We start from the raw sequence: 57671 nt of genomic DNA on the forward strand, positions 1-57671 counted from the left end.
ACGAATCCACGGTTCAATCGGCTATTTGTCGCCGGTTCAATTTGCTGCGCAATTCAAGAAGGAGACGGCATAAACTTTCACTTAATAGGTGTCCACTTTCTTGACAGAAGTCCAGTTCTGCAGTTAGCTACTTGGCAATACTAAGTATAGGCTCTGGAGTTTAGCTGCTTAGCCGCCTAGGATAGGCCAAAAACCTATCAACTAGATGTAGGAAATACAGCTAGATCATCTCTAATTGTACTACATTTCGAATAATGCTCCTCGTATTGTGCCCCCAATAATACTCCTGCGATAGCGCTCTCGCCGAATAATTTATCCCGTAGAATATCGCTCTCCTGAATATCGCTTAGCGCTCCTTCGAAAATCGGTCTCCCGAAAGCGCTCCCCCAAATAGCGCACTCCGCATATCGCTCCCCCGAATAACGCTAAGTGCTCCTGCAAGAATAGTGCTCACCTAAAAGGGCCCCGCAGTATTGCATCCCACAATAATGCCCTAACTCCCTAATACTCGCCAAATACCTCTTCAGTACCCCAATCCGCGAAGCATTCATCAGCTTGAAAATTCACCATTATCTGATTGATCTAAGGCGTCCCGACTAATCCCACTATCTTACCGATAAATGTTGCGCACATGTTTAGAAATAACGTTTTGCTCCCGCATATGCGGCACCATAGTAGTCGTCCCCGAAGATATATTCAAGCTGGACTCCGTCCCTCGGGTCGGTATCGGCGTTAATCATCAAGTCATTCCCTAAATAGATTGCGACGTGAGTGATTGTTTTCGAGCCATGCTCTTTAAAAAATACGAGATCCCCTTTTCTTAACTGATCTTTTGGCACGTAGGTTCCATATTGGTATTGCCAATTGGAAGTGCGGGGCAGTTTGATGCCGGCCCTGCCGTAAACGTATTGAGTGAAGGACGAACAATCCAGTGCCACCCATGGTTTTTCAGCGCCCCAGACATATGGAACATCAAACTGATCCTTGGCTGCGGCGATGATGTAATCTGCTTTTTCCTCCCAATTCGCGTTCGGTGCTATTGAGGGCGGAGCGGTGGGGATATTAATGACCAGGCCGGGAAAGATCTGATGCGGATTTTCCACCTTAGGATTGGCCTCCAGCAAATAGGAAAGGGGGATCCCATTTTTTTGAGCAATGTCCCAAAACGTATCGCCAGCTTGTATCGTATAAGTGGTTCTGGACACTGCGCTCGCAGGGATTAATCCAGGCGTCGGCTTATGACCGTGAGGCAGGCTGATCAACAACCCCCTCCAAATGTTTTTCGGATCCACTAAGGAATTAATTTTTTGTAGCTCAGAAGCATCTACATCAAATTCCTTGGCGATGTCCCAGAACGTTTCGTTGCCCTTGGCTGGATATTGATCGTATGGAACCGCAAAGCAGGTTTGCGGGAGCATTACAGTTGCAAGCATAGCGGTGATAATTAGTTTTTTCACAATAACGCCTCCGTTAATTTTTTTTATAGGATATCCTGATCCGCGCTTTGTTTATCCAGAGAACGGTTGTTAACGAATATGCCATCGATATTTTTAGAGGGGGCCCTTGGCCTGGCTTTGCTCAACAGTGCTCCTCATGGAATGTCAATAGTGAGTCTCGACGGTGCTCCTTATGGAACGTTAACGCTAGTCCCGAGGTATTTCTCATGGAACGTTAGCGGAGTATTGATACGACGCTCGGGGGAAGCTGCTGCATTATTGTTCTATTTCATTAGCCTACATAAAAAGAAGCGCAATAAGGGAAGGCAGGCAGGAATTTTGTGACGCTCCTCGAATTACACTTAAATCATAAAAAGCAGGGAGAACATCAATGTCGTCAACTACTAGATTATTGCGGAGCGCCGGACTTTTCTTGCTTTTCTTAGGGACAGCTGTATTGCTGTATCAATATTCAATGCCGATTATTTATGGGTACCATCTTCAAATCGCGGGATTGATCATGATTGTCGCAATGGCTGTGATGGGTGCTGTGCCTGCATTGGCACTGGCTGCTGTTTTCGGGTCGCTGCAATGGCTGATCTGGGATGAGCCTCTTTTCGTTTGGGTTTTAGTTCTGGAAATGATGTTCCTTGCCTTATTTCAAAAACGCAGCCGCAGAAATTATTTATATACGGATGCTGCATTCTGGATCCTGCTGGGGACTCCGTTTGTTCTATGGCTAGCCTATTTGCAGCAGGTTCATCCGTGGAGCAGTGCTCTGCTTTTGCTGCTGATATCCATTGTGAACGGTTTGTTTAATGCGCTAATTGGAGAACTGCTGACAACTTACATGCCTGCTTTCCGCAGGATAACGGGGGATCAGCCAGTGAACCTGAACAAAGTGCTATCTCACCTGGCGATCGCATCCGTGACGATTCCTTTCATCATTTTTGCCGTCATTATCGGGTGGTATCAGAGTAAAATGATTACCGAACGGGCTGCAAATTTAACTTCCTCCGTCGCAAAAGGGCTGGAGGGGCAGCTGCGGAGCTGGAACGAGGCTGACCAACGCTTGCTTCGGCTTAGCTCTCTGATTCAGCTGGGGCGGCTGCAGGAAATGACCGAGAATTATATGAATACGAACAGGCCGCTGCAAATTACAATTACGGATTCACAGGGGAAGCCGCTAATCGCTAAGCATGCTAAGGGCAGCGGTAGTGCCGGGCAACCTGCTTGGATGACCAAAGGAACGCTATACCAGGTCAACCCGAGCCTGCTGCTATGGCTTCCGAAGCATTCGCGCTATTACAGCTCAGCGGATTGGGAGAATTCCTATTTTGTATATGATGCTCTGCTTTCAGAACCAGCGATCAGGGTTCAGATTGAAATTCCGTTTTCTTATTTCGCTAAAGACATTTATTACGTTTATACGGTAAATTTCGCTTTTATTCTGGGTAGTATGACCGTGGCGGCTCTGGTCTGCTTAGTCATTAGCCGCTCGCTGATCCGTTATGTGATGAATCTGATTCAAGCCACCGCCAGTCTGCCGGAAGAGATCCAAAAAAACAGGGTGCTAAATCTAAAGAACAGCCCGATTCTGGAGTTAAATTGGCTTAAAAACAATTTTAACCAAATAGCCAGCAAGCTCTCGGCGATGTTTAGGGAATCGGAGGAAATGCACCGTAATCTGAAACAACAAACGAAAGAGCTGCAGAGGCAGGAAAAATTGCTTAGTCAGCTGGCTTTCACCGATAGCTTGACTCAATTGCCGAACCGGAATTGTTTCATGAAATACCTTCAGCTAATGGAGGAGAGTTCGGGGGAGGATGCCGGGCTGACTGCATTCTTGTTTATCGATCTGGATAAATTCAAAACGGTAAACGATACAATGGGGCATGCAGCGGGGGATGAATTACTTCGCGAGGCTGCATTGATGATCAAAGGCCTCTCTGGTCAAGGCTCCGCTTACCGCTTGGCGGGCGATGAATTTGTCGTTGTGCTTGAGCAAACGAGCCACGAGGAGATCGATCATATCTGTAGGCGATTGCTAGCCGCCTTTGGCCGGCCTATTCTGATTAAGGATAGGCCATGTGAATTAAGCCTGAGCATCGGTGTTGCCGTCCATCCGATAGACGGTTTCAATTTTGAGCAAATTCTCAATCTGTCGGATAAGGCGATGTATGCAGCAAAGACAGAGGGCGGCAGCAAATATGTTTACTATTCGGATTTTCAAAGACATCAAGAACGGAAGTGACAGAAGGTGCTAAATATTCGGCCTGTACTATTGACGCTATGTATATTGCTTTTGGCCGCCTGCGGCAGGCATGCGATGCATTTGGTGCCCGTTACCCCGGAAATCAGAGAAGCCCCTCCACTGGACGGAATCGCTAAGAATAGCAAAGGGCAGAGTAATGAATTAATGATTTGGTCTCATTTTGATGTTTCCGGCACTACGCAGTATTTTGAATCGCTATATCCAGATGTAAAGGTGAAGGCCAGAATCATTGATTTCAATGAAATTATTGATGATTTTATTCAAGCGTGCCATGATGGCAGCGCACCTGATATTCTGGTCTTTGACGGCGACTATATCAGCAAGCTGAATGGGATTGACTGCCTTGAAGATTTATCCCGAAATCCGTACGATACCAGGGCCTATACAGAGAAAATCCCGGATAAATATGTTCCGCTGTATTCAAGCTTGGGTCACCGCAAATTGCTGGGAATTCCATTAGACATAACGTCAGGACTTATATTCTATAGGCAGGATTTGCTTGCGGAGAATGGATTTCCATCGGAGCCGGATGAATTGTCGACGTATTTGAAGGATCCCGATCACTGGATTTATATGGCTGCAGAATTAAAGAAGCAAAATATTTATATTTTTCAGTACGAATCTGACCCGATGAATGTGGCTTCAATGGCTTACACTATGTTTGATGATCAACTGAAGTTCAACCGTTCCGGGAAGGATTTTGAAAGCGCCCTCAAGGTGTCCAGAGCAGTCAAACATTCCGGCTTGTCCCTAAGAAGCTCGGTATGGGATACGGTCGGTCAGGAAGCTTTGCAGAGCGGTCAGCTTGCGATGGTGTATATGGGATCCTGGGGGATCGGAAATCTTATGGACTGGGCTCCTGATCTGTCCGGAAAATGGAGAGCAGCCGAATTGCCGCTGGGACTCTCCGGGTTTCATAGCGGCTCTGCGGCAGGGATCGCGAAAATTTCCAAAAATAAAGCGATGGCCTGGAATTATATCAAGCTGATGTCAACGCTAACCAAGCCTTATATGGATAAGTCCAAACAAAATTATCTCGGTGGGCAGGATCTGCTCCCGTTAATCGAGCGTAGTGTGAGTAATCCCTCATCGCTATTCCCGTCTCCGCTCGACAAACAAGTGGAGAGTATTTGGAACAGCAGAGTTCAATGGATGATTGAGACGAATCGTCCTGCAGCCGATGTTCTTCAGGAGACGTCCGAATATATGGAACTGATCACGGAGGCGGATCGAGCGCAGCTGTCTAAATTTGTCGGATCGGGCGGGTCGTGAAACGAAGATAAATCGGCAGGATTTGACGGCTTGGCTTGAATGTCGAAAGAAGGGTTCGACTACTCGAGCCCGTTCGTTCCATGCTCAGTTATCGAAATGAATTTCAGTGGTTAACGGACATACAATGACACCGATCGCAAAAAAACTCCATATTAATCCTTTAACCAGCAGGGCTAAATCCCGCTGATGTCCTTGAGAAGGGATGTCCAGTTAAAAGGAAGCCCGCTAATTATGTTCTTGAGGTAAGGTCTAGAGGCCTCTCATGTCCGTTAACCGATTTGTTACTGCTTTGAGGCGGAACGGCTGTCGTCATGCAGCGTTATTGCCGTCATGCTCTTATCCAATCAACATCGTTTATTGAATAACTTTGCCACCTTAGGTTACACTGAATTGTATAAGGCACCTCTTGGCAAAGCGAGAAAATGTGTTATAATAAAGTTAAAGTCAAAGAAAGTCAAAGTCAACAAACGGTAGCCACAAAACGAATTATACGGAGTACTTTGCCGGACGAGACGGCATGTCGTGTCGGCTGAACGTTTGAGCATGGGAGGGATGATGGATTGCGTAATATCTCCGATATTATTGAACAATATCTAAAGGGTATTCTGCATCAAAGTCCTGAAGGAACCGTTGAAATTCAACGCAATGATCTGGCTGACCGGTTTTCCTGTGTACCATCGCAAATCAATTATGTAATCAGTACGAGGTTTACTCTGGAAAAGGGGTATCTGGTGGAAAGCAAGCGGGGCGGCGGCGGTTACATCAGGATCCGGCGGATTGAGCTGCCTGGTCCGACCAGCCTGCATACGCATCTGCACCAGACGATTGGCGATGAAATGGGTCAAACGGCTGCAGAAGGGCTAATATATCAATTGGAGGAAGCTCGTTTCTTGAACAGCCGCGAGGCGGCTCTGATGCGGGCGGCTATCTCCAGGGAAGTATTGATGCTGAAGCTGCCGGATCGCGATCGGCTTCGGGCAAGAATCATGAAGGCCATGTTGATTTCACTTTTAGGTTAACGAGTCTATCCGTAAGGGAGGGGACGTTCCATGCATTGTCAGGAATGCGGCAAACGACCTGCAACACTGCATTTTACCAAGATTGTGAACGGTGAGAAAACGGAGTTTCACATTTGTGAAGCCTGTGCCAGAGAGAAGGGAGAGCTAATTCCAGGAACCTCAGGCGGATTTTCAATCCATAACCTGTTATCCGGACTGCTGGATTTCACCCCGGGGAGCCACACTCAAGGCAGCAAGGCTCCTGAGAACCTGCGCTGTGAAGAGTGCGGGCTGACCTATTCGCAATTCAGCAAAATCGGACGCTTTGGATGCAGCTCCTGTTATAAATATTTCAATGGCCGTCTTGACCCGCTCTTCAAGAGAGTCCATGGCAATACGGTTCATGTGGGCAAAGTCCCGAAAAGGGTCGGAGGCCACATTCAAGTCAAACGCAAGCTCGATGATCTCCGCAGAGAGCTGCAGTACCGGATTCATCAGGAAGAATTCGAGGAAGCCGCAGCCCTGCGGGATCAAATACGCGAGCTTGAGAAGAAGATATCCGAGGAATAGGAGGAGTGGGCGATGGCAAATCTTCGGTTTACAGAACAACCGCTTAGCGAATGGATGAGAAGCGGAGGCAAGGAGTCCGAAATCGTCATTAGCAGCCGTGTCCGAATTGCTCGAAATTTGCTGAACAGACCATTTCCTATGCTGGCGACCAACCAGCAGTCCGAGGATGTGCTAAATCAGCTGAAGAGCGTATTGGAAGACGAACGGATGCAGCAGTTCGGGCAATTGTCGCCGGTTCTTCTCGCCGATTTGGATGAGCTGGATAAGCGCGTACTTGTAGAGAAGCATCTCATCAGCCCGAATTTGGCTAACGAGTCCAGGCATGGCGCCGTATTCATCAGCGAAGACGAAAGCCTCAGCATTATGGTGAATGAAGAGGACCACCTGCGCATTCAATGCCTATATCCGGGGCTGCAGATCGACGAGGCTTGGGAGAAGGCGACCTCGGTGGACGATATTTTCGAAGCGCATGTCGATTATGCCTTTGATGACAACCGGGGCTTCCTCACCAGCTGCCCTACCAATGTAGGGACAGGACTCAGGGCATCGGTCATGATGCATTTGCCCGCGCTGGTGCTTACCCAGCAGATTAATCGGATTCTGTCTGCCGTATCCCAGGTCGGCTTGACGGTTCGCGGCATTTACGGTGAAGGCAGCGAAGCGACAGGGAACTTGTTTCAAATCTCAAATCAGATTACACTGGGACAAAGCGAATCTGAAATTATTGAAAATTTGTACAGCGTCGTGATGCAGATCATCGAGCATGAGAAGTCGGCCAGAGAGAGATTGCTCTCCGAATCCCGCCTGCGGATGACCGACCGCGTCATGCGTTCCTACGGCATATTGTTATATGCAGCGATTATGGATTCCAAGGAAGCGGCGCAACGGCTGTCCGATGTCAGACTCGGCGTGGACCTGGGGTTGATTGATACGCTGCCTGTGCAGGTATTGAATGAATTGAATGTCATGACCCAGCCTGGTTTTTTGCAGAAGAAATTCCAGGTCAGCATGTCTCCGGGTGAACGTGATATGTATCGCGCTAAGCTGATCCGAGAGAAATTGGGTAAATAAGGAACAACATTCATGGAGGTGTAGGAGTATGATGTTTGGAAGATTTACGGAGCGTGCCCAGAAGGTTTTGGCACTTGCCCAAGAAGAAGCCGTTCGGCTGGGGCATAACAATATTGGAACGGAGCATATTCTGCTTGGGTTGATTCGTGAAGGGGAAGGCATTGCTGCTAAAGCATTGATCGGCCTTGGACTGGGCCTCGAGAAAATTCAGGACGAAGTGGAGACGCTAATCGGGCGGGGCCAGGAACAGCCGACGAATATCGCTTATACGCCGAGAGCCAAGAAGGTTATCGAATTGTCCATGGATGAGGCTCGCAAGCTCGGCCACACGTATGTAGGGACGGAGCATATTCTTCTAGGGCTGATTCGCGAGGGCGAAGGCGTTGCCGCCCGTGTGCTGAACAACCTGGGCATCAGCTTGAACAAAGCGCGCCAACAGGTACTGCAGCTGCTGGGCAGCAGCGAGGCTGTATCCAGCCATCATGGCACGCCGGCCAATGTGAACACGCCGACGCTCGACAGCCTGGCCCGCGATTTGACAGAGTCCGCCAAAGAGAGCAATCTGGATCCGGTCATCGGCCGAAGCAAGGAAATTGAGCGGGTCATCCAGGTGCTAAGCCGCCGGACAAAGAACAACCCGGTATTGATCGGCGAGCCTGGGGTAGGTAAAACCGCTATTGCCGAGGGGCTGGCACAGAAAATCATCAATAACGAAATTCCCGAGACCCTGCGTGATAAAAGAGTCATGACGCTGGATATGGGATCAGTTGTAGCTGGCACTAAATACCGCGGTGAATTTGAAGACCGTTTGAAGAAAATTATGGACGAAATTCGCCAAGCCGGAAATATCATCCTGTTCATTGACGAATTGCATACCCTAATCGGCGCAGGCGGGGCGGAAGGCGCTATCGATGCCTCGAACATCCTGAAGCCGGCGCTGGCCCGCGGAGAGCTGCAATGCATCGGGGCAACGACATTGGATGAATACCGCAAATACATCGAGAAGGATGCCGCGCTGGAGCGCCGGTTCCAGCCCATTACGGTCGATCAGCCGTCCGTTGAAGAAGCCATTCAAATTCTGCATGGGCTTCGCGACCGCTATGAGGCTCACCATCGCGTAAAAATTACCGATGAAGCGATCGAACAGGCGGTGAAGCTGTCCGACCGGTATATCCAGGATCGCTTCCTGCCGGATAAGGCGATCGACCTGATCGACGAGGCCGGCTCGAAGGTAAGGCTCAACTCTTACACGGTTCCGCCTAACCTGAAGCAGCTGGAGAGCCGTCTGGAGGATATCCGCAAGGAGAAGGATGCGGCCGTGCAGAGCCAGGAGTTCGAGAAGGCAGCCGCACTGCGCGACACGGAGCAGAAAATCCGCGAGGAGCTCGATATAACGAAGAACCAATGGAAGGAGAAGCAGGGCCGTACCGATTCCGAAGTTACACCTGAGGACATCGCCCAGGTTGTAGCAAGCTGGACCGGTATACCGGTGAACAAGCTGAAGGAAGAAGAGACGGAAAGATTGCTCAATATGGAGCAAATCCTGCATGAGCGCGTCATCGGTCAGGATGAAGCGGTGAAGGCGGTCAGCCGGGCGATTCGCCGGGCGCGCGCCGGACTCAAGGATCCGAAGCGTCCGATGGGCTCCTTTATTTTCCTGGGACCTACAGGGGTCGGTAAGACCGAGCTGGCCCGGGCTCTGGCCGAAGCTATGTTCGGAGACGAGAACGCCGTTATCCGTATCGACATGTCGGAATACATGGAGAAACATTCCACGGCTCGCCTTGTTGGCGCCCCTCCGGGATATGTCGGTTATGAAGAAGGCGGCCAACTGACCGAGAAGGTACGCCGCAAGCCATATTCCGTCGTCCTCCTGGATGAAATCGAGAAGGCGCACCCTGAGGTGTTCAATATCCTGCTGCAGGTGCTTGAGGATGGCCGGCTGACGGATTCCAAAGGGCGTGTAGTGGATTTCCGCAATACGCTGATTATCCTGACCTCTAACGTAGGGGCCGAGGCAATCAGACGCAACACGCGGCTTGGCTTCACTGCCGTCGATGATTCCGGGGCCGACTATGATAACATGAAGGGCAAAGTGATGGAGGAGCTGAAGAAGAGCTTCCGTCCGGAATTCCTCAACCGGATCGACGAAATTATCGTATTCCACTCGCTGGAGCAGAAGCACATCGGCGAAATCGTCACGCTGATGGCGGAAGAGCTGCGCAAGCGGCTGCATGAATACGACGTGGACTTCGTCCTGACGGATCAAGCGAAGGAGTTCCTGGCCAAGGAAGGCTTTGATCCGGCTTACGGAGCGCGTCCGCTGCGCAGAGCCATTCAGAAGCATATCGAGGACCGCTTGTCCGAAGAACTGCTGACCGGCAACGTCAAGAAAGGCGACTCTCTGACAATCGACGTTGAAAATGGCGGCTTGGTTGTGAAGAAGTCAGGGGCTTTTAGTAAAAACGCGAAGTAAGACATTGCATGCCGATTGGTGCGTAAAATTGCACAAAGGTTCTTTTAGAGCATCAAGTCTGAAGCATGCTTATAATGCAAATTTAGGCAAGACAGCCTGGGAAAATGCCGTTTCCCGGGCTGTCTTTTCTTTGTACTCCCGGTATTTGCCGGAAAGCACCCGAAAAACCTTTACGTTAAATCTGAAACAATGGTAAACTTTGAGTGTTACCCTCAGTGGTTCGGGCTGCAAGGTTTGTTAAATTTTGCAGATATTTTAAGGAGAGAGAAATGGTTAAAGTAAAAACGAAGTTTTTTTGCTCGGAGTGCGGATATGAATCGCCGAAATGGTACGGAAAGTGCCCGGGCTGCGGTTCATGGAACTCCATGGTCGAAGAAACGGAGAAAGTCGTTAAGACGCAGGGCATGTCCTCTGGTCTATTTCATACGAAAGAAAAACCGCTTCCCATCATAAACATAGAGAGCGGTAAAGAACCGCGCATCGTCACCGGAATCGGGGAACTGAACCGCGTGCTTGGCGGCGGGGTTGTCCCCGGATCGCTTGTCCTGGTCGGCGGCGACCCGGGGATCGGTAAATCAACACTGCTGCTGCAGACATCGCACGAGCTGGCTAAGGTCGGGCTGAAGGTGCTGTACATCTCCGGTGAGGAGTCCATCCGCCAGACCAAGCTAAGAGCGGAAAGACTCGGGGCGTTGTCCCAGGAGCTGTATGTCCTCTGCGAGAGCGACATGGAAGCCATTGAAGCCGCGATCGACGAATTGAAGCCAGATTTCCTGGTCATCGATTCGATCCAGACCGTGTACCTGCCGGAAGTCACGAGCGCGCCGGGGAGTGTATCCCAGGTTCGGGAGTGCACGGCACGCTTCATGCGCATCGCCAAAGGGCAGGGCATCGCCACGGTCCTGGTCGGGCATGTGACGAAGGAAGGGGCCATTGCCGGGCCGCGGCTGCTGGAGCATATGGTGGACTGCGTGCTGTATTTCGAAGGGGAGAGACATCATTCCTACCGCTTGCTCCGAGCGGTGAAGAACCGTTTCGGCTCCACGAACGAGATCGGCATATTCGAAATGAACGAATCCGGCCTGACCGAAGTCGTGAACCCTTCGGAGCTATTTCTCTCTGAACGGCCGCTTGGCGTTGCGGGCTCTACTGTCGTAGCAAGCATGGAGGGAACTCGTCCGATGCTGGTCGAGCTGCAGGCGCTTATCGCCTCGACGCATTTCCCTTCCCCGCGAAGGATGGCGACAGGCGTAGACCATCACCGGATGGGCCTGATTATTGCCGTGCTGGAGAAGCGCATGGGCATGTTCCTGCAAAACCAGGATGCCTACGTGAACCTGGCCGGCGGAGTGAAGCTGGATGAACCCGCTGTCGATTTGGCAATCGCCGTAAGCATTGCCTCAAGCTTTCGGGATATTCCGACCAAGCCGGACGATGTCATTTTCGGCGAGGTTGGATTGACCGGGGAAGTGCGCGCCGTCTCCAGGGCGGAGCAGAGGGTTCGCGAAGCGGCAAAGCTTGGCTTCAAGCGCGTTATTCTGCCGGAGAAGAGCATGAAGGGCTGGCAGAGTCCCGCTGGAATACAATTGATGGGTGTAAATACTGTTGCAGATGCGCTAGCTGTTGCGTTAGATTAGGGGGCATTTATTCCATGAAAGAAAATACCCATGCGGAGAAAATGAATGACTTGCTGAGACTCGTTGCGCCGGGCACTGCTTTTCGCGACGGGCTAGAGAATGTGCTCCGGGCCAAAACGGGCGGACTGATCGTGGTCGGCTACAGCCCGGAAGTGATGGAAGTCGTGGAAGGAGGCTTCTCCATCAACTGCGACTTCTCGCCGAACTATTTATACGAGCTGGCCAAAATGGACGGAGCCATCATCATGAGCGAGGATCTCAAAAGAATTCTGTATGCGAACACACAGCTGATTCCCGATTCCTCGATATCCTCATCCGAGACGGGAATTCGCCACCGTACAGCGGAACGTGTAGCGAAGCAGACAGGCAAGCTCGTTGTCTCGATTTCCCAGCGCCGTAATATCATTACGCTGTATCAAGGCGCTCTCCGCTACTCGTTGAAGGAAATCGGGGTCATCCTGACGAAGGCGAATCAGGCGATTCAGACGCTTGAGAAATACCGGGCCGTTCTGAATCAAGCACTGACCAATTTGACGGCATCCGAGTTCGAGGAGCTGGTAACCGTACCTGAGGTCGTCAATGTAATTCAGCGCGTCGAGATGGTCATCCGGATCAAGATGGAAATTAAGCGATTTATTAATGAGCTCGGCTCTGAGGGCCGTTTGATCAGCATGCAAATGGAAGAGCTGGTTAGCAATATGGAGGAAGAGGCATGGCTGTTATACAAAGACTATGCCAAGGATGACAATGATGAAGCCATCCGTGAAATTATCCTTGGGCTGAAGCGCTCCAGTGATGATGAGCTGCTTGAGATGAGCCATATTACCAAGCTCCTTGGCTATCCGGCCTCTGCCGCGATGTCCGAAGATCTCGTGTCTCCGCGCGGTTATCGCGTGCTGAACAAAATTCCGCGCCTGCCGAACGTCATCATCCATAACCTTGTCGAGCGCTTCAAGCATCTTCCAGGGGTGCTGATGGCGACGATCGACGAGCTGGACGAAGTAGACGGCATCGGTGAAGTTCGGGCACGAACGATCAAAGAAGGTCTGAAAAGACTGCAGGAGCAAGCCTTCATCGACAGGCAAATTTAACTTATTCTGATTCAACATCCGATAATATGATTATTGGAAATCTACATGAGGTGAAGAGATGATTACAAAATCACTTCCGAATGCATTTACCCTGGGAAACTTGTTTCTCGGGATGCTGGCTATTATATTTGCTTTCGACGGCAAATACAGCATGTCCGCGATCATGGTCATCGTTGCGATGCTGCTCGACGGTCTGGACGGACGGGTAGCCCGGGCGCTTAACGCCCAAAGCGAATTCGGCAAGGAGCTCGACTCCTTATCGGATATTATTTCCTTTGGCGTAGCCCCGGCGCTTTTGATGTATACGATTGCCTTTCACAGCATTCACCCCGGCATTGCCTGGGCCGTCACAGCCATTTTCCCGATGTGCGGAGCGCTAAGGCTGGCAAGGTTCAACGTTCAGAAGGGGATACCGGGGTATTTCATCGGCTTGCCGATTCCCGCTGCGGGCGGAGTCATCGCGACATTATCCTTGTTTCACAAGAATATTACGGCACCGTATTTTATTTGCGGCATCCTGCTCGTCTCGTATTTGATGATCAGCTCTGTGAGATATCCGAATTTTAAGAAGATCGGCTTCCCCAAGAAGGGCGTGGCCCTGGCGCCTCTCGTTGTTCTGTTCGCGGTAATGGTGGCGGTGTTTTTCCCCGAGGAATTATCCAAGCTTATCTTTATTCCGCTGGTTCTTTATGCCGCATACGGTCTTAAGCAGAACATCGACAGACTGCTCCATCGGAACAAGCAAGCCGAGGAGGATGAAGCTGAGGAGGCTTATGACAATCGTTAATTTTCAAAAAAATAAAAGCATGAATGCCCTATTGCGGCGTTCATGCTTTTCTAATTTTTAAGTTGGCAGGTGGAGAGGAATCCCTTGCAGAGATGCCGTTTGTTGCAATTGGGCGTTTAATTTGGCTGTCTGGCTGATGAAGCTAATCCAAGCAAGTGACGTGATAAAATTGATGAAACTCATCCAATCAAGCTGACGGATGATAAATTGATGAAACTCATCAAAGCAAGTCTAACGTCATAAATTCAGGTATATATCGCGCTTAGACGAGTCCACCCTTCATTTTGAAGGAGGCATCTGACCGCTCGCCCGAGTCTAACGAATCTCATCAACGTTATTTGAACATATTTGCTAGGATTTATAATCTAACGAATTTCAGCCACTGTACTTGCATCTTATCTTCTTATTGGAGGAGTAAATCATGAAATAACACTCCCCTGCTTCGTTACATTTGACAAAGGGTTGTTTTTAAACAAATAGTGATTATGAGATTCGTTACAAAGTCCCGGTCTCGTCCGGTCTCGTTCGGTCTGATCTCGCTCCGTTTTCGCTCTGTTTTCGCTCTGTTTTCGTTCATTCCTCTTCTTGTCCCCGTCTGTTCCCTACCGTCCACCTCTGCTCGCGGTGAGTTTTTAGCTCCGTTTCGTTGTTCACCGGTTGCGCACAGCAGCAATGGTTGGCCAGCGAGATGGCGAAGGAGCTTTATGGCCCCATACAGCCCACTCTTGAAGGGAAATGCGCGCCCACGATTTAGTTGGCTAGCGCCATGAGACGCCATCATTGCGCGATGGGAGCTCTGCGTGGTGAATCTAAAGCACATCCCAGCAAGAGAAAGAGAATAGCCAATAGGAGCTCAGGCGGCATCTCTCGCGTTATTTCTCTTTGGGGGGCCCAGAGGGGAGTGCAGCCCTTGGGCCCTCTCTAGGAGGGCTCCAAGGGCTGGCACGGCAGGCACGTAAAAATTTATGATAAATTAAACAATCCTAAAGTAGAGCATTTCTGGGATTCACGTCTGACGACTTCATCCATGTCGATTTCAAGCAGGTTACAAAGCGCTGACATATAGAAGAGATTCCGGCCTAATTCATTGGTGACGGCGTCCCGGCAGTTCTCGCACAGCTCTCCGTGAACATGCTTACGGATCGTCTCCTTCGCGTCCTGTAAATCCATGCCGGGTTCGAATTGCTGTTTTGTAGCGTGAAGCTCAATGCAACCGCATTCAGTCACCGATTTCGTGACGGAGCGGACGACGGATGCGTTAGTTTGTCCTAACTTCGATAGGACATCCAGCAAACTGCGGTGACGGAGTAACAAATCAGAAACTTGTTCTTGAAAAGATTGCAGGCTTTGAGCGCTCATTTTTCCATCCACCTCAAATATTATGAATTGCATTCATTATATGCCACATTTTCCCCTGATATCAAGCTGGAATTCCCGTATTGATGGGGATTGTGCCATTTTTCATCGGGAAATCGGCCTGGATTTTTCCAGGGAACAGGAACCATGGAACGACCCCAGCAATCCGTCAATTTTGAGCTTCCGGCTCTCTTTAGAATTTTTTTGCGGCCGAAGATTACGTCTCCAAAAATTGGATCATACTGGTAAAGAACATACTTAAATTTTTGGAGGTGAAGAGAGACATGGTAAAAAGATGGTTAATGATCCTGTCCGCTATGAGCGGGGCCTGGCTCGGGTATACGATGGACGGGCTCACCGGCGTGCTCCCGGAGCCGCTGCGCGCTTGGTTCGGCGGGATGAGCCCTCTGGCGTCGCATCTGCTGCTTGCCGCTATCGGGGCAGTGCTGGGCGCATTCATGTTCTCACTTGTTGCGGATATCGCATCGGCACGAATCAGACGGTGGATCGAAGCGATTACGGAAATACCGATGAATGAAATGACGGCCGGGGCGGCCGGATTGACTGCAGGACTACTACTTTCTTTAATGGTCTACCCTGTCTCGTCCTTGCTGGGGGCAATGCAGAGCTTCGCGCAGTTCGCGATATCGGCGCTGTTAGGTTATATGGGGCTGAGAGTCGGTCTGGCAAAGAAGGAAGAGCTGTCCACGTTCTGGAAATCGGGCAAATGGGGAACGGTCGGGCAGGGAGAAGAACGCAAGCTGGAGGAGCATAAAATTCTTGATACCAGCGTCATCATTGACGGGCGCATCGCCGACATCTGCAAGACGGGATTTATTGAGGGAACGATCGTTATTCCTGAGTTCGTGCTTGAGGAGCTGCAGCATATTGCCGACTCTTCGGATTTGCTCAAACGCAATCGCGGGCGGCGCGGGCTTGATATTTTGAATAAAATCCAGAAAGAGCTGGATGTAAAAGTCATGATCTATGAAGGTGATTTCGAGGAGATCTCCGAGGTGGACAGCAAGCTGGTCAAGCTGGCCAAGGTGCTGCAGGGCAAGGTAGTAACGAATGATTTCAACTTGAACAAGGTATGCGAGCTGCAGGGTGTGTCTGTCCTGAATATCAATGACTTGGCCAACGCCGTTAAGCCGGTCGTGCTGCCTGGAGAAGAGATTATGGTCCAGGTGATCAAGGATGGCAAGGAGCATGGGCAAGGGGTGGCTTATCTAGATGACGGCACGATGATCGTCGTCGAAGGGGGCCGGGATTATATCGGAACCATTACCGAGGTGCTCGTCACGAGCGTGCTTCAGACATCGGCGGGCCGGATGATTTTTGCCAAGCCAAAACTGTTGGAAAAAGCCCAGTAAAAGCGTTATGATGGGAATAGCTGCGTAAGGCTGGCCGCTTTCCAATATGGGACGGGCGGGCTGACCTACGCAATTCCAACGGATGAGGCAGGGAAGCATGGTGGCACAAGCTAACAGCGCCGGAGCCGGGGCGATCATCGTGGCGGCCGGGCGCGGCACCCGCATGGGTACGAAGGAGAGCAAGCAGTATCTCAAGCTGCAGGACAAGCCGATCATCATTCACACGCTGGAGGTGTTTGACCGCCATCCTCTGATCGCCGAGATCGTTCTGGTCACCGGAGAGCAGGATGTAGGACGAGCCGAGGCGTGGATCGATGAATACGGCATCACAACTCCAACCAAAGTTATTCCGGGCGGCGCCGAGCGTCAGCACTCGGTATACCAGGGGCTGCTTCAAATGAGCTCAAACTGGGTACTGGTGCATGACGGCGTCCGCCCTTTTGTCACGGAAGAGCAGGTGACGGCCTGCTACGAGGCGGCTGTGGCCCACGGAGCGTCCGTGCTGGCTGTTCCGGTAAAGGATACGGTCAAGCAGGTGAATGAGCAGGGCTGGGTGACCGCGACGCCGGATCGCCGCAGCTTATGGGCCATTCAGACGCCGCAGGCTTTTCGGCGGATGGATCTCATGGAGGCGCATGAACAGGCGGCACGGGAGGGGTTCGTGGGCACGGACGACTCGATGCTTGTGGAGCGGCTGGGCACTCCGGTACGCGTAGTCGAGGGCGCCTACAGCAACATTAAAATCACGACGCCCGACGACCTGGATTACGCCGAGTTCGTTCGCGCACAGAAGGAAGCTAAAGGGAGAGGAAACGCATGATTAAAATAGGACAAGGATTTGACGTGCATCAGCTCGTCGAGGGCAGGCCGTGCATTATCGGCGGGATAACGATTCCTTTTGAGAAGGGGCTTCTAGGCCATTCGGACGCCGACGTGCTGCTGCATGCGATAACGGATGCAGTGCTTGGAGCACTGGGGCTCGGCGATATCGGCAGGCATTTTCCCGACACGGATCCGGCCTATAAGGACGCGGACAGCTTGAAGCTGCTGGAGCGGGTATGGGCCATGGCTGCAGAGCGCGGATACCGCCTCGGAAATCTGGATGCGACCATTATAGCTCAGCGTCCGAAGATGGCGCCGTACATTCCGCAAATGGTTGAGGTTATTGCAGGGGCGCTGCGGGCGGAGCCGGAGCTGGTGAATGTCAAGGCAAGCACGACGGAGCAGCTGGGCTTCAACGGGCGGGGAGAAGGCATTACCGCTTTGTGTGTTGTGTGCCTGACGAAAGATATGCTATCATCTTAAAATAATTTTTGAAGTTTCGATTCGTTATTCATTCCAGGAGGGGATTCATTATGACGGAGGTTCGCGTGCGCTATGCTCCGAGTCCTACGGGACATTTACATATCGGCAATGCAAGAACCGCGCTGTTCAATTACCTGTTCGCAAGGCATCATGGAGGCAAATTGATCATTCGCATTGAGGATACCGACGTGAAGCGCAACGTCGCCGGCGGGGAAGAGAACCAGCTGACCTATTTGAAATGGCTTGGCATCGATTGGGATGAGAGCGTTGATGTCGGAGGAGACTACGGACCGTACCGCCAGACGGAGCGGCTGGACATTTACCGCAAATATTGGGAGGAGCTGCTGGACAAAGGGCTGGCCTACCGCTGCTACTGCACGGAAGAGGAGCTGGAGCAGGAGCGCGAGGAGCAGATGGCCCGCGGGGAGACCCCGCGCTATTCCGGCAAGCACCGGGATTTGACGCCGGAGCAGTGCGCTGCTTATGAAGCTGAGGGAAGACAGGCCAGCATCCGCTTCCGCGTCCCGGAAGGGCGCACGTACACGTTCGATGATTTGGTCAAGGGACCGATCACGTTCCAGTCCGAGACGAGCGGCGATTTCGTCATCGTCAAGAAGGACGGCATTCCGACCTACAACTTCGCGGTGGTGCTCGACGATCACCTGATGAACATTACGCATGTGCTGCGCGGCGAGGACCATGTGTCCAATACGCCTCGCCAGTTGATGATTTATGAGGCGTTCGGCTGGGAGCCGCCGGTGTTCGGCCATATGACGCTTATCGTGGGCGAGAATCACAAGAAGCTGAGCAAGCGCGACGAATCGGTCATCCAGTTTATCGAGCAGTACGATGATCTCGGTTATTTGCCGGAGGCGATGTTTAATTTCATCACGCTGCTTGGGTGGTCGCCGGAAGGCGAGGAGGAGATCTTCTCGAAGGAGGAGCTGATCTCGATCTTTGATGCAAAGCGGCTGTCCCGGAGCCCTGCCGTGTTTGACACAAACAAGCTGGCCCACCTGAATAACCATTACATCAAGCAAGCTGATCCTGAGCGCATCGCCAAGCTCGCGATCCCTCATTTACAGAAGGCCTCGCGCCTGCCGGCCGAGCTTACGCCGGAGCAGGAAGCCTGGGCCAAGGCGCTGGTTGCCCTGTACCAGGAGCAGATGACCGCAGCCTCAGACATTGTCGAACTGTCGGATCTGTTCTTCCGTACGCATCTGGAGCTGGATGCGGAGGCGGCAGCCGTATTGTCCGGGGAGCAGGTGCCGGAAGTGCTGAGCGTCTTCCTCGCAAAGGTTGAAGCGCTCGCCGACTACACGGCCGAGAATATCGCCGCGCTGATCAAAGAGGTGCAGAAAGAGACCGGGCATAAGGGCAAGAATCTGTTCATGCCGATTCGCGTAGCCCTGACCGGCCAGACCCACGGCCGCGATCTCAACCAGACGATTTATCTGCTTGGCCGGGACCGGACAATCGACCGGCTGAAGGCGCAAATTCGCGGCGCTTAGGCTGCGCTGACAAGCAAAGCGAGCATAGCAGCAAGCATAGTAGGCCCGAGATGAGGGCCCAAAACAATTGTTGTCAGTTTTGGCGTCTTTCGGGTAATATAAAGACAGATGAATTAGCTTGATAGCTTGAAATGCACAGAACGGGAGAAGTACGTAGACATTTGTATTGTACAGAGAGGATAACCGAGGAGCCGACTGCGGCACCGGGGTGGAAGTTATCTCAATACATGCTTCGGAAATGCACCCGGGAGCAGCGGGGTTGAGCGCGCATCATGCGCAGGTAGACTTCGCCGCATCGTCCCCGTTAAGGACGCTAAGAGGGATGAGGAGCCTAAAGACCAATGCTGCCTGAGGCAGCGGAGTCCGGCTTCCGTCCGAAGCAGAGTGGAACCGCGCGTAAAGCGTCTCTGCAGCGAAGGCTGCAGGGGCGCTTTTTTTAATCAGCAAATATATCCCTGTATATCGTCAAGCCTAAGGGGATAGCAGGACGGGAAGCCGGAAGAGAAGGGGGAAGCGTGATGTTCAAAAGGATGAAATCTGATATTCAAGCCGTATTTGATAACGACCCGGCCGCGAGAAGCTGGTTCGAGGTAATCTTCACCTATTCCGGGCTGCATGCCATATGGAGTCACCGCCTGGCGCATGCTTTCTATCGTCGCCGGTGGTTCACGACCGCCCGGATCATTTCGCAGACCAGCCGCTTCTTTACGGGAATCGAGATTCACCCGGGAGCGCGGATCGGCAATCGGTTATTCATTGACCACGGCATGGGCGTCGTTATCGGGGAAACTTGCGAAATCGGGGATGATGTGGTTATCTATCAGGGAGTTACCCTGGGGGGGAGCGGCAAGGAGAAGGGCAAGCGCCACCCGACTATCGGGAATAATGTCGTTATCGGATCGGGAGCGAAGATTCTCGGCTCCTTCAAAATCGGGGACCAATCCAACATCGGCGCCAATTCCGTTGTTCTGAAGGAAGTGCCTCCCGGGAGCACGGTGGTCGGGATTCCGGGCAAAGTGGTACGCCTTCGCGGGAAGCCGCTCGACCGGCTTAGCCATCAGCTTCCGGACCCGGTTATCGATTCGATGAAGGCGCTGCAGCGCCAGATCGACGAATTGCAGTCTGAGCTTGCCGAGCTGAGGGGCCAACTGAGCAAGGAGCGAGTTACGTCAGAATAAGTCACATACCAACAACAGCTTGCGAAAGGAACGTGAGTATGGCACTGCAAATATACAACACATTGACCCGGATGAAGGAGACCTTCGTGAGCCAGGAGCCGGGCAAGGCGAACATTTATGTGTGCGGTCCGACGGTATACGGATATATCCATATCGGGAACGCGCGTCCGATGATTTTTTTCGACGTGGTAAGAAGCTATTTGGAGAATCAGCAATATGAGGTCAATTATGTAGTCAATTTTACCGATGTCGACGACAAACTGATCCGGAAAGCTGACGAGATGAACCTCACGGTGCCGGAAGTGGCTGAAATGTTCATCCAAGCTTATTACGAAGATCTGGACGGACTCGATATTCCCCGGGCTACTGCTAATCCGCGCGTGACGGACAGCATGGGGACCATCATTGATTTCATTAAGGATCTGGAGAGCAAGGGGTACGCTTACGCCAGCGGCGGAGACGTCTTCTTCCGGACGAAGAAATTCCCGGAATACGGCAAGCTGTCGGGCCAGAACATTTCGGAGCTGCAGTTCGGCATCCGGATCGACGTGGACGAGCGCAAGGAGAATCCGGAGGATTTCGTGCTCTGGAAGGCGGCTAAGCCAGGGGAAATCCATTGGCCGAGTCCATGGGGCGAAGGCAGACCGGGCTGGCATATCGAGTGCTCGGCGATGTCGCGCGAACTGCTCGGCGATACCCTTGACATTCACGGCGGCGGGCAGGATCTTCAGTTCCCGCATCACGAGTGCGAAATCGCTCAATCCGAGGCAGCAACGGGCAAGCCGCTTGCAAGGTATTGGATGCATAATGGTTACATTAATATCGACGGGGAAAAAATGTCGAAGTCGCTCGGCAACGGCGTCCTTGTCAAAGATCTCCGCGCTGAATATAAATGCGAGGCTATCCGCTATTTCATGCTGTCGACGCATTACCGCAATCCGCTCAATTTCTCGGAGAAGATCATGGAGCAGGCGGAGCGGAGCGTGGAGCGCATCGCCAATACCGTGAGCAATCTGCGCCACCGGCTGCAGACCGCTGCTGCGGGATCGGATGAGGTTGCGCCGGAGTGGGACGCGAAGCTGTGTGAGATTTCGTCGTTATTCCATACGAAAATGCAGGATGACTTCAATACGCCGGATGCAATCACGGCCGTGTTCGAATGGGTGAATGAAGTGAATGCCCTGCTGCAGCGTCCGATCGCCAGCCGGGCCGACCTGGAGGCGGCGCAGAAGCTGTTCGCGGAAATGAACGGCGTGCTGCGCATCGCGAAGGAGGAGGAAGGCGACTTGCTGGATGATGAGGTGGAGGCGCTGATCGCCGAGCGCGCTGAAGCGCGCAAAGCCAAGAATTGGGCGCGGGCTGATGAAATCCGCGATCTGCTTGACGCCAAAGGCATCATCCTTGAGGATACGCCGCAGGGAATGAGATGGCGCCGGAAATGAACGGACGTAAGGAAGTCAATCATGATAGTCCGGCGGGCGATGAGCAGAATGAACGGCTGACCGGGGAAGGGCAGGAACCCCACGAGGAGGCTGCCGAAGCGGAAGAGATTCATGCTGAGGCTCATGCTGAGGCTCGTGACGAGTCCCATGACAAGGCTCGGAATGAGCCTCTTGACGGGGCGGAGGCCCTGTCGCTGCCGGCCCAGCCTGAAGGAGGCCAGGGGAGCCTCTGGTTCCCGGAGCCGCCGTCGAAGCCGGCTAGGCTGCTGCCGCCGCTGGTCCTGGCGTACATCGGAGACGCCGTCTACGAGGTCGCCGTGCGCCAGCGCGTCATCGCCCGGCCGAATCTGCGCCCGCACCATCTGCACCGGCAGGCGACGAAATTCGCCTCCGCTAAGGCGCAGGCCAGGCTGCTTGCGCTCATCGAGCCGCAGCTCACGGAGCCGGAGCAGGACGTCGTTAGACAGGGGCGGAACGCCAAATCGGGAACGGTTCCCAAGAACGCGAACGTACTCGATTACCGCCATGCCACGGCTTTTGAGTGCCTTGTCGGTTATCTCTATTATTCCGGGGCGCATGATCGTCTCCGAACACTTATTTCGCAGGGCTTCGAGCTGCTGGAGCGAGATCACGACTAATGATGAAATATATTACAACAAGGGAAAAGAGGCGTGATTGCCTAAATCCCCGGGAGGATTCGTATGGACGATCAAGAATGGATCGGCGGGAAGCATTCGCTGCTGGAAGCGATGCGAGCCGGACGGACGATCAATAAAATATGGGTAGCGGAAGGCGCCCAGAAGCATCTGACCCAGCCGATCATCGCTGAGGCCAAAAAACACGGAATTATCGTGCAATTCGTCGATAAGCGCAAGCTGGATCAAATGGCGCCTGGTCTTCAGCACCAAGGGGTTGTTGCACAGGTTGCCCCTTATGCTTATGCTGAAGTGGAAGATCTCCTGCAGAAGGCGGAGGAGCGCGGAGAGCCTCCTTTTCTGCTGATTCTGGATGAAATAGAGGATCCCCATAACCTGGGATCGATACTGCGAACGGCGGAATGCACCGGTGTCCACGGGGTTATTATTCCCAAGCGCCGTTCCGCTTCGATTACCGCCACGGTATCGAAGACCTCGGCCGGGGCGGTGGAGTATGTGCCGGTAGCCCGGGTGACCAATTTGGCCCAGACGATGGAGCAGTTGAAGGAATCCGGAGTATGGATCGCCGGCACCGACGTGGCTGCCGAGCAGGACATGTATGCCGCAGGACAAGTGCTGTCGGGACCCGTAGCTATCGTGATCGGCAACGAGAATAAGGGAATGGGGCGGCTCGTGCGCGAGAAATGCGATGTTCTGCTCAAGCTGCCTATGGCGGGAAGACTTAATTCCCTGAACGCTTCGGTCGCGGCGGGCGTTATTATGTACGAAGCGCTGCGCAGACGCCGCGCCGAAGGCTAGGCGGCATGCGCGATACGCGCGACGTCCTGCTGGTGGACGGCTACAACATGATTGGCGGATGGCCTGAACTTGCCGCACTGTCCAGAGTGGGAATGCAAGAGGCCCGCGACCGTTTATTGGAAAGGCTGGCCAATCATCAGGCCTTCTCCGGAAGGAAAGTGATCGTGGTATTCGATGCCTATCGCGTGCCCGGTCTGGGGAAATCTTTTAGCCAGAGTCAGGTTGAGGTTTATTTCACGAAAGAGAAAGAAACGGCGGATGAATGCATCGAGCGCCTGGTTCGCGAGCTGACGCGCCGGCGCAGGCAAATCTACGTCGCGACGAGCGACACCGTGGAGCAGCATGTTATATTTGGACAGGGAGCACTTCGGGTTTCAGCGCGGGAATTGCTGAACCAAGTCGAGGAGAATGAGAGAGAGATCCAATCGAAAATTGCCGAACGCAGCTCCAAAACAAGTCGAAATAGTATTGATGCCAAGCTCAGCCCAGAGGTACGTATGATGTTTGAACGTTGGCGCAGGGAATGAGCGGATGGAATATCGTATCCTTCCAAATGCCCTTGACAAAGTTCGACTTTACATCTTTTGGTACTTTTATAGTTGACGCTAATATGCGCCATCATATATACTGATCGTATTACTTGACTGAGTGACGGGGCACCGTGCGTTGCAGCCGGAGGGATTTGTGGTGAGTGTCAATCTCGAGACGTGGGTTAGGTTTGACTATGAGATCCAAAGTGACGAAGACATTGTCGAAGCGGTCCGCGAAGGCGACAGTGAAGCGCTGGAGTACTTGATTAACAAGTACCGGAGCTTCGTTCGCGCAAAGGCCAGGTCCTATTTTTTGATCGGCGCCGACCGGGAGGACATTATCCAGGAAGGGATGATTGGCCTATATAAGGCGATCCGGGACTTTCGAGGCGATAAGCTTGCCTCGTTCAAGGCGTTCGCCGAGCTATGCATAACGCGGCAAATCATTACAGCCATCAAGACGGCAACGAGACAGAAGCATATTCCGCTGAATTCGTATGTTTCTTTGGACAAGCCGATTTATGACGAGGATTCGGATCGGACGCTGTTGGATGTCATTTGTGGTTCCCAGGTATGTGATCCGGAAGAGCTGATCATCAACCAGGAAGAATTCGTTGGCTTGGAAGATAAAATGTCGGAGATTCTAAGCGATTTGGAACGCAAGGTATTGATGCTGTATCTGGATGGACGTTCGTATCAGGAAATTGCAGTGGATTTAGATCGCCATGTTAAGTCGATTGATAACGCCCTGCAGCGGGTAAAACGCAAATTGGAACGATATTTGGAAGTTCGTGATGGAGCGGTGTGAGCTGCTCCGTAATACGATGCCTGTGTCAACAGGGCTGAATAGAATAGCTAACGCAAAGACGACTATAGTTATAGTCGTTTTTTATATGTAATTTGTAATTTATAGCAATTTGCGAGACTCCGGTTTGCTAGCGATGGCTGCTGCGTTTCGCAGGATAAGTTCAGATAAGGGTTTATCTTGGAAAACGATGTGTTATACTGTTAATAATCGAATAAAGAGAAGCTCGAAGCCTCGTTGACATGGATATGGCCTTATGATAAAGTGTTTTAGGTAGGCCTAAATTTGCGTTTTTCTGATGTTTAGGCTCAATTAAGAGACTTCTCAAATTTGATGAAGGTCTTCGGGAGGTGCACATCATGCGGGTAATTATTACGTTAGCTTGTACGAATTGCAAACAAAGAAACTACACAACGACGAAGAACAAGCGTAACCACCCCGACCGCATGGAGATGAAGAAATATTGCAAGTTTTGTAACGAGCAAGTTCCTCATCGCGAAACCAGATAGTCTGTGGAGGTGTAGTCGCGTATGAAACGAAGTTTCAAATCGTTGTTCTCTTTTTTCTCTGAAAGCTGGGCTGAGCTTAAAAAGGTTCGCTGGCCTAATCGTAAAGAGCTGACCAATTATACGATGATTGTGCTCGGTACAATTGTAGTAGTCGCGATTTATTTTTGGGTACTTGATATCGGCATCTCCGCTGTGATCGAAGCGATAATTTAAGAAGGGTCCTTAGGTGGCTTGATATGGAGAAAAGATGGTATGTAGTACATACCTATTCTGGGTATGAGAACAAAGTCAAAGCCAATTTGGAGAAACGCGTTGAGTCCATGGGCATGGAAGACAAGATATTCCGCGTTCTTGTTCCGATGGAAGAAGAAGTGGTGAACAAAGACGGGAAGAAGAAGACCGTCATGCGTAAAGTTTACCCCGGTTACGTCTTGGTTGAAATGATCCAGACCGATGATTCTTGGTACGTTGTCCGCAACACGCCAGGGGTTACGGGATTTGTAGGCTCGACAGGCTCCGGTTCCAAACCGACTCCGCTGCTTCCTGAAGAAGTAGATCAGATTTTGCGGCATATGGGCATGGAAGAACCGAAGCCGGTCATCGATTTCGAAGTCAAAGAATCCGTACGTATCAAGGTTGGCCCGTTTGCTAATTTTGTCGGATCGATCGAAGAAATTCTCGTCGACAAGAGCAAGCTCAAGGTTCACGTCAACATGTTTGGACGAGAAACCCCGCTTGAACTAGATTACACTCAAGTGGAGAAGATATAGGTTTCTTAAGAAGGTTTCACACGTGGGAGGGGAGAAATTCCCGTTGACCACTACTAGGGCAAGGAGGTGTCTCACATGGCAAAAAAGGTAATCAAAGTAGTAAAGCTGCAAATTCCTGCAGGTAAAGCGAATCCTGCACCTCCGGTAGGTCCGGCGCTGGGTCAAGCAGGTGTCAACATCATGGCATTCTGTAAAGAGTTTAACGCACGTACTGCCGATCAAGCAGGTTTGATTATTCCGGTTGAAATCTCGGTGTTTGAAGACCGTTCTTTCACGTTCATCACCAAGACTCCGCCAGCTGCTGTTCTGCTTCGCGTTGCTGCGAAGATCGAGAAAGGCTCCGGTGAACCGAATAAGAAGAAAGTAGCTACTGTAAAACGCGACACAGTTCGTCAAATTGCAGAGCAAAAAATGCAAGACCTGAACGCGGCTTCGGTTGAAGCGGCTATGCGTATGGTCGAAGGTACTGCTCGCAGCATGGGCATCGCTATCCAAGACTAATTCTTGGGGCGATCAAGCAATGAAGGTTGCGCGACAGCTAAGAGATGCATGATATTAGCAACTGAAGTTGCCTCTAAATTACAAGTTGGCTTAGGGCAACTATGTAGCTTAGAGACCAGTGGGAGGAATTTCCGCTAACACCACACAAGGAGGAAAATTTTCATGGCTAAACACGGTAAGAAATACCTTGAAGCTGCCAAGCTGATCGACAGCGAAGCAACTTATGAGCCTTCCGAAGCCGTTGAATTGGTAAAGAAGGCGGCAAGCGCTAAATTCGACGAAACCGTTGAAGTAGCAGTTCGTTTGGGCGTAGACCCACGTAAACAAGACCAAGCCGTTCGCGGTATCGTTGTCCTGCCTCACGGCACGGGTAAGACGCAGCGCGTATTGGTATTCGCCAAAGGTGAGAAAGCGAAGGAAGCGGAAGCGGCTGGAGCGGACTACGTTGGCGATCAAGATATGATCAACAAAATTCAACAAGGCTGGTTCGACTTCGACGTCTGCGTAGCGACACCAGACATGATGAGTGAAGTTGGTAAATTGGGACGCTTGCTCGGCGGTAAAGGCCTAATGCCTAACCCTAAAGCCGGCACAGTTACGTTTGACGTAGCAAAAGCGGTTCAAGAAATCAAAGCGGGTAAAATCGAATACCGTTTGGATAAAGCAGGCCAAATTCATGCGCCGATCGGCAAAGTATCCTTCAGCGCCGAACAGCTCAACGAGAACCTTAAGGCTCTCATCGACGCATTGAACCGGGCTAAACCGGCTGCTGCCAAAGGTGTTTACTTGAAGAACATCGCGGTATCTTCCACGATGGGACCAAGTGCTCGCGTTAACGCAGCTGCGTTCAGATAATACCTCCCGCGAGTTTCGAGTAGGAAAGGGTTTGACATATGTGCGATCCCTTGGTATACTGAACAAGTTGTCTTGGACAGAAATTAAATTTGAATATGCTTACCGTAGACAGTAGGTGCCCTGCAAGGCTTAATTTCCTACCGAGGTGTTATGATAGAACGTCAACATGCTGCTAGTGTACTAGTGGAATGATGATTCATCAGGCCTTCGTGATTCTACGGAGGCTTTTTTAATGGTCTAAGGCGGAGAGTGATGACCGCCGGATCCTTTAAAAGTCTTTCTAGAGCGAGGTTGATTTCGCTACGGGGGGACGTGAGCCGGATTCATCCGGTCCGTGCCCAGCATATCTATCAGGAGGTGTACAGTTTGGCAAACGCAAAAGTAATTCAAGCAAAGCAGGAAGCCGTTGACGTGGTTACAGCTAAGCTTCGCGAGAGCGCAACGACCGTTGTTGCTGATTACCGCGGACTTAACGTTACTCAAGTTACGGAACTGCGTAAACAGCTTCGTGAGGCTGGCGTAGAATTCCAAGTATTGAAAAATACGCTCGTTCGCCGCGCAACTGCGGCTGCGGAACTTACTGAACTGGACGAGGTATTGACTGGTCCTACAGCGATCGCGTTCAGTACTGAAGATGCAGTAGCTCCGGCTAAAATCATCAGCGAGTTCGCTAAGAAGAACGATGCGCTTAAAGTAAAAGGTGGCGTGGTTGAAGGCCGTGTAGTTGGCGTCGACCAAATCAAAGCGCTCGCGGATCTTCCTTCCCGCGAAGGTCTCCTTTCGATGCTCCTCAGCGTGCTTCAAGCTCCAGTTCGCAACTTCGCACTGGCAGTCAAAGCCGTTGCAGAGAAAGAAGAGGGCAGCGCAAGCGCGTAAGCGCGGTTGTTATACAGTCAGTTAACGAATGAAATTTAACTATTATCAATATAAAATGGAGGTTCTACCATGAGCAAAGAAACAATTTTAGAAGCGATCAAAGGCATGTCCGTTCTTGAACTGAACGACCTGGTTAAAGCAATCGAAGAAGAATTCGGCGTAACTGCAGCAGCTCCTGTTGTTGTAGCTGGCGGTGGCGGTGGCGGTGCTGAAGCTGCTGAGCAATCCGAATTTGATGTAGTTCTGGCTAACGCTGGCGCATCCAAAATCAACGTTATCAAAATCGTTCGCGAAATCACAGGTCTTGGCCTGAAAGAAGCGAAAGAACTCGTTGACAATGCTCCAAAACCATTGAAAGAAAAAGTAAGCAAAGAAGAAGCAGAAGCTGTGAAAGCAAAATTGGAAGAAGCAGGCGCAACTGTAGAACTGAAATAGTTCTTTGCTTCTCCTGTGACAACCCCCTTGAACCAAGTTCAAGGGGGTTGTTTGCAAGTATATCGGGTTTTAAATCGAGGAATTTCGCTTCGCTGCCGATTGGTAAAATGAAGGGGAAATCGGTTAAAATGGATGTACAGCCTGCGGCGATTAAGCCGTAAGTATGGATATGAGATTTCGCTGACAAGCAGATCAGGTGGAGGTAGGCCAGATGGCAGATCACTATTATACCAATCAACCTTCTACGGCACATGACCGGAAAAGTTGGGATACCCAGCTGCGCGGGCATAAGTTCAGCTTCATTAGCGATGCCGGGGTCTTCGCCAAAGGAGGCGTTGATTACGGGAGCAGGGTGTTGATTGAAGCTGTAGATATACCCGAAGCTGCGCAGGTGCTTGACGTAGGCTGCGGCTACGGTCCCATCGGGCTTACGGCAGCTAAGCTTGCCCCTCGCGGCCATGTTACGATGATTGACGTCAACCAGAGAGCGGTCGAGCTTGCCAAAGAAAATGCGGCGAACAATAAAGTTGCCAACGTAACGATCGTGGAAAGCGATCTGTTCGCGGCGTTAGAAGAACAGCAATTCGACGTTATTCTGACCAATCCGCCGATACGTGCTGGCAAAGAGGTCGTTCACTCCATCTTTGAAGGGGCCTGCGAGCGGCTGCGTAAGGGAGGATCCTTGTGGATCGTCATTCAGAAGAAGCAGGGAGCTCCGTCGGCGAAGCAGAAGCTGGAGTCCTTGTTTGGACAGGTTGAGGAAGTGACTAAGGATAAGGGGTACAGAGTTTACCGAGCGATAAAGTAAATCTATTCTCGGTAATCATAAGAAAAAACAGTTGACTCAAAATGCTGGTTGTGATATTATTATAAAATGTCAGTATTAGGATGCCCTTTGTGACTTTAGTTTGCTGAAATGTCAAGGGATTTTTACGGAACAATGCATAAAATCATGCTGTTTTACGTATAATGTGTACATTTTAGGCAAATCTACTGAATACGGGGGATATTAGGCAGAAATGACACGGATAATGGTGCTCTTTTTTCGAAAGCATTCGATAAGGGCTTTTCTTTATTTGTGCAGCAGCTGCAATCCGCCTTGAACCTATTATATAGGTGCAAACACGGGTTCGCAATGTATTTTTTTTAAAGTGAGTAGACATGAGGGGTGAGTATAAGTTGGCAGGACATCTTGTTCAATATGGTCGACGCACTCGGCGAAGTTATGCACGAATTAACGAGGTACTCGAAGTTCCGAACCTGATCGAAATCCAACAAAAATCCTATGATTGGTTCCTGGAGGAAGGTCTCCGGGAGATGTTCCAGGACATTTCGCCAATTCAGGATTTTACCGGGAATTTGGTGTTGGAATTTATCGATTACAGCCTCGGCGAACCGAAGTATACGGTTGACGATGCGAAGGAACGCGATGTGACGTATGCGGCTCCGCTTCGGGTCAAAGTCCGGCTGATTAACAAAGAAACCGGCGAAGTCAAAGAGCAGGAAGTGTTTATGGGAGATTTCCCGCTGATGACGGAAACCGGCACCTTTATTATTAACGGTGCGGAACGGGTTATTGTCAGCCAGTTGGTGCGCTCTCCCAGCGTCTATTTCAGCACGAAAATCGATAAGAACGGCAAAAAAACGTATACCGCTACAGTAATTCCAAACCGCGGCGCATGGCTGGAGCTCGAGATGGACGCGAAGGACATTATTTATGTCCGGATCGACCGTACTCGTAAAATTCCGGTAACTGTGCTGCTGCGCGCGCTTGGCTTCGGTACGGATGCCGAGATTCTGGATTTGCTGGGCAATGATGAATATATCCGCAATACCCTGGACAAAGACAACACGGATTCCACGGAGAAAGCGCTGATTGAGATTTACGAGCGCCTCCGTCCGGGTGAACCTCCGACGCTTGATAACGCAAAGAGCTTGCTGGTGGCTCGTTTCTTTGATCCAAAACGCTATGACCTGGCCAATGTCGGCCGTTACAAAATCAACAAGAAGCTTCATATCAAGAACCGCCTCTTCAATCAGCGTCTCGCTGAGAGCCTGATTGATACGAAGACGGGCGAGATTATTGCCGAAGCGGGTCAAGTTGTTGACCGCCGCCTGTTGGACGAGATCCTTCCTTACCTGGAGGAGAGCGTCGGCTTTAAGAACTATCATGTGTCTAACGGTGTTCTTGATGCGGTGGATGTGCCTCTCCAAACGATCGATATTTTCTCGCCGATCGAAGACGGCAAGGTCGTCAAAGTTATTGCCAACCGCAATATCGACAAATCGGTCAAGCACATTACGCCGGCCGATATCATTTCGTCGATCAGCTATTTCCTGAACCTGCTGCATGGCATCGGCAACACGGACGATATCGACCATTTGGGGAACCGTCGTCTGCGTTCTGTCGGCGAGCTCCTGCAGAACCAGTTCCGCATCGGTCTGTCCCGGATGGAGCGCGTTGTGCGCGAGAGAATGTCCATTCAGGACGCGAACGTGATTACGCCGCAGGCGCTGATCAATATCCGTCCGGTGATCGCTTCGATTAAAGAGTTCTTCGGAAGCTCGCAGCTGTCCCAGTTCATGGACCAGACGAATCCGCTCGCAGAGCTGACGCATAAGCGCCGTCTGTCCGCGCTCGGGCCCGGCGGTCTGACTCGTGAGCGCGCAGGCTTCGAGGTTCGCGACGTTCACCACAGTCACTATGGCCGGATGTGTCCGATCGAGACGCCGGAAGGTCCGAACATCGGACTGATCAACTCCCTCTCGACGTTCGCCCGGATCAATGAGTATGGCTTCATCGAAGCTCCGTACCGCTGGGTCGATCCGAAGACAGGGAAAGTTACCGATCAAATTGCTTATTTGACGGCTGATGAGGAAGATAACTACGTCATTGCCCAAGCGAACGCGATCCTTAACGAAGATAATACGTTCCAGGATGAGAACGTCATTGTCCGTTACAACAAGCAGTCGGATAACATCCTGACGATGCCAAGCGATCGCGTCGACTACATGGACGTATCGCCGAAGCAGGTTGTTTCCGTAGCAACTGCGCTGATCCCGTTCCTGGAGAACGATGACTCCAACCGTGCGCTGATGGGCTCGAACATGCAGCGGCAAGCGGTACCGCTTCTAATTCCAAAAGCCCCGCTGGTGGGCACGGGAATGGAGCATAAGGCCGCCAAGGATTCCGGTGTATGTATTGTGTCCAAATACGATGGAATTATCGAACGCTCCGCAGCGAATGAGATTTGGCTGCGCCGCGTCGAGGTCATAGACGGCAAGGAAGTGCGCGGTGACCTTGTTAAATATAAATTACACAAATTTATGCGTTCGAACCAAGGAACCTGCATTAACCAGCGTCCGATCGTCAAGCGGGGAGACGTCGTCAAGAAGGGCGATATCCTGGCAGACGGACCGTCTACGGAAATGGGCGAATTGGCGCTGGGCCGGAACGTTGTCGTTGCCTTCATGACTTGGGAAGGCTACAACTACGAGGATGCGATTCTGCTTAGCGAGAAGCTGGTGAAGGAAGATGTGTATACTTCCATTCACATTGAAGAATATGAGTCCGAAGCCCGCGATACGAAGCTGGGACCTGAGGAGATTACCCGCGATATTCCGAACGTCGGGGAAGAAGCGCTCCGCAATCTGGATGAGCGCGGAATTATCCGTGTAGGTGCGGAGATCAGCGCTGGCGATATTCTCGTCGGCAAGGTTACGCCGAAGGGCGTTACGGAGCTGACGGCAGAAGAACGCCTGCTGCACGCCATCTTCGGCGAGAAGGCGCGCGAAGTTCGCGACACCTCTCTGCGCGTTCCTCACGGAACGGACGGAATCGTGGTTGACGTCAAGGTGTTTACGCGCGAGAACGGCGACGAGCTGCCGCCGGGCGTGAACCAGCTCGTTCGCGTCTACATCGCACAGAAACGTAAAATTTCCGAAGGCGACAAGATGGCCGGACGCCACGGTAACAAGGGTGTCGTAGCCCGTATTCTGCCGGAGGAAGACATGCCGTTCATGCCGGACGGCACGCCTGTACAGGTTGTGCTCAATCCGCTAGGGGTTCCTTCCCGGATGAACATCGGGCAGGTGCTCGAGATTCATCTCGGCATGGCCGCGCTTCAGCTCGGCATTCACGTCGCTACACCGGTATTCGACGGTGCGAACGAATATGATGTATTCGATACGATGGAAGAAGCCGGCATGCAGCGCAATGGTAAAACCGTGCTTTACGACGGAAGAACCGGTGAAAGATTTGAACGTGAAGTTACCGTTGGCGTCATGCATATGATTAAGCTGGCGCACATGGTTGACGATAAAATCCATGCTCGCTCTACGGGTCCTTACTCGCTGGTTACACAGCAGCCGCTCGGTGGTAAAGCTCAGTTCGGCGGCCAGCGGTTCGGGGAGATGGAGGTGTGGGCGCTCGAAGCTTACGGCGCGGCTTATACGCTTCAGGAGATCCTTACCGTCAAGTCCGATGACGTGGTTGGCCGGGTGAAAACCTATGAGTCCATCGTCAAAGGCGAGAACGTGCCAGAGCCGGGCGTACCTGAATCGTTCAAGGTCTTGATCAAGGAGCTTCAAAGCTTGGGTATGGACGTCAAAATCCTGACCGAGAACGAAGAAGAGATCGAGATGAAGGAAATCGACGATGAAGATGACGCGACTGGAGATAAACTGAGCCTGAATCTGGAAGGCGCGGAAGTCGGCGTAGAATAACACCTGGCGGATTGCCGCCACGTGATAATGATAACCGCAGCGGAAGCTGCCTGCCTGGATTATCGGCCTACCTTTGGGAGGCCGATATTTCCCTAGACAGATGGATCGAATAGACGAACGTATTCAGTGTATTTTGATCTGTGTAGAATGCTAAAATCAGGACTTGGTTAAGGAGGGATGCTCCTTGTTGGACGTCAACAACTTCGAGTTTATGAAAATTGGGCTTGCTTCCCCAGACAAAATTCGTTCTTGGTCCCGCGGAGAAGTGAAGAAACCGGAAACGATCAACTACCGTACGCTAAAACCGGAAAAGGAAGGGCTGTTCTGCGAGAAAATTTTCGGCCCGACCAAAGACTGGGAATGTCATTGCGGTAAGTATAAGCGTGTCCGTTATAAAGGCGTTGTCTGCGATCGCTGCGGCGTCGAAGTAACCAGAGCTAAAGTTCGCCGTGAGCGTATGGGTCATATTGAGCTGGCCGCTCCGGTATCCCATATTTGGTATTTCAAAGGGATTCCGAGCCGTATGGGTCTGGCGCTCGATATGTCGCCGCGTTCATTGGAAGAGATTATTTACTTTGCATCGTATGTTGTAACAGATCCAGGCGAGACGCCGCTGGAGAAAAAACAGCTCCTGTCCGAGAAGGAATACCGCAGCTACCGTGAGAAGTACGGCTACGGCTTCCAGGCAGGCATGGGTGCTGAGGCGGTGAAGAAGCTGCTTCAGGATCTCGATATCGACAAAGAGCTTGAATTCTTGAAGGAAGAGCTGCGCACTGCGCAAGGCCAACGCCGTAACCGTGCGATCAAGCGCCTCGAAGTTATCGAAGCGTTCCGGAACTCCGGCAACGAGCCGGAATGGATGATCCTTGACGTGCTTCCGGTTATTCCGCCGGAGCTTCGTCCGATGGTTCAGTTGGATGGCGGCCGTTTTGCGACTTCTGACTTGAATGACCTGTATCGCCGCGTGATTAACCGCAACAACCGTTTGAAGCGCCTGCTTGATCTCGGTGCGCCGGATATTATCGTGCAGAACGAGAAGCGGATGCTGCAGGAGGCGGTTGACGCGTTGATCGATAACGGCCGTCGCGGCCGTCCGGTAACTGGACCTGGCAACCGTCCGCTTAAATCCCTCAGCCATATGCTGAAGGGTAAGCAAGGACGCTTCCGTCAGAACCTGCTCGGTAAACGGGTTGACTATTCCGGTCGTTCCGTTATCGTCGTAGGCCCTTACCTGAAGATGTACCAATGCGGTCTGCCGAAGGAAATGGCGCTGGAGCTGTTCAAGCCGTTCGTTATGAAAGAACTGGTCAATAAAGGCCTGGCTCATAATATCAAGAGTGCGAAACGCAAAGTTGAACGCGTCAGCCCAGAGGTATGGGACGTGCTTGAAGAAGTCATTAAAGAGCATCCGGTTCTGCTTAACCGCGCGCCTACGCTTCACCGTCTGGGAATTCAGGCCTTCGAGCCGATCCTGGTTGAAGGCCGCGCAATCCGTCTGCACCCGCTCGTATGTACTGCTTATAACGCGGACTTCGACGGAGACCAGATGGCGGTGCATGTGCCGCTAAGTGCGGAAGCACAGGCGGAAGCCCGGATTCTGATGCTTGCTTCCGGCAACATCCTGAACCCGAAAGACGGCAAGCCGGTTGTTACTCCTTCGCAGGATATGGTCCTCGGCTCCTATTACCTGACGATGGATGATAAGGAAGCTAAGGGAACGGGAATGATTCTTGCGTCCACTCATGAAGCAGTGTCCGCTTATCAGCGGGGTACGGTATCCCTGCATGCCCGCGTAGCCATTCCGGCGAAGGCGCTAGGCAAGACAGGATTTACCGAGAAGCAGCAAAACGCCCTGCTCGTGACGACGATCGGCCGGATTATTTTCAACGAAATTTTCCCAGCCAGCTTCCCGTACATCAACGAGCCGTCGCGTAAGAACCTGTTCCAAGGTACGCCGGATCATTACTTTATCTATGACAAAGGCGCCGACGTTCTAGATCGCATTATGGCCGTGCCGCAAACCGGGGGGATCGGTAAAGAGTACCTCGGGGAAATCATTGGCCGCTGCTTTGAAATATACCATACGACGGAAACGTCGGTTATTCTCGATAGAATCAAGCAAACGGGCTTCACTTACTCTACTCGTGCAGGGGTTAGTATCGCCGTATCCGACGTTGTCGTTCCGGACGCCAAGCAGGAAATCCTGCGTGAGTCGGATGAGAAGGTCCGCGTCGTTACGAATCAGTACCGCCGTGGTCTGATTACGAACGAAGAACGCTATGACCGTGTTATTGATATCTGGTCCAAATCGAAGGATCAAATTACCGACGTGCTCATGAAATCGATGGATCGCTTTAATTCCATCATGCTCATGGTCGACTCCAAAGCACGGGGGAACAAGTCGCAGATTACCCAGCTCGGCGGTATGCGGGGGCTGATGGCTAACCCGTCCGGGCGGATCATCGAGCTTCCGATCAAATCGAACTTCCGCGAAGGCCTTACCGTCCTCGAGTACTTCCTGTCGACGCACGGTGCGCGTAAAGGTCTGGCGGATACCGCGCTGCGGACCGCTGACTCCGGTTACCTGACTCGCCGCCTTGTCGACGTAGCGCAAGACGTTATCGTCCGCGAGGAAGACTGCGGCACGGACAAAGGCTTCACCGTCGGTGTCATTCAGGACGGCAAAGAGGTTATCGAGGATCTGTATGACCGTATTGAAGGACGCTATTCCTTCGAGACGATCAAGCATCCGGAGACGGGAGAGATCATCGTTCACCGCAACGAGCTGATCGATTCCGACAAAGCGCATGAAGTTGTCAATGCCGGCGTAACGAAGCTGCAAATCCGCTCCGTGCTGAGCTGCCGCGCGCGTCATGGCGTATGTAAGAAGTGCTACGGCCGTAACCTGGCGACAGGCAAGCATGTCGAGATCGGTGAAGCGGTCGGGATTATCGCCGCCCAATCCATCGGTGAACCGGGAACCCAGCTCACGATGCGTACGTTCCACACCGGGGGCGTTGCCGGAGACGATATTACCCAAGGTTTGCCGCGTATTCAGGAACTGTTCGAGGCGCGTAACCCGAAAGGTCAAGCCACGATCAGTGAAATTGACGGCGTAATCAAGGAAATCCGCGAAGCCAAGGACCGCCGGGAAATCGAGGTTCAAGGCGAAGCTGAGACGAAGGTCTATTCCGTGACCTACGGTTCCCGCCTGCGCGTCAGCGAAGGCCAGGAAATCGAAGCGGGCGACGAGCTGACCGACGGTTCCATCGACCCGAAAGAGATTCTGCGCATCAAGGGAATCCGCGGCGTGCAGAACTATATTCTGCAGGAAGTTCAACGCGTATATCGTAACCAAGGCGTTGAGATCAACGATAAACACATCGAGGTTATGATCAAGCAAATGCTTCGCAAGATCCGCATTGTGGATGCAGGGGATACGCCTCTTCTGCCGGGCGCCTTCGTCGATCTATACGAATACGAGATGGCGAACAAGGAAGCCATTCTGTCCGGCAAGGAGCCGGCTGTGGCCAAACCTGTTCTCCTCGGGATCACGAAAGCATCGCTCGAGACGGATTCCTTCCTGTCGGCCGCTTCCTTCCAGGAGACGACACGGGTACTTACCGATGCCGCGATCAAGGGCAAAGTAGATAAACTGCTAGGCCTGAAAGAGAACGTCATTATCGGTAAGCTGATTCCGGCCGGTACAGGCATGAACCGTTACCGCAGTGTACAGTTCGAAGAGCCGGAAAATGCCGAAGCTGCAGAGGAAAGCCAAGAGCAGCCGGTATCGGTTGAATAGATAGCGTGGAGATGCGGTGCAGCCGGAGCAACTCGGCTGCACCGTTATTTTGAACTATCCGGGAATATCGGGCCTGAAGCAGGAAGTCATAGACGGCAAATGTTTATGCAAATAAACTGCTTGACATCGCCTATTGCAAAATGCTAATATATCAAAGTGCGTGAGTACGGTGAATCCCTGTAAATTGGAGGACTTTATGATGTCTAACGATAGAGGGCTACAGGACGCTCATGTCAAAATCGGCACGAAGCAAACGCTGCGAGCTATAGAGCTCGGCAGTGCCGAAGAAGTATATGTGGCTGAAGATGCAGATCCGCGCATTACATCGAAGATTATCGCTCTGTGTAGCCAACATGGAGTCAAGTTGACCTATGTGGATACGATGCACAATCTCGGCAAAGCCTGCGGGATTGAAGTAGGAGCAGCGATGGCTGCGATTGTAAAGAGATAGCTTGAGAAATCGTTTTTGCTGATGCAGGGCAATCCTTTCGGCAAAAACTTTTCCTTTGTTCTTTTATGAACCGCCTGGGTCTGTGGGCTTAACAAGAAGGTTTGTAAAGAAACAACTTATTACTGAGGAAGGGGGTGGCAACAACATGCCAACAATTAACCAATTGGTACGTAAAGGTCGTCAAGACAAAGTTTACAAATCCAAATCTCCAGCATTGCACAGAGGTTTTAACGCACTCAAACGCGAAGCTACCGAATTGAATTCTCCTCAAAAACGTGGTGTATGCACTCGGGTAGGGACAATGACTCCTAAGAAACCGAACTCTGCACTTCGTAAATACGCGCGTGTTCGCTTGACGAACCGTGTTGAGGTGACTGCTTACATCCCAGGGATCGGACATAACCTGCAAGAGCACAGTGTCGTGCTGATTCGCGGTGGCCGGGTCAAAGACCTTCCAGGGGTACGTTATCATATCGTTCGCGGAGCGCTGGATACGGCTGGAGTGAACAACCGTATGCAAGCTCGTTCCAAATACGGCGCAAAACGTCCAAAAGCAAAAAAATAATTAGCTAGTCTTAGTTTTATAGGTTTGAATAAACACTGAAAGGGGGATAACTATGCCACGCAAAGGTCCAGTTGCCAAAAGAGACGTATTGCCGGATCCGGTGTATAACAGCAAGCTTGTTACGCGCTTGATCAACCGCATTATGCTCGACGGTAAACGCGGTGTTGCTCAAAGCATCCTTTATAACGCTTTTAACATTATTCAAGAGCGTACGGGCAATGACCCGATGGAAGTATTTGAAGCAGCTCTTAAAAACATTATGCCGGTATTGGAAGTTAAAGCTCGTCGTGTGGGCGGTTCCAACTACCAAGTGCCTATCGAAGTAAAACCTGAGAGACGTACAGCTCTCGGACTACGTTGGCTCGTAAACTACTCCCGCAACCGCGGAGAGAAAACGATGGAAGAGCGTTTGGCTGCAGAGATTATCGATGCATCCAACAACACGGGTGCTTCCGTTAAGAAACGCGAAGACACGCACAAAATGGCCGAAGCGAACAAAGCGTTCGCACACTACCGCTGGTAGGATTCGGTTGATTCACAACATAAATCTATAATTCGAAGGGAGAAAATTTCATGGCAAGAGAGTTCTCCTTGAAGAATACACGTAATATCGGGATCATGGCGCATATTGACGCCGGTAAGACGACTACCACGGAGCGTATCTTGTTCTACACAGGCCGCACACATAAAATTGGCGAAACCCACGAGGGTTCCGCTACGATGGACTGGATGGAGCAAGAGCAGGAGCGCGGAATTACGATTACTTCCGCTGCTACGACCGCTTCTTGGAAAGGTCACCGCGTCAATATCATTGATACCCCGGGACACGTCGACTTCACTGTTGAAGTCGAACGTTCTCTTCGTGTATTGGACGGGGCAGTTGGTGTGTTCAGTGCCAAGGAAGGTGTAGAGCCTCAGTCGGAAACCGTATGGAGACAGGCTGACAAATATAGCGTTCCTCGTATTGCTTATGTCAACAAAATGGATATCATCGGTGCGGATTTCCTTAACGTTGTAAAAGATATGCGCGAGCGTCTGCAAGCGAACGCAGTTGCAATTCAACTGCCAATCGGTGCAGAGGACAATTTTGTCGGGATCATCGACATTATTGCTGAGAAAGCGTACATCTATAAAGACAACATGGGCCAAAACATCGAAGAGACCGAAATTCCTGAAGACTACAAAGCACAAGTTGAAGAGCTTCGTGCTGAGCTAGTTGAGAAGGTTGCGGAACTGGACGAGGAGTTGACGATGAAATACCTCGAGGGCGAGGAAATCAGCGTCGACGAAATTAAGGCAGCACTTCGCAAGGGTGTTGTTGAAGTTAAAATCTTCCCAGTTATTTGCGGATCTTCCTACCGTAACAAAGGGGTTCAGCTGATGCTGGATGCCGTTGTAGATTACCTGCCTGCTCCGATTGATATTCCGAGCATTAAAGGTCATCTGGAAGACGGTTCGGAAGTTGAGCGTCATTCTTCGGATGATGAGCCGTTCGCGGCATTGGCGTTCAAAATCATGACTGACCCTTACGTTGGTAAGCTAACGTTCTTCCGCGTATACTCCGGTGTTCTTCAATCCGGTTCTTACGTGCTGAATGCAACGAAAGGCAAACGCGAGCGGATCGGCCGTATCCTGCAAATGCACGCAAACAGCCGTCAAGAGATCACTGAAGTATACGCAGGTGATATCGCTTCTGCGGTTGGTTTGAAAGATACAGGCACAGGTGATACACTGTGTGATGAGAAGAATCCGGTTATCCTGGAGTCTATGAACTTCCCTGATCCGGTTATCGAGATCGCAGTTGAGCCTAAGACCAAAGCGGACCAAGACAAGATGGGCGTTGCCCTCGGCAAATTGACTGAGGAAGACCCTACGCTTCGCGCTCATACAGACGAAGAGACTGGTCAAACGATCCTTGCTGGTATGGGTGAGCTTCACCTCGATATCATCATCGAGCGTATGCGCCGTGAATTCAAGGTAGAGACCAACGTGGGTAAACCACAGGTTGCTTACCGTGAGACATTCAGAGCTCCTGCGCGCGTTGAAGGTAAGTTCGTACGCCAATCCGGTGGTCGTGGACAATACGGTCACGTATGGGTTGAGTTCGAGCCGCTGGAAGCTGGTTCAGGTAACCAATTCGACAGCAAAATCGTCGGTGGTGCGGTACCTCGGGAGTATATTGCTCCTGCGCAACAAGGTATCGAAGAAGCTATGAAGAACGGTGTTCTCGCAGGCTTCCCGCTTGTAGACGTTAAAGCTACAATCGTCGACGGTTCTTACCACGATGTTGACTCCAGTGAGATGGCGTTTAAGATCGCTGGTTCCATGGCTTTGAAAGCAGCTAAAGACAAATGTCAAGCTGTTCTCCTTGAGCCAATCATGAAAGTTGAAGTTACGGTTCCGGAAGAGTACATGGGCGACGTTATGGGTATGCTGAACTCCCGTCGCGGTCGTATCGAAGGTATGGATTCCCGCGGCAGCGCGCAAATCATCCGTGCCAAAGTACCTCTTTCCGAAATGTTCGGATATTCAACAACGCTTCGTTCTGGTACGCAAGGACGCGGTGTGTTCTCTATGGAGCTTTCCCACTACGAAGAAGTTCCTAAGAACATCGCTGAAGAGATCATTTCGAAGTATAAAGGCGAAGAATAATTTTTGTATCTGCTGATCGGAGGGAATTCCTTCATGGAAGCCCCTCCGATCAGTCCAACATAACAATCCATATTTAAGGAGGAACTGTTTAAAATGGCAAAGGCAAAATACGAACGTACAAAACCGCACGTTAATATCGGTACAATCGGTCACGTTGACCATGGTAAAACTACGCTGACTGCAGCAATCACTACCGTTTTGACTAAAACTTACGGTGGAGGTAGCGCGATCGCTTACGATCAAATCGACAAAGCTCCAGAAGAGCGCGAGCGCGGTATCACAATTTCCACTTCCCACGTTGAGTATGAGTCGGCTAACCGCCACTACGCTCACGTTGACTGCCCAGGTCACGCCGACTATGTTAAAAACATGATCACTGGCGCGGCTCAAATGGACGGTGCAATCCTGGTTGTATCCGCAGCTGACGGCCCAATGCCGCAAACTCGCGAGCACATCCTGTTGTCCCGTAACGTAGGCGTTCCTTACATCGTTGTATTCTTGAACAAATGCGACATGGTAGAAGACGAAGAGCTTCTGGAACTGGTTGAAATGGAAGTTCGCGACCTGTTGAATGAATATGAGTTCCCAGGCGATGACACTCCAATCATCCGTGGATCCGCTCGTGAAGCATTGAATAACCCAGATGGCGACTACGCTAAGAAAATCGTTGAAATGTTCGAAATCATCGACGAGTACATTCCGCTTCCAGAGCGTCCAGTTGACAAGCCATTCCTGATGCCAGTCGAGGACGTATTCTCCATCACTGGTCGTGGTACGGTTGCTACAGGCCGCGTTGAGCGTGGTACTGTTAAAGTTGGCGACGAGGTTGAAATCGTTGGTATTGCTGAAGAAACTAAGAAATCCGTTGTTACGGGCGTTGAAATGTTCCGTAAATTGCTTGATTCCGCTGAAGCGGGCGACAACATCGGTGCATTGCTCCGTGGTGTAGACCGTACACAAATCGAGCGCGGTCAAGTTCTTGCAAAGCCAGCTTCCGTTAATCCGCATACTGAGTTCACTGCTCAAGTATACGTATTGACTAAAGAAGAGGGCGGACGTCACAAACCTTTCTTCACAGGTTACCGTCCACAATTCTATTTCCGTACAACTGACGTTACAGGTATCATCAACCTGCCAGAAGGTACTGAAATGGTTATGCCTGGCGACAACATCGAAGTTACTGTACAACTGATTGCTCCAATCGCGATTGAAGAAGGAACTCGCTTCTCCATCCGTGAAGGTGGCCGTACAGTTGGATCCGGTGCGGTTGTTTCCATCCAAAAATAATAAGGTGATTTAAACCTTATTCCTAAAACTGCCCTGAGGGTCGTCAGACCTTCAGGGCAGTTTTTTTGCGTTCAAACTGTAGAAATAGGCAGCCATTAGCGCTAATAGCCGATAGTTAAGTTTTAGGCAGCCGCGCGTAAGAAGCAGGCGGACTCAAGTTAGGCTTGAGCCCGCCTGCTTGCGGTTTGATTCAGGATATCGAAATGTCATCCAGATATAATATGCTTGTTCCCGACTGGCCGGGGATTGGCTCGATCTTCAGCCCCAGGGATTTGACCTGATGAAGGTCCGTCACCTTGGATAAGTCGATGCTGAGCGTCGTGAAGCCTGCTGCCGAGGATTCGACGAGGGTCATGCCGCTGTCATACCAGGTCCAGGCTTTGCCTGTTTTTACGTACAAGTAGATCCGAGCGGAGCCTGCTGACAGCTTGACTTTAGCGCTCAGGGATTGCATACCGCTTAAATCGAGCTCTTCAAATTTGCCGAGCTCAAAGGATGTCCCGTCCAACTGAAAGCTCGTATGCAGCGATTGGGCGCCCTCGGCATAGACATCGGCGGTTACCGTCGGAGGCGCAGCATTTGCAAAGTTCTGACTGGTCTCGATTTCCCAGCCTTCGGTGTCCGTTTCAAAGCCATACAGCGTGCCTGGGCGGACTCCTCCGCCGGTGCCAGGGTCGGTGCCGTCATCCTCTCCGATCGGAATGTCTCCTGCACTTCCGGGGGCGACATGGATGCTGTCCACATAGAGCGTGCTCATGAAAGGGTTGTCTCTAGTGTAAGCATCGTTATTCAGTGCGTTCACATAAAGCGAGAATGCTTGAACCTTCTTCGCGTTGACCGTGTCCAGCTTCTTGCTCTGGTTCTGGGAGTCCCATGGAGCGACGGTGAAGTCCTTGAACGGAATTTCGACCCAACGCGGTGCGGCATCTGCAAGTGAAGGATAGTACTCGAAATGGATATCATTCGCTTTAATCTGGATAACCATTTTCTTGCCGCTGCCATCCGGCTCTAGCCAAAGTTTCAGCTTGCCGGTTTGCGACCAGTCACGGCTGCCGAGATTTTTAGTGATTCCCGTATAGCCTTGGCCTGCCAGAGTATAATCGAATTTAAGCCCGAATTGCCCGCTATCCTTATGCTCCGTATTGAGGGCGATGGTATTCGCATCGCCGGTCGGGCTATAGCCCGCACGGAGCAAGTCATTGCTTCCTTTATACCCCTCAAAGTCATCGACCAGGGCCGGATCGCTGCTCTCGCCCGTATAGGCGTTTATCAAGCGGATATTGTCGAGATAGATGGGACCGCTGTAATGAAGCCCGCTGCCGATCAGAGCCAGCTGCAGGCCTTCAGCTGCAGCTAGCTGCTGCTCGTCGGTCAGGTCGATCACAGCGCTGTAAGCGACATATTCATCGCCATCAATCAGAGCTCTTGGAAGCTCGTTCCAGACAGCTGAGGTTCTTGATTCGAATTTATGGCTGCTTGGCGGAAGCTCTGCTGCGGCCCGTAGGCTTGTACGGGCAGGGTCGTGATCCCCAGCCGAGGCCGGTATCCAGGCGTCAAAGGCAACGCGGTTTACATGTGACAGCGTCGCTTGCCCGGCGATGTCAGGCAGGCCGATTTTGAGCTCCTGCCAGCTATCGGCCGATACAAGGCCGCTTATGTTAATTTTGAGCTTGCCATCACCGGCAAGCTGGCCGTGTTCATAGCTCGTTTGGATCGTCTCGGGCCAATTACCGTTGCTGGTTACGCCGGCGATATCTTGATCGAACGTAAATTGCTTCAGTACCTTTTCCTGAATGCCAATATAGATCGTGATTGTCTGGGACAGGATGGTATGATCTTTACCGTAGACCTTAACTGTCAGTGTTGCCTCTTTGCCGTTCAGCTCTGCAGGAGGCTGCCAATCAGCAGCGTAGAAGCCCCTGTCGTTTAGAGTCATCTCATGCTCGGTCGCCGAATCGCCAATGAGATAGACGACCTTGTTCACGTTCTGGTTCAAGACTTTGGCGCGGATCGTGGCCGATTCATTGCGAAGTGTCTCTTGTCCCGTAGGGGAGACAATGTGCATAAAAGGTTTTTCATCTGCCGTTCTAAGCTTCTTATTATATACACCCGTTAGATCCCGGCTGAAATAAGTGTACGGGTCGGCGTAATATTGCTCAAAGTCAGGCAGCAGCTCATGGTCGCCGTATTGCGCGGAGTTACGGTATGGCACGAAGATCGAATTGTAATTAAAGTTTGCCCAAGTTAGCATATAAGCCATCCGCTTTGCATCCGGGTCGGACTGCAGGGCGCTGGCCAATTTGGTGAAGAAGTGCAAATCAGCCGTTCCCGTCGGCTTAACATTGGAGTACCCGAATTCCGTAAATGCAGCCACCTTGCCCCGTGCATCGGCGATTCTGGAGATGAGCTTGGCGTCATCGATCACCGTCTGGAACCAGCCCTGGCTATTGCCGTCGTAGTAGGTGTCAAATCCAAGGATATCGACGTAGTCATCGCCTGGGTATGTTTTTAAGAAGGTCTCTTCCATGTTGTTGAACGGACTACCTGGGGAGAAGGCATACAGAAAATTACGGACACCCTTCACGTCCCGCAGATATTCTACAGTGTAACGATAGATTTCGATGTATTGTTCTTTGGTCGTATAAGGAGCCCCCCACCAGAACCAGCCGCCGTTTTGCTCATGAAAGGGACGGAAAATGACCGGAATAAGATTTCCATTGTCGTCCTTGAGATGATGGGCAAAATCCGCAATCTGATCCAGGAAGGCATTATATTCCTCATGCTTGTCCCCGCTTGGCAGAATATGTGCAACTACATTTCCGCTCGTATCGTAGAAATCGCCGCCGGTTACGAAATTCGGCATATGGGCGCTTAAAGTGAGCACACCTCCCAGCTCATACGCTTCCTTCATGGAGGATACCAGGTTATCCCGGTTTTGTACCGGCGTATTCGAGAGGGAGCCCGGCTTCTCGTACCCTTCTAGGCTCAGTGTATCCCAGCCGAACATTGCAGGATAATCGCCAACCGCACTGTAGGTTTCAGACCTGGGTTCTCCAGGAGCTGTCGTGGACAATACTTCATCCGTCGGATGCTGATGCCCGAAGAGAATATGCTTCCCGCGGATCTCCTGCAAGTAAGCGAAGAGGGAACGGGTGCTGTCCGTTGCCTTCGCATCTACCAGATCAATCACGGGTAATTGCTGGCCCGTTCCTGGATTGCTCCCTGAAGGGCTGCTTCCGCCCGAACCCCCTGAACTGCCCGAACTATTTGCAGTGCTGGCTGACGGGGAGCCCGGTTTATTCGCCGGGGCGGCAGCGGAGCCTCCAGTGATGACGGCTGTACCGATGGCAAGGGACTGACCATTGAGCGTAACTCCAGCCGCTTGAATATCGGCTTGCTTGATGTCACCTTCTCCAGTAATGGCAGTCTTCGATGCCTCGGGATGAATGAACAGCTTATGAATCGTAGAACCCTTTGAGAGAAGGAGGGCCACCGGCTGGCTAACGGTAAGACGCTCTATCGTTACGTTCTCGCCAAGCTCGATCGTTCCGGCACTATTGATTACTAGGTTTGCAACATTCGTCTTCCCGGCGGCAACTAGGCGAACATGCCCGCTTGTCTGTTCGATCAGCATATTCTCCAAGGCAGAGCTGCGTATTGTAATTGTATTCCTGCCATCGGCCCACATGAAGGTTGTTCCCTTGACCTCCACGTTTTCGAGAGCAACATCTCCATTAAGAATGCCCGCTGTCAGGTAGAGATTGCGAGAAATTGAAGCTTCCTTCAGGGTGATTCCCCGCATATTGATGACTGCATGAGAGGCGATACGGCCCCCGGTGTAATCTCCCTCTGCAGCGTAATAGGCTTCGATCAATCTATCGATCAGCGTGACGATTTCCGCTCGGGTCACTTCCTGCTGCGGGCGGAAGCTTCCATCGGCGTATCCCGATAGGACATGATCCGCCGTTAAAGCTTGAATCGCCCCCTTGGCATAACCGCTGATCGAAGCTTCATCGCTAAAGCCGAGAGCAGCAGGGGCATCAGCCTCCGTATTCAAGCGAAGAACCCGTGCCAGAAGCACAGCGGCATCCTGCCGGGTGATGCTTGCCGCCGGCTTACCCAGACCGCCTGGGAAGCCTAGATAATAGCCAGCTGCTTTAGCGGCGGCCATCTGGCCTGCAAACCAGGAGTTTACAGGGACGTCTGAGAAACGATCCCCGCTCTGTGCCGAGAAACCGAAAATTTTATTAATGAGGGTCACGAGTTCGGCTCGGGTTATTTTCTCATCAGGCCTATACGAGCCATCCTCGTATCCGCTAATAACGCCGTGCTCCTGCCAGCGATCCAGCCGGGCAGCTGCCCAATGAGTTCCGGCCTCTTTCGCAGATGTCCCGAATACAGGGGGGATCATCGATAGAATCAATATAATTGCCAGTGACAAGGACAAATACCATTGTCTTTTTTTCATGCTCATCCTCCTTGATTTCATCGGATTCAACGTACGAATATGTCCTGCATAATTAAAAAGAAATAATCATGATCCGGCCATGACAAGCCAGGCCTGGCCAGGTCGCAAGAACCACCTCCCCAGAAAAATAAAACCCCATCATTTTTGTAAGCGCTTAACAAAAAATTATAGCAGGAGTGCTTTGCCTGTTATATGGACTGTATTTGTTTTTATGTTCCTAAATTGTCGTCTTAAGGGGAGCGAATAAACGAGTTTCTTCTATAATATAGTGCCTATAAAATGGCGCTAAAAATGTATAATATTTTGCTTGCATTACATCTATCTTTTCTATATAATAGTGAATGTTGTTCTGTGACTGTGCGATGATGTGAGAGGTTACTGACACACCCGGCCCCTTTGCCATGGGAGGGTGGTCGGAAAATTTTCACGGAGTATGTCCGATAATAAATTGGGCGATAGAAGGAGGGACTAAAATGGCAAAGCAAAAAATTCGTATTCGTTTGAAAGCTTATGATCACAGAATTCTTGATCAATCCGCAGAGAAAATCGTTGAAACGGCAAAACGTTCAGGTGCTGGCGTATCCGGACCGATTCCGCTTCCGACCGAGAAACAAATCATTACTATTCTCCGTGCGGTACACAAGTACAAGGATTCCCGGGAGCAATTCGAAATGCGTACGCACAAACGTCTGATCGACATTGTGAACCCGACTCCACAAACTGTGGATGCCTTGATGCGCTTGGACCTGCCGTCCGGTGTAGATATCGAAATCAAATTGTAATATCAATCGTAAGTCGATAAGGAAAGGAAAAGAGGTGTCAACATGAAAGGTATCTTAGGGAAAAAACTCGGAATGACTCAAGTGTTTACCCCGGAGGGAATTGTTATTCCTGTAACGGTAATCGAGGCTGAGTCCAACGTCGTTCTTCAGAAGAAGGATGCAGAGAACGATGGTTATGAAGCGATCCAAATCGGTTATACCGATAAGAAAGAAAGCAGAGCTAACAAACCTGAACTAGGTCATGCTAAAAAGGCAAATACAGCACCTAAGCGCTACGTTCGTGAAATTCGCGGTGTTGATTTGGCGGCATATGAAGTTGGCCAAGAGGTCAAAGTTGATATTTTTGCTGAAGGCGAATTTGTTGACGTAACAGGTATTTCCAAAGGTAAAGGATTCCAAGGCGTTATCAAACGCTGGGGCCAAAGCCGCGGACCTATGTCTCACGGTTCCCGTTACCATCGCAGACCAGGTTCCATGGGTTCTATCCAAGCGAACCGTGTTCCTAAAGGCAAACGCCTGCCAGGACAAATGGGTAACGAAACGGTAACAATCCAGAACCTTGAAGTTATCCGCGTGGATGCAGAGCGTAACGTATTGCTCGTTAAAGGATCCATTCCAGGACCTAAAAATAGCGTAGTAAAAATCAAACAAGCGGTTAAGAAGTAATCGCCTTAAGGAAAGGAGGAACAAGAAATGCCTAAAGTAGCACTATATAATGTCAGCGGTAGCCAAGTAGGCGAAGTTGAACTGAATGACGCGGTATTCGGCATCGAGCCGAACGTTCACGTTCTTCACGACGCAGTTGTTATGCAGCGCGCTTCCCTGCGTTTGGGTACTCATAAAGTAAAAGGACGCTCCGAAGTTCGCGGCGGCGGCCGCAAACCATGGAAACAGAAAGGCACAGGCCGTGCTCGTCATGGTTCGATCCGCTCCCCGCAATGGGTTGGCGGTGGAATCGTGTTCGGTCCGACCCCGCGCAGCTATGCGTACAAGTTGCCTAAGAAAGTTCGTCGTCTGGCGATCAAATCGGCTCTTTCCTCGAAAGTGATCGATCAAGACATTATCGTACTGGACGCGCTCAGCCTGAACGCGCCTAAGACGAAAGAGTTCGCGGCGATTCTGAACAACCTGAAAGTGGATCGCAAAGCGTTGATCGTAGCTCCTAGCTATGATGATAACGTAGCGTTGTCCGCACGCAACATCCCAGGTGTTAAATTCGTTGCAGCTGACGGCATTAATGTTCTTGACGTGCTGACGCACGACAAACTGATCATTACGAAAGAAGCAGTTCAGAAGGTAGAGGAGGTGCTCGCGTAATGAAAGATCCTCGTGATATAATTAAACGTCCGGTGATTACGGAACGTACGGCTGAATACATGGGTGAGAACAAATATGTTTTCGAAGTAGACATTCGTGCGAACAAAACCGAAATCAAACAAGCTGTAGAAGCGATCTTTAATGTAAAAGTGAGCAATGTGAACACGCTGCGTGTTCCTGCTAAGCCTAAACGTTACGGACGCCACTTCGGATATACTCCTGAATGGAAGAAAGCATTCGTTACGTTGACAGCAGACAGCAAGCCGCTTGAGTTTTTTGAATCGGTATAATAGAACGTTAGAGCAAGGAGGGAAAAACAGTGCCAATTAAAAAGTATAAACCGACATCTCCGGCAAGACGGAATATGTCAGTATCCACTTTTGAAGAAATTACTACGGATCGTCCGGAGAAATCGTTGCTTGCTCCACTGAGCAAAACGGCTGGACGTAACAACCACGGTAAAATTACGGTTCGCCACCACGGTGGAGGACATAAGCGTAACTACCGGATCATCGACTTCAAACGCAACAAAGATGGAATTCCAGGTCGCGTTGCTACGATCGAGTACGACCCTAACCGTACTTCCAACATCGCTCTGATCCACTATGTTGACGGCGAGAAGCGCTACATTCTGGCTCCTAAAGGACTGAAAGTAGGCGACATGATCGAATCCGGACCAAATTCCGACATCAAAATCGGTAATGCTCTTCCTCTGGAGAATATTCCGGTAGGTACAGTTATCCACAACATTGAACTTCAACCAGGCAAAGGCGGACAGCTCGTTCGTGCAGCTGGTACAGAAGGACAATTGCTCGGTAAAGAAGATAAATACGTATCTGTTCGCTTGTCTTCAGGCGAAGTTCGTAAAATCCTCAAAGTTTGCCGTGCAACTATCGGATCTGTAGGTAACCAAGACCATGAATTGATCAAGATCGGTAAAGCCGGTCGCGGTCGTTGGCTCGGCAAGCGTCCTTCCGTACGCGGTGTCGTCATGAACCCTAACGATCACCCACACGGTGGTGGTGAAGGTCGCGCGCCAATCGGACGTAAGTCTCCGCTATCTCCATGGGGCAAGCCGACGCTTGGTTACAAAACGCGTAAAAAAGGCAAAGCTTCTGATAAATATATCGTTCGCGGCCGTACGAAGTAATCCGCTGCAAGCGGATCACTTCCTGGTTGCGGTAACGGAAGATATCTACAGCTGGCGCGAGCCGGCCTAGAGCCTGCAATAAGGCGAAGTCATTTTGAAAGTGGCGAAGGGAGGATAAATACATGAGTCGCAGTCTGAAAAAGGGGCCATTCGTTGATGGTTACCTACTGAAGAAAGTGGAAGAAGCGAGCGCATCGAACAAGAAGGTAGTCATCAAAACTTGGTCCCGTCGCTCTACGATTTTCCCGCAATTCATTGGGCATACGTTCGGTGTGTATGATGGCCGCAAGCATGTTCCGGTATATGTTACTGAGGATATGGTCGGACATAAACTCGGCGAATTTGCTCCAACCCGTACCTATAAAGGTCATACGGACGACGATAAGAAAACGAGACGTTAAGGGATAAGTTCTTCGTTTGAGAGGAGGTAACACACAATGGAAGCTAAAGCACATGCAAGGTCCATCCGTATTGCTCCGCGGAAAGCTAAATTGGTTATCGATTTGATCCGTGGTAAGCAAGTTGGCGATGCTATCGCGATTCTTCGCCACACGCCTAAGGCGGCTTCCCCGATCGTGGAGAAGCTTTTGAATTCGGCGATTGCCAATGCTGAGCACAACTATTCTCTGGATGTAAATAAATTGGTTATTACGGAAGCGTACGTAAACCAAGGTCCTACAATGAAACGTTTCCGCCCGCGGGCAATGGGACGTGCTAGTCGGATCAACAAACGCACCAGCCACATTACTTTGGTGGTATCCGAAAAATAAGGAGGGAAAACGCGTGGGCCAAAAAGTAAATCCGGTCGGACTACGAGTAGGGATTATCCGTGACTGGGAATCCAAATGGTACGCAGGCAAAGATTTCGGTGATCTTTTGCTTGAAGACGTAAAAATTCGTGAGCACCTGAAAAATAAACTGAAAGACTCCGCGGTATCTCGGATCGAAATCGAGAGAGCGGCTAATCGTGTGAATGTAACGATCCATACTGCTAAGCCGGGCATGGTTATCGGTAAAGGCGGTTCGGAAGTTGAAAACCTGCGTAATCAAATCACGAAAATCGCGGGCGGCAAAAAAGTTCACATCAATATCTCTGAAATCAAAAACCCTGATCTTGACGCGATTCTTGTCGCTGAGAGCATCGCACAACAACTGGAGCGTCGTGTATCTTTCCGTCGTGCGCTTAAGCAGGCGATTCAAAGAACGATGCGCGCAGGTGCGAAAGGGATCAAAACAGCAGTCAGCGGTCGTCTTGGCGGTGCTGAGATTGCTCGTTCGGAAGGCTACAGTGAAGGAACTGTTCCACTTCATACGCTTCGCGCCGACATCGACTACGGTACGGCTGAAGCTCATACGACCTATGGACGTCTTGGCGTAAAAGTATGGATCTATCGTGGAGAGGTTCTTCCTACGGCTAAGAAACAACAAGCTGCCCAGGAAGGAGGCAATTAATCATGTTGGTACCTAAACGTGTAAAACACCGCAAGCAGCAGCGCGGTAGTTTGAGAGGCCAAGCTAAAGGCGGAACTGAATTGAACTTCGGCGAATACGGCCTGCAAGCTCTTGAGCCTACATGGATTACGAACCGCCAAATCGAGGCTGCGCGTATCGCGATGACTCGTTACATCAAACGGGGCGGTAAAGTATGGATCAAAATTTTCCCTGACAAGCCAATCACTCAAAAGCCTCTTGAAGTGCGGATGGGTAGCGGTAAAGGTAACGTCGAGAAATGGGTTGCAGTTGTGAAACCGGGCAAAATCTTGTTTGAGCTTGCCGGTGTATCCGAGGAAATTGCTCGTGAAGCCATGCGGCTTGCCGCTCACAAACTGCCAATCAAAACGAAGTTTGTGAAACGTGAAGAATTGGGTGGTGAAGCAAATGAAAGCTAATGAACTTCGCAACTTAACCACTGCTGAAATCGAACAAAAGATCGCGGGTTTTAAGGAAGAGCTTTTCAACCTCCGTTTTCAATTGGCTACCGGCCAGCTTGATAACCCGACTCGGATCCGTGACGTGCGGAAAGATATAGCTCGTGCTAAAACCATTTTACATGAAAGAGAACTTGGTATTACTAGCTAATATTGCGCTCCAAGTAAGCGAAGCGCCTAAGTCCAGGAAGGAGGCTAACCATGAGCGAACGCAATGCCCGTAAAGTGCAAGTTGGTAAAGTTGTCAGCGACAAAATGGATAAAACCATCGTTGTAGCCGTTGAGACTTATAAGAAGCATGATTTGTACCATAAACGCATCAAATATACGAAGAAATTCAAAGCGCATGATGAGAACAATACTGCGAAAATCGGTGACACGGTTAAAATCGCCGAGACTCGTCCGCTGTCCAAAGACAAGCGTTGGAGACTTGTTGAGATCGTAGAAGAAGCAGTAATCATCTAATGGCGCGAAAGCTTGAATCGAAAGGAGGAAAAACACCATGATCCAACCATTTACACGTTTGCATGTAGCTGACAACTCCGGTGCGAAGGAATTGATGTGTATCCGCGTCCTTGGCGGTACAGGACGTCGTTCGGCGCAAATTGGTGACTTGATCGTTTGTTCCGTAAAACAAGCAACACCAGGCGGCGTTGTCAAAAAAGGAGACGTTGTAAGAGCAGTTATCGTTCGTACGAAACGTTCTGTTCGCCGTAAAGACGGTTCCTATATTTCTTTTGACGAAAATGCAGCGGTTGTTGTTAAAGATGACAAGAGCCCGCGCGGCACACGTATTTTCGGACCTGTTGCTCGTGAACTTCGCGATAGAGATTTCATGAAAATCATTTCCTTGGCTCCGGAAGTTATCTAGTACGTATGAGAAACATGAAGTTCGACGAAACAGGAGGTGTAAAGAATGCCTAGACTGAAAAAGGTTCTGGAATCCCATAACAATAAACTCCACGTGAAGAAGGACGACACGGTTATCGTGATCACCGGTAAAGACAAAGGCAAAAAAGGCCGCGTCATCGCTGCGTATCCTCGTGAAAACCGCGTGCTTGTGGAAGGCGTGAACATGGTTAAGAAACACCAAAAACCAAATCAGCTGAACCCGCAAGGTGGAATTATTGAGAAGGAAGCTCCGATTCACGTATCGAACGTCATGCACGTTGATCCTAAGAGCGGAAGCGTAACCCGTATCGGTTACAAAGTGTTGGACAACGGCAAGAAGGTTCGTGTTGCTAAAAAATCGGGTGAAGTAATCGACTAATCCAGTAACGCAAAGAAAGGAGGTCCATGATTCATGGCAGCTAGATTGAAAGAACGTTTTTTGAATGAAGTAACGCCTGCTTTGATTCAAAAATTTAACTATACAACGGTAATGCAAGTGCCTAAAGTTGAGAAGGTAGTTATCAACATGGGTGTTGGCGAAGCCGTAGCAAACTCGAAAGTGCTTGATTCTGCGGTTAACGATCTGCAGCTGATCGCCGGACAAAAGCCGGTCATCACTCGCGCTAAGAAATCCATCGCCGGATTCAAGCTTCGTGAGAACATGCCGATCGGCGTGAAGGTAACTCTTCGCGGTGAGCGCATGTACCATTTCCTCGACAAATTGTTCAACGTAACGCTTCCGCGTGTACGTGACTTCCACGGCGTATCGAACAAAGCGTTTGACGGACGTGGCAACTACACGCTTGGCTTGAAAGAACAATTGATTTTCCCTGAGATCGAGTACGATCAAGTTGACAAAGTTCGCGGCATGGACATCGTTATTGTAACGACGGCTAAGACGGATGAAGAGTCCCGTGAATTGCTCACTGGACTGGGAATGCCTTTTGTTAAATAAATGAGGTTGTAACGAATTCTCCGAAACTATTTAGGAGGTGTCAGGCTAAGTGGCAAAAACTTCGATGAAAGTTAAACAACAACGCACACCGAAATTCAAAGTACGGGCGTATACCCGTTGTGAGCGTTGCGGTCGTCCACATTCGGTACTGCAAAAATTTAAAATATGCAGAATTTGTTTCCGTGAATTAGCTTATAAAGGCCAGATTCCTGGCGTGAAAAAAGCAAGCTGGTAAACAATCAACAACGGGAAGGAGGTTTACACGTATGACTATGTCAGATCCAATTGCAGATATGCTTACTCGTATTCGTAACGCGAACACGGTTCGCCACGAAACGGTGGAACTGCCTGCCTCAACGATCAAGAAGCAAATCGCCGAGATTCTGAAGCGTGAAGGCTTCATCCGCGATGCAGAATATATCGATGACAACAAACAAGGGATCATCCGTCTTTTCCTGAAATACGGCCCTAACAACGAGCGCGTTATTACTGGCTTGAAGAGAATCAGTAAACCAGGTCTTCGCGTTTACACGAAGAGCACTGAAATTCCTCGTGTACTAGGCGGTTTGGGAATCGCGATTATTTCCACTTCCAAAGGTGTTATGACCGACAAAGAAGCACGTCAGTCTAAAGCCGGCGGCGAAGTTGTCTGCTACGTTTGGTAATTAACGTCACAAAACAAGGAGGTGCAGCAAATGTCTCGAATTGGTCGCAAACCAATTACAGTACCAAGTGGTGTGGATATCACACTCGATAATAACGTGATTACGGTAAAAGGACCGAAAGGTACTTTGACTCGTGAACTTCACAAGGACATGAAAGTCACTGTTGAGAACAATGAGATCACAGTGGAACGTCCTTCTGATCATAAAACGCATCGTTCCCTGCACGGTACGACACGCAGTGTAGTGAGCAACATGGTGAGCGGAGTAACGGAAGGTTTCACCAGAAACCTTGAGCTGGTTGGGGTCGGATACCGCGCAAGCAAATCCGGAGAGAAGCTCGTACTCAACGTAGGGTACTCCCATCCGGTAGAGATCACTCCCGAGCCAGGCATTACATTTGAAGTGCCTTCGAACACGAAGATCGTCGTTAGCGGAATCAATAAAGAGCGTGTTGGCGAATACGCTGCTAAAATCCGTTCTGTACGTGAGCCTGAGCCGTATAAAGGTAAAGGGATCAAGTACGAAGGTGAACGCATTATCCGTAAAGAAGGTAAAGCCGGTAAGAAGAAATAACTTTCTTCTTAGCGGACCAATCCTTCTGGCGAGTTGAACGATTAGTGTTGTTTAGGTAAACCGAAGGGAGTGAAATGGAAGTCATGATTACTAAAGCTGACAAGAACAAAGCTCGTCTGAAAAGACATTTGCGCGTACGGAAAAAAATCCAAGGAACGGCTGCTCGTCCAAGATTGAACGTATTCCGTTCTTCCAAACATATCTATGCACAACTGATCGATGATGTGGCTGGGGTAACACTCGCATCGGCATCGACGCTTGACAAAGAATTGAGCGGAAGCATCACCAATGGCGGCAACGTAGAGTCCGCTAGCAAAGTAGGCGAATTGATCGCTAAACGTGCTCAAGAAAAAGGCTTCAAGAACGTCGTGTTTGACCGCGGCGGATATCTGTATCATGGACGCATTCAGGCTCTGGCAGAAGCAGCCCGCGAAGCAGGCCTTGAATTCTAAAATAATCATTAAAAGGAGGTTAACGACTTGCGTGTAGATCCGAATACTTTAGAACTGACTGAAAGAGTTGTAAATATTAACCGCGTAGCTAAAGTAGTTAAAGGCGGACGCCGTTTTAGCTTCAGTGCGCTCGTAGTTGTCGGGGACGGCAAAGGCTGGGTTGGCGCTGGGATCGGTAAGGCAGGCGAGGTTCCTGATGCGATTCGCAAAGGAATCGAAGATGCCAAGAAAAACCTTGTATTCGTTCCGCTCGTAGGAACAACAGTCCCTCACCAAGTAATCGGGCATTTCGGAGCAGGCCGCGTGCTTCTTAAACCGGCTTCCGAAGGTACCGGGGTTATCGCAGGCGGACCAGTTCGTGCGGTGCTCGAACTTGCTGGCGTAGGCGACATTCTAACAAAATCTTTAGGTTCTTCGAATTCCATCAACATGGTTAACGCGACTTTAGAGGGCTTGTCCCGTCTGAAACGCGCTGAAGATGTTGCGAAATTACGCGGTAAAACCGTCGAAGAACTTCTCGGTTAAGGAGGGAATCTCATGGCAAAGCTGCAAATTACCCTCGTACGTAGTTTGATCGGCACATCGGAGAAACAACGCACTACCGTTAAAACACTGGGACTGCGTAAGGTTAACCAATCCGTGGTTCAACAAGACAATCCTGCCATTCGCGGCATGATTAATCATGTAAGCCATCTGGTATCCGTTGAAGAAATCCAAGGATAACTCCCTGACAAGTATTAGCGGATTAGCTAACGAATAAAATGGGTAGGCCTCAGGTTTACCGTTACTTGCAAGTGAAACAATAAATAAGGAGGTGCAACGAACGATGAAGTTACATGAGCTTTCCCCAGCTCCTGGTTCCCGCAAAGAGCGCAAACGCGTTGGCCGCGGTACAGGAAGCGGTATGGGTAAAACATCAACTCGTGGTCACAAAGGTCAGAATGCTCGTTCCGGCGGTGGTGTCCGTCCGGGCTTCGAAGGCGGTCAGAACCCGTTGTATCGTCGCTTGCCAAAACGCGGATTTACGAATCCAACGCGGAAAGAGTATGCGATTGTGAACACCCAGGAATTGAACAACTTTGCGGCGGATACAGAGGTTACTCCTGAGCTGTTGTTTGAACAAGGAATCGTGAAAGACGCAAAAAGCGGCATCAAGATTCTTGGCAACGGTGAACTTACTGTCAAACTGACGGTTAAAGCGAATAAGTTCTCTCAATCCGCGGTAGAGAAAATCGAGGCTGCCGGCGGTAAAACCGAGGTGATCTAATGTTTAAAACCATGAAGAACATATGGCACGTTAAGGATCTGCGGACCCGCATCTTGTTCACTCTCTTTATCTTCATTATTTACCGGATTGGTACATTTGTTCCGGTTCCGGGCGTTAATAAAGAAGTGTTCAAAACGACCAACACTGCGGGAAGCGATTTGCTCGGCCTATTGAACATCTTCTCGGGCGGCGCGCTGCAGAATTTCTCGATTTTTGCAATCGGGATTTTCCCTTATATCACTGCCTCCATTATCATACAGCTCCTGTCGATGGACGTCGTTCCAAAGCTGGCAGAGTGGGCGAAGCAAGGTGAGCACGGCAAGAAGAAGACGGCCCAAGTCACCCGTTATGCAACGGTGGTCTTGGCCCTTATTCAAGCCTTTGCGACATCGATCGGTTTCAACCGGCTGTATTATACAGATATGGTTCCGAACGCTACGTTCGGGGATTATATGTTGATTGCGCTTGTTTTGACCGCAGGTACATCATTCTTGATGTGGCTGGGCGAGCAAATTACGGATAAGGGAATCGGTAACGGTATTTCGCTGATTATCTTTGCCGGTATCGTCGCTTCGATGCCGACCCATATCCAAACCATCGCAATGTCCGATTTCATTGTTTCTGGGCAAACGTTCATGAATATCGTCAAAGCGATAGCGATCGTTATCGTGTTCGTGCTTATTGTGATCGGGGTAATCTATATCCAACAGGCGATCCGCAAAATTCCGGTTCAGTACGCTAAGCGTGTTGTTGGAAACAAAATGTATGGCGGACAGAACACACACATTCCGCTCAAAATTAACGCAGCGGGTGTAATTCCGGTTATCTTCGCTTCATCCCTGCTGCAATTTCCAGTAGTCATCGCAAGCTTCTGGTCAACGCACGGTTGGGCGCAATGGATCAGCGACAATATGAACATTGACCGTCCGCTGGGTATCGTGTTGTACGTCGTTATGATTATTGGATTCACGTTCTTCTATACCTTCGTACAGATGAACCCGCAGCAAATGGCAGATAACATGAAGAAGAATGGCGGCTACATTCCGGGGATTCGTCCGGGGAAAACGACAGCCACTTATCTGACTCGGGTGCTGTCCCGATTGACGATGACGGGCGCTCTGTTCCTCGCCTTTATCTCTGTGCTGCCGGTTATTCTCGGTGCATTGGCTGGACTGCCGCGTACCGTGCAAATCGGAGGTACTTCCATTCTGATCGTTATCGGGGTTGC

The 57671-nt window shown here is 50.7% G+C and carries 59 protein-coding genes and 1 other annotated feature (1 of these 60 running past the window's edge); of the genes, 56 read left to right on the forward strand and 3 right to left on the reverse strand.

Features of this window, described 5'->3' with window-relative positions:
• Positions 1-635: 635 nt before the first annotated feature.
• Positions 636-1457, reverse strand: coding sequence for a C40 family peptidase (locus tag BN2762_RS00020; RefSeq protein WP_055105037.1), 822 nt, complete (start codon positions 1455-1457; stop codon positions 636-638).
• Between the two features lie 454 nt (positions 1458-1911).
• On the opposite strand from BN2762_RS00020, the gene BN2762_RS00025 reads away from it, so the two are divergent.
• From BN2762_RS00025 to pssA, 9 genes are all read left to right on the forward strand, one after another.
• A complete protein-coding gene (locus BN2762_RS00025) occupies positions 1912-3690 on the forward strand; it encodes a GGDEF domain-containing protein (protein WP_222861003.1) in 1779 nt (592 codons plus the stop codon).
• Positions 3691-3696: 6 nt separating this feature from the next.
• Entirely contained in the window at positions 3697-4983 is a 1287-nt protein-coding gene (locus BN2762_RS00030; RefSeq protein WP_148499838.1) for an ABC transporter substrate-binding protein, read from the forward strand.
• A 560-nt stretch (positions 4984-5543) separates the two neighbouring features.
• Entirely contained in the window at positions 5544-6002 is a 459-nt protein-coding gene (locus BN2762_RS00035) for a CtsR family transcriptional regulator (RefSeq protein WP_055105040.1), read from the forward strand.
• Between the two features lie 30 nt (positions 6003-6032).
• Positions 6033-6551, forward strand: a complete 519-nt coding sequence (locus tag BN2762_RS00040) for a protein-arginine kinase activator protein McsA (RefSeq protein ID WP_055105041.1) — start codon at positions 6033-6035, stop codon at positions 6549-6551.
• A 12-nt stretch (positions 6552-6563) separates the two neighbouring features.
• Positions 6564-7622, forward strand: a complete 1059-nt coding sequence (locus tag BN2762_RS00045) for a protein-arginine kinase McsB (protein WP_055105042.1) — start codon at positions 6564-6566, stop codon at positions 7620-7622.
• A gap of 28 nt (positions 7623-7650) precedes the next feature.
• On the forward strand, positions 7651-10098 hold the full coding sequence (gene clpC, locus BN2762_RS00050; RefSeq protein ID WP_055105043.1) for an ATP-dependent protease ATP-binding subunit ClpC: 2448 nt from the start codon (positions 7651-7653) through the stop codon (positions 10096-10098).
• A 269-nt stretch (positions 10099-10367) separates the two neighbouring features.
• Positions 10368-11735 carry a DNA repair protein RadA gene (radA, locus tag BN2762_RS00055; RefSeq protein ID WP_055105044.1) on the forward strand — a complete coding sequence of 456 codons (1368 nt, stop codon included), beginning with the start codon at positions 10368-10370 and terminating at the stop codon, positions 11733-11735.
• 14 nt (positions 11736-11749) lie between these two features.
• Entirely contained in the window at positions 11750-12826 is a 1077-nt protein-coding gene (gene disA / locus BN2762_RS00060) for a DNA integrity scanning diadenylate cyclase DisA (protein ID WP_055105045.1), read from the forward strand.
• Between the two features lie 58 nt (positions 12827-12884).
• Positions 12885-13613, forward strand: coding sequence for a CDP-diacylglycerol--serine O-phosphatidyltransferase (gene pssA / locus BN2762_RS00065; RefSeq protein WP_055105046.1), 729 nt, complete (start codon positions 12885-12887; stop codon positions 13611-13613).
• 963 nt (positions 13614-14576) lie between these two features.
• On the opposite strand, the gene BN2762_RS00070 is transcribed toward pssA, so the two are convergent.
• Positions 14577-14972 carry a nucleoside triphosphate pyrophosphohydrolase family protein gene (locus BN2762_RS00070; protein ID WP_055105047.1) on the reverse strand — a complete coding sequence of 132 codons (396 nt, stop codon included), beginning with the start codon at positions 14970-14972 and terminating at the stop codon, positions 14577-14579.
• 281 nt (positions 14973-15253) lie between these two features.
• On the opposite strand from BN2762_RS00070, the gene BN2762_RS00075 reads away from it, so the two are divergent.
• The 25 genes from BN2762_RS00075 (at position 15254) to tuf (ending at position 41995) form a co-directional block, all read left to right on the forward strand.
• Positions 15254-16342 (forward strand): PIN/TRAM domain-containing protein, encoded by a 1089-nt coding sequence (locus tag BN2762_RS00075; protein WP_055105048.1) that lies wholly within the window; start codon positions 15254-15256, stop codon positions 16340-16342.
• Between the two features lie 97 nt (positions 16343-16439).
• Complete coding sequence (gene ispD, locus BN2762_RS00080; protein WP_055105049.1) at positions 16440-17162, forward strand: 2-C-methyl-D-erythritol 4-phosphate cytidylyltransferase; 723 nt, start codon at positions 16440-16442, stop codon at positions 17160-17162.
• Complete coding sequence (gene ispF / locus BN2762_RS00085) at positions 17159-17647, forward strand: 2-C-methyl-D-erythritol 2,4-cyclodiphosphate synthase (protein WP_055105050.1); 489 nt, start codon at positions 17159-17161, stop codon at positions 17645-17647. Before ispD ends, ispF begins: the two co-directional genes overlap by 4 nt.
• Before the next feature lie 47 nt (positions 17648-17694).
• A complete protein-coding gene (gene gltX, locus BN2762_RS00090; RefSeq protein WP_187386453.1) occupies positions 17695-19158 on the forward strand; it encodes a glutamate--tRNA ligase in 1464 nt (487 codons plus the stop codon).
• Positions 19159-19676: 518 nt separating this feature from the next.
• Positions 19677-20336: a serine O-acetyltransferase gene (cysE, locus tag BN2762_RS00095; RefSeq protein ID WP_055105052.1), complete on the forward strand. Its 660-nt coding sequence runs from the start codon at positions 19677-19679 to the stop codon at positions 20334-20336.
• 38 nt (positions 20337-20374) lie between these two features.
• Positions 20375-21778 carry a cysteine--tRNA ligase gene (cysS, locus tag BN2762_RS00100; protein WP_055105053.1) on the forward strand — a complete coding sequence of 468 codons (1404 nt, stop codon included), beginning with the start codon at positions 20375-20377 and terminating at the stop codon, positions 21776-21778.
• A gap of 188 nt (positions 21779-21966) precedes the next feature.
• Complete coding sequence (locus BN2762_RS00105) at positions 21967-22416, forward strand: Mini-ribonuclease 3 (protein ID WP_392391550.1); 450 nt, start codon at positions 21967-21969, stop codon at positions 22414-22416.
• A 63-nt stretch (positions 22417-22479) separates the two neighbouring features.
• Entirely contained in the window at positions 22480-23232 is a 753-nt protein-coding gene (gene rlmB, locus BN2762_RS00110; RefSeq protein WP_055105054.1) for a 23S rRNA (guanosine(2251)-2'-O)-methyltransferase RlmB, read from the forward strand.
• A gap of 5 nt (positions 23233-23237) precedes the next feature.
• Positions 23238-23759, forward strand: a complete 522-nt coding sequence (locus tag BN2762_RS00115; RefSeq protein ID WP_055105055.1) for an NYN domain-containing protein — start codon at positions 23238-23240, stop codon at positions 23757-23759.
• Between the two features lie 157 nt (positions 23760-23916).
• Positions 23917-24570, forward strand: coding sequence for an RNA polymerase sporulation sigma factor SigH (sigH, locus tag BN2762_RS00120; RefSeq protein ID WP_392391549.1), 654 nt, complete (start codon positions 23917-23919; stop codon positions 24568-24570).
• 356 nt (positions 24571-24926) lie between these two features.
• Positions 24927-25076, forward strand: coding sequence for a 50S ribosomal protein L33 (gene rpmG / locus BN2762_RS25670; protein WP_009226622.1), 150 nt, complete (start codon positions 24927-24929; stop codon positions 25074-25076).
• A gap of 21 nt (positions 25077-25097) precedes the next feature.
• Positions 25098-25289, forward strand: coding sequence for a preprotein translocase subunit SecE (gene secE, locus BN2762_RS00125; protein WP_055105057.1), 192 nt, complete (start codon positions 25098-25100; stop codon positions 25287-25289).
• A gap of 23 nt (positions 25290-25312) precedes the next feature.
• Entirely contained in the window at positions 25313-25846 is a 534-nt protein-coding gene (nusG, locus tag BN2762_RS00130; RefSeq protein WP_055105058.1) for a transcription termination/antitermination protein NusG, read from the forward strand.
• Between the two features lie 75 nt (positions 25847-25921).
• Positions 25922-26347, forward strand: coding sequence for a 50S ribosomal protein L11 (rplK, locus tag BN2762_RS00135; protein ID WP_055105059.1), 426 nt, complete (start codon positions 25922-25924; stop codon positions 26345-26347).
• Between the two features lie 162 nt (positions 26348-26509).
• Positions 26510-27202 carry a 50S ribosomal protein L1 gene (gene rplA, locus BN2762_RS00140; RefSeq protein WP_055105060.1) on the forward strand — a complete coding sequence of 231 codons (693 nt, stop codon included), beginning with the start codon at positions 26510-26512 and terminating at the stop codon, positions 27200-27202.
• A gap of 84 nt (positions 27203-27286) precedes the next feature.
• Positions 27287-27442, forward strand: a sequence feature (ribosomal protein L10 leader region).
• A 126-nt stretch (positions 27443-27568) separates the two neighbouring features.
• A complete protein-coding gene (gene rplJ / locus BN2762_RS00145) occupies positions 27569-28078 on the forward strand; it encodes a 50S ribosomal protein L10 (protein WP_055105061.1) in 510 nt (169 codons plus the stop codon).
• A gap of 69 nt (positions 28079-28147) precedes the next feature.
• Positions 28148-28513, forward strand: coding sequence for a 50S ribosomal protein L7/L12 (gene rplL / locus BN2762_RS00150; protein ID WP_055105062.1), 366 nt, complete (start codon positions 28148-28150; stop codon positions 28511-28513).
• 211 nt (positions 28514-28724) lie between these two features.
• Positions 28725-29321, forward strand: coding sequence for a class I SAM-dependent methyltransferase (locus BN2762_RS00155; RefSeq protein WP_055105063.1), 597 nt, complete (start codon positions 28725-28727; stop codon positions 29319-29321).
• 371 nt (positions 29322-29692) lie between these two features.
• On the forward strand, positions 29693-33238 hold the full coding sequence (rpoB, locus tag BN2762_RS00160; RefSeq protein ID WP_055105064.1) for a DNA-directed RNA polymerase subunit beta: 3546 nt from the start codon (positions 29693-29695) through the stop codon (positions 33236-33238).
• Positions 33239-33422: 184 nt separating this feature from the next.
• On the forward strand, positions 33423-37040 hold the full coding sequence (rpoC, locus tag BN2762_RS00165; RefSeq protein WP_055105065.1) for a DNA-directed RNA polymerase subunit beta': 3618 nt from the start codon (positions 33423-33425) through the stop codon (positions 37038-37040).
• Between the two features lie 199 nt (positions 37041-37239).
• A complete protein-coding gene (locus BN2762_RS00170; RefSeq protein ID WP_055105066.1) occupies positions 37240-37491 on the forward strand; it encodes a ribosomal L7Ae/L30e/S12e/Gadd45 family protein in 252 nt (83 codons plus the stop codon).
• Between the two features lie 145 nt (positions 37492-37636).
• Positions 37637-38056, forward strand: coding sequence for a 30S ribosomal protein S12 (rpsL, locus tag BN2762_RS00175; RefSeq protein WP_055105067.1), 420 nt, complete (start codon positions 37637-37639; stop codon positions 38054-38056).
• A gap of 52 nt (positions 38057-38108) precedes the next feature.
• On the forward strand, positions 38109-38579 hold the full coding sequence (gene rpsG / locus BN2762_RS00180; RefSeq protein WP_055105068.1) for a 30S ribosomal protein S7: 471 nt from the start codon (positions 38109-38111) through the stop codon (positions 38577-38579).
• Positions 38580-38629: 50 nt separating this feature from the next.
• A complete protein-coding gene (fusA, locus tag BN2762_RS00185) occupies positions 38630-40708 on the forward strand; it encodes an elongation factor G (protein WP_055105069.1) in 2079 nt (692 codons plus the stop codon).
• Between the two features lie 93 nt (positions 40709-40801).
• Positions 40802-41995 (forward strand): elongation factor Tu, encoded by a 1194-nt coding sequence (tuf, locus tag BN2762_RS00190; protein WP_055105070.1) that lies wholly within the window; start codon positions 40802-40804, stop codon positions 41993-41995.
• Between the two features lie 190 nt (positions 41996-42185).
• Here the strand turns inward: tuf and BN2762_RS00195 are convergent, their stop codons facing one another.
• Positions 42186-46463: a glycosyl hydrolase gene (locus tag BN2762_RS00195; RefSeq protein WP_055105071.1), complete on the reverse strand. Its 4278-nt coding sequence runs from the start codon at positions 46461-46463 to the stop codon at positions 42186-42188.
• A gap of 473 nt (positions 46464-46936) precedes the next feature.
• Here BN2762_RS00195 and rpsJ point away from each other — a divergent pair, with 473 nt between their 5' ends.
• The 22 genes from rpsJ to secY all read left to right on the forward strand — a co-directional run.
• The gene (gene rpsJ, locus BN2762_RS00200) at positions 46937-47245 is read left to right on the forward strand and encodes a 30S ribosomal protein S10 (protein WP_005544556.1); all 309 of its coding nucleotides are present in this window, start codon (positions 46937-46939) and stop codon (positions 47243-47245) included.
• Positions 47246-47287: 42 nt separating this feature from the next.
• The gene (gene rplC / locus BN2762_RS00205; protein ID WP_055105072.1) at positions 47288-47911 is read left to right on the forward strand and encodes a 50S ribosomal protein L3; all 624 of its coding nucleotides are present in this window, start codon (positions 47288-47290) and stop codon (positions 47909-47911) included.
• Between the two features lie 27 nt (positions 47912-47938).
• Positions 47939-48562, forward strand: a complete 624-nt coding sequence (gene rplD / locus BN2762_RS00210; RefSeq protein WP_055105073.1) for a 50S ribosomal protein L4 — start codon at positions 47939-47941, stop codon at positions 48560-48562.
• A complete protein-coding gene (gene rplW / locus BN2762_RS00215; protein ID WP_055105074.1) occupies positions 48562-48852 on the forward strand; it encodes a 50S ribosomal protein L23 in 291 nt (96 codons plus the stop codon). Before rplD ends, rplW begins: the two co-directional genes overlap by 1 nt.
• 29 nt (positions 48853-48881) lie before the next feature.
• Complete coding sequence (gene rplB / locus BN2762_RS00220; protein WP_055105075.1) at positions 48882-49712, forward strand: 50S ribosomal protein L2; 831 nt, start codon at positions 48882-48884, stop codon at positions 49710-49712.
• Between the two features lie 122 nt (positions 49713-49834).
• Positions 49835-50113, forward strand: a complete 279-nt coding sequence (gene rpsS, locus BN2762_RS00225) for a 30S ribosomal protein S19 (protein ID WP_055105076.1) — start codon at positions 49835-49837, stop codon at positions 50111-50113.
• 36 nt (positions 50114-50149) lie between these two features.
• The gene (gene rplV / locus BN2762_RS00230) at positions 50150-50482 is read left to right on the forward strand and encodes a 50S ribosomal protein L22 (protein WP_055105077.1); all 333 of its coding nucleotides are present in this window, start codon (positions 50150-50152) and stop codon (positions 50480-50482) included.
• 13 nt (positions 50483-50495) lie between these two features.
• Positions 50496-51164, forward strand: a complete 669-nt coding sequence (gene rpsC, locus BN2762_RS00235; protein WP_055105078.1) for a 30S ribosomal protein S3 — start codon at positions 50496-50498, stop codon at positions 51162-51164.
• Positions 51165-51166: 2 nt separating this feature from the next.
• Positions 51167-51601 carry a 50S ribosomal protein L16 gene (gene rplP, locus BN2762_RS00240; RefSeq protein ID WP_055105079.1) on the forward strand — a complete coding sequence of 145 codons (435 nt, stop codon included), beginning with the start codon at positions 51167-51169 and terminating at the stop codon, positions 51599-51601.
• Positions 51591-51791 carry a 50S ribosomal protein L29 gene (gene rpmC / locus BN2762_RS00245; RefSeq protein ID WP_019635776.1) on the forward strand — a complete coding sequence of 67 codons (201 nt, stop codon included), beginning with the start codon at positions 51591-51593 and terminating at the stop codon, positions 51789-51791. The genes rplP and rpmC overlap by 11 nt, the downstream gene beginning before the upstream one ends.
• A 50-nt stretch (positions 51792-51841) precedes the next feature.
• Positions 51842-52105: a 30S ribosomal protein S17 gene (gene rpsQ / locus BN2762_RS00250; RefSeq protein WP_055105080.1), complete on the forward strand. Its 264-nt coding sequence runs from the start codon at positions 51842-51844 to the stop codon at positions 52103-52105.
• Between the two features lie 37 nt (positions 52106-52142).
• The gene (gene rplN / locus BN2762_RS00255; protein WP_055105081.1) at positions 52143-52511 is read left to right on the forward strand and encodes a 50S ribosomal protein L14; all 369 of its coding nucleotides are present in this window, start codon (positions 52143-52145) and stop codon (positions 52509-52511) included.
• Between the two features lie 45 nt (positions 52512-52556).
• The gene (gene rplX, locus BN2762_RS00260) at positions 52557-52910 is read left to right on the forward strand and encodes a 50S ribosomal protein L24 (RefSeq protein WP_055105082.1); all 354 of its coding nucleotides are present in this window, start codon (positions 52557-52559) and stop codon (positions 52908-52910) included.
• A 33-nt stretch (positions 52911-52943) separates the two neighbouring features.
• Positions 52944-53486, forward strand: a complete 543-nt coding sequence (rplE, locus tag BN2762_RS00265; RefSeq protein WP_019635780.1) for a 50S ribosomal protein L5 — start codon at positions 52944-52946, stop codon at positions 53484-53486.
• A gap of 49 nt (positions 53487-53535) precedes the next feature.
• On the forward strand, positions 53536-53721 hold the full coding sequence (locus BN2762_RS25675; protein ID WP_013312154.1) for a type Z 30S ribosomal protein S14: 186 nt from the start codon (positions 53536-53538) through the stop codon (positions 53719-53721).
• Positions 53722-53752: 31 nt separating this feature from the next.
• Positions 53753-54151, forward strand: coding sequence for a 30S ribosomal protein S8 (gene rpsH / locus BN2762_RS00270; RefSeq protein ID WP_055105083.1), 399 nt, complete (start codon positions 53753-53755; stop codon positions 54149-54151).
• Positions 54152-54181: 30 nt separating this feature from the next.
• Entirely contained in the window at positions 54182-54724 is a 543-nt protein-coding gene (gene rplF, locus BN2762_RS00275) for a 50S ribosomal protein L6 (RefSeq protein WP_055105084.1), read from the forward strand.
• A gap of 83 nt (positions 54725-54807) precedes the next feature.
• Positions 54808-55176 carry a 50S ribosomal protein L18 gene (gene rplR, locus BN2762_RS00280; protein WP_074048537.1) on the forward strand — a complete coding sequence of 123 codons (369 nt, stop codon included), beginning with the start codon at positions 54808-54810 and terminating at the stop codon, positions 55174-55176.
• Positions 55177-55203: 27 nt separating this feature from the next.
• The gene (gene rpsE, locus BN2762_RS00285; RefSeq protein ID WP_055105086.1) at positions 55204-55701 is read left to right on the forward strand and encodes a 30S ribosomal protein S5; all 498 of its coding nucleotides are present in this window, start codon (positions 55204-55206) and stop codon (positions 55699-55701) included.
• Between the two features lie 12 nt (positions 55702-55713).
• On the forward strand, positions 55714-55899 hold the full coding sequence (gene rpmD, locus BN2762_RS00290) for a 50S ribosomal protein L30 (protein WP_055105087.1): 186 nt from the start codon (positions 55714-55716) through the stop codon (positions 55897-55899).
• A gap of 103 nt (positions 55900-56002) precedes the next feature.
• Positions 56003-56443: a 50S ribosomal protein L15 gene (gene rplO / locus BN2762_RS00295; protein WP_055105088.1), complete on the forward strand. Its 441-nt coding sequence runs from the start codon at positions 56003-56005 to the stop codon at positions 56441-56443.
• Positions 56443-57671, forward strand: the 5' portion of a protein-coding gene (gene secY / locus BN2762_RS00300; protein ID WP_055105089.1) for a preprotein translocase subunit SecY. 70 nt of this gene lie beyond the right edge of the window; 1229 of the gene's 1299 nt are visible here — the first part of the coding sequence; the start codon lies at positions 56443-56445; its stop codon lies off the right edge, out of view. The genes rplO and secY overlap by 1 nt, the downstream gene beginning before the upstream one ends.

The organism is Paenibacillus ihumii (assembly GCF_001403875.1).
GTDB lineage: Bacteria > Bacillota > Bacilli > Paenibacillales > Paenibacillaceae > Fontibacillus > Fontibacillus ihumii.

What these genes read in the sequence shown, in the direction of transcription:
- BN2762_RS00025 (WP_222861003.1), top strand. Translation starts at nt 1,912, where the DNA reads ATGCCGATTATTTATGGGTACCATCTTCAAATCGCGGGATTGATCATG.
- BN2762_RS00040 (WP_055105041.1), top strand. Translation starts at nt 6,033, where the DNA reads ATGCATTGTCAGGAATGCGGCAAACGACCTGCAACACTGCATTTTACC.
- BN2762_RS00045 (WP_055105042.1), top strand. Translation starts at nt 6,564, where the DNA reads ATGGCAAATCTTCGGTTTACAGAACAACCGCTTAGCGAATGGATGAGA.
- clpC (WP_055105043.1), top strand. Translation starts at nt 7,651, where the DNA reads ATGATGTTTGGAAGATTTACGGAGCGTGCCCAGAAGGTTTTGGCACTT.
- radA (WP_055105044.1), top strand. Translation starts at nt 10,368, where the DNA reads ATGGTTAAAGTAAAAACGAAGTTTTTTTGCTCGGAGTGCGGATATGAA.
- disA (WP_055105045.1), top strand. Translation starts at nt 11,750, where the DNA reads ATGAAAGAAAATACCCATGCGGAGAAAATGAATGACTTGCTGAGACTC.
- pssA (WP_055105046.1), top strand. Translation starts at nt 12,885, where the DNA reads ATGATTACAAAATCACTTCCGAATGCATTTACCCTGGGAAACTTGTTT.
- BN2762_RS00070 (WP_055105047.1), bottom strand. Translation starts at nt 14,972, where the DNA reads ATGAGCGCTCAAAGCCTGCAATCTTTTCAAGAACAAGTTTCTGATTTG.
- BN2762_RS00075 (WP_055105048.1), top strand. Translation starts at nt 15,254, where the DNA reads ATGGTAAAAAGATGGTTAATGATCCTGTCCGCTATGAGCGGGGCCTGG.
- ispD (WP_055105049.1), top strand. Translation starts at nt 16,440, where the DNA reads ATGGTGGCACAAGCTAACAGCGCCGGAGCCGGGGCGATCATCGTGGCG.
- ispF (WP_055105050.1), top strand. Translation starts at nt 17,159, where the DNA reads ATGATTAAAATAGGACAAGGATTTGACGTGCATCAGCTCGTCGAGGGC.
- cysE (WP_055105052.1), top strand. Translation starts at nt 19,677, where the DNA reads ATGTTCAAAAGGATGAAATCTGATATTCAAGCCGTATTTGATAACGAC.
- cysS (WP_055105053.1), top strand. Translation starts at nt 20,375, where the DNA reads ATGGCACTGCAAATATACAACACATTGACCCGGATGAAGGAGACCTTC.
- rlmB (WP_055105054.1), top strand. Translation starts at nt 22,480, where the DNA reads ATGGACGATCAAGAATGGATCGGCGGGAAGCATTCGCTGCTGGAAGCG.
- BN2762_RS00115 (WP_055105055.1), top strand. Translation starts at nt 23,238, where the DNA reads ATGCGCGATACGCGCGACGTCCTGCTGGTGGACGGCTACAACATGATT.
- rpmG (WP_009226622.1), top strand. Translation starts at nt 24,927, where the DNA reads ATGCGGGTAATTATTACGTTAGCTTGTACGAATTGCAAACAAAGAAAC.
- secE (WP_055105057.1), top strand. Translation starts at nt 25,098, where the DNA reads ATGAAACGAAGTTTCAAATCGTTGTTCTCTTTTTTCTCTGAAAGCTGG.
- nusG (WP_055105058.1), top strand. Translation starts at nt 25,313, where the DNA reads ATGGAGAAAAGATGGTATGTAGTACATACCTATTCTGGGTATGAGAAC.
- rplK (WP_055105059.1), top strand. Translation starts at nt 25,922, where the DNA reads ATGGCAAAAAAGGTAATCAAAGTAGTAAAGCTGCAAATTCCTGCAGGT.
- rplA (WP_055105060.1), top strand. Translation starts at nt 26,510, where the DNA reads ATGGCTAAACACGGTAAGAAATACCTTGAAGCTGCCAAGCTGATCGAC.
- rplL (WP_055105062.1), top strand. Translation starts at nt 28,148, where the DNA reads ATGAGCAAAGAAACAATTTTAGAAGCGATCAAAGGCATGTCCGTTCTT.
- BN2762_RS00155 (WP_055105063.1), top strand. Translation starts at nt 28,725, where the DNA reads ATGGCAGATCACTATTATACCAATCAACCTTCTACGGCACATGACCGG.
- BN2762_RS00170 (WP_055105066.1), top strand. Translation starts at nt 37,240, where the DNA reads ATGTCTAACGATAGAGGGCTACAGGACGCTCATGTCAAAATCGGCACG.
- rpsL (WP_055105067.1), top strand. Translation starts at nt 37,637, where the DNA reads ATGCCAACAATTAACCAATTGGTACGTAAAGGTCGTCAAGACAAAGTT.
- rpsG (WP_055105068.1), top strand. Translation starts at nt 38,109, where the DNA reads ATGCCACGCAAAGGTCCAGTTGCCAAAAGAGACGTATTGCCGGATCCG.
- fusA (WP_055105069.1), top strand. Translation starts at nt 38,630, where the DNA reads ATGGCAAGAGAGTTCTCCTTGAAGAATACACGTAATATCGGGATCATG.
- tuf (WP_055105070.1), top strand. Translation starts at nt 40,802, where the DNA reads ATGGCAAAGGCAAAATACGAACGTACAAAACCGCACGTTAATATCGGT.
- BN2762_RS00195 (WP_055105071.1), bottom strand. Translation starts at nt 46,463, where the DNA reads ATGAAAAAAAGACAATGGTATTTGTCCTTGTCACTGGCAATTATATTG.
- rpsJ (WP_005544556.1), top strand. Translation starts at nt 46,937, where the DNA reads ATGGCAAAGCAAAAAATTCGTATTCGTTTGAAAGCTTATGATCACAGA.
- rplC (WP_055105072.1), top strand. Translation starts at nt 47,288, where the DNA reads ATGAAAGGTATCTTAGGGAAAAAACTCGGAATGACTCAAGTGTTTACC.
- rplD (WP_055105073.1), top strand. Translation starts at nt 47,939, where the DNA reads ATGCCTAAAGTAGCACTATATAATGTCAGCGGTAGCCAAGTAGGCGAA.
- rplW (WP_055105074.1), top strand. Translation starts at nt 48,562, where the DNA reads ATGAAAGATCCTCGTGATATAATTAAACGTCCGGTGATTACGGAACGT.
- rpsS (WP_055105076.1), top strand. Translation starts at nt 49,835, where the DNA reads ATGAGTCGCAGTCTGAAAAAGGGGCCATTCGTTGATGGTTACCTACTG.
- rplV (WP_055105077.1), top strand. Translation starts at nt 50,150, where the DNA reads ATGGAAGCTAAAGCACATGCAAGGTCCATCCGTATTGCTCCGCGGAAA.
- rplP (WP_055105079.1), top strand. Translation starts at nt 51,167, where the DNA reads ATGTTGGTACCTAAACGTGTAAAACACCGCAAGCAGCAGCGCGGTAGT.
- rpmC (WP_019635776.1), top strand. Translation starts at nt 51,591, where the DNA reads ATGAAAGCTAATGAACTTCGCAACTTAACCACTGCTGAAATCGAACAA.
- rpsQ (WP_055105080.1), top strand. Translation starts at nt 51,842, where the DNA reads ATGAGCGAACGCAATGCCCGTAAAGTGCAAGTTGGTAAAGTTGTCAGC.
- rplN (WP_055105081.1), top strand. Translation starts at nt 52,143, where the DNA reads ATGATCCAACCATTTACACGTTTGCATGTAGCTGACAACTCCGGTGCG.
- rplX (WP_055105082.1), top strand. Translation starts at nt 52,557, where the DNA reads ATGCCTAGACTGAAAAAGGTTCTGGAATCCCATAACAATAAACTCCAC.
- rplE (WP_019635780.1), top strand. Translation starts at nt 52,944, where the DNA reads ATGGCAGCTAGATTGAAAGAACGTTTTTTGAATGAAGTAACGCCTGCT.
- rpsH (WP_055105083.1), top strand. Translation starts at nt 53,753, where the DNA reads ATGACTATGTCAGATCCAATTGCAGATATGCTTACTCGTATTCGTAAC.
- rplF (WP_055105084.1), top strand. Translation starts at nt 54,182, where the DNA reads ATGTCTCGAATTGGTCGCAAACCAATTACAGTACCAAGTGGTGTGGAT.
- rplR (WP_074048537.1), top strand. Translation starts at nt 54,808, where the DNA reads ATGATTACTAAAGCTGACAAGAACAAAGCTCGTCTGAAAAGACATTTG.
- rpmD (WP_055105087.1), top strand. Translation starts at nt 55,714, where the DNA reads ATGGCAAAGCTGCAAATTACCCTCGTACGTAGTTTGATCGGCACATCG.
- rplO (WP_055105088.1), top strand. Translation starts at nt 56,003, where the DNA reads ATGAAGTTACATGAGCTTTCCCCAGCTCCTGGTTCCCGCAAAGAGCGC.